At 56.9% G+C, this 56,061-nt stretch carries 55 protein-coding genes (2 of these 55 only partly in view); 33 read left to right on the top strand and 22 right to left on the bottom strand.

Annotated features, from left to right (window positions below; translation table 11 throughout):
* The 3 genes from AC1RO5_RS17725 to rarD form a co-directional block, all read left to right on the top strand.
* Positions 1-417: the 3' end of a LysR family transcriptional regulator gene (locus AC1RO5_RS17725; RefSeq protein ID WP_493176603.1), read on the top strand. It extends 483 nt beyond the left edge of the window; 417 of the gene's 900 nt are visible here — the last part of the coding sequence; its start codon lies off the left edge, out of view; its stop codon occupies positions 415-417.
* A 69-nt stretch (positions 418-486) separates the two neighbouring features.
* A complete protein-coding gene (locus AC1RO5_RS17720; RefSeq protein WP_493176601.1) occupies positions 487-1,500 on the top strand; it encodes an aldo/keto reductase in 1,014 nt (337 codons plus the stop codon).
* A gap of 224 nt (positions 1,501-1,724) precedes the next feature.
* Positions 1,725-2,612, top strand: coding sequence for an EamA family transporter RarD (gene rarD / locus AC1RO5_RS17715; RefSeq protein WP_493176600.1), 888 nt, complete (start codon positions 1,725-1,727; stop codon positions 2,610-2,612).
* A 66-nt stretch (positions 2,613-2,678) separates the two neighbouring features.
* On the opposite strand, the gene hppD is transcribed toward rarD, so the two are convergent.
* Together hppD and AC1RO5_RS17705 are read right to left on the bottom strand one after the other, a co-directional pair.
* Positions 2,679-3,755 (bottom strand): 4-hydroxyphenylpyruvate dioxygenase, encoded by a 1,077-nt coding sequence (gene hppD, locus AC1RO5_RS17710; RefSeq protein WP_493176598.1) that lies wholly within the window; start codon positions 3,753-3,755, stop codon positions 2,679-2,681.
* A 248-nt stretch (positions 3,756-4,003) separates the two neighbouring features.
* Positions 4,004-4,951, bottom strand: coding sequence for a DMT family transporter (locus AC1RO5_RS17705; protein WP_493176596.1), 948 nt, complete (start codon positions 4,949-4,951; stop codon positions 4,004-4,006).
* A 78-nt stretch (positions 4,952-5,029) separates the two neighbouring features.
* Between AC1RO5_RS17705 and AC1RO5_RS17700 the strand changes: the two genes are divergently transcribed.
* The 3 genes from AC1RO5_RS17700 to AC1RO5_RS17690 all read left to right on the top strand — a co-directional run bounded on the left by AC1RO5_RS17700 (position 5,030) and on the right by AC1RO5_RS17690 (position 8,096).
* Positions 5,030-5,902 (top strand): LysR family transcriptional regulator, encoded by an 873-nt coding sequence (locus AC1RO5_RS17700; RefSeq protein WP_493176594.1) that lies wholly within the window; start codon positions 5,030-5,032, stop codon positions 5,900-5,902.
* 59 nt (positions 5,903-5,961) lie between these two features.
* On the top strand, positions 5,962-7,497 hold the full coding sequence (locus tag AC1RO5_RS17695) for an EAL domain-containing protein (RefSeq protein ID WP_493176592.1): 1,536 nt from the start codon (positions 5,962-5,964) through the stop codon (positions 7,495-7,497).
* A 233-nt stretch (positions 7,498-7,730) separates the two neighbouring features.
* Positions 7,731-8,096, top strand: coding sequence for a histone-like nucleoid-structuring protein, MvaT/MvaU family (locus tag AC1RO5_RS17690; RefSeq protein ID WP_007935661.1), 366 nt, complete (start codon positions 7,731-7,733; stop codon positions 8,094-8,096).
* A 175-nt stretch (positions 8,097-8,271) separates the two neighbouring features.
* Here the strand turns inward: AC1RO5_RS17690 and AC1RO5_RS17685 are convergent, their stop codons facing one another.
* On the bottom strand, positions 8,272-8,775 hold the full coding sequence (locus AC1RO5_RS17685; protein ID WP_493176590.1) for a DUF4946 domain-containing protein: 504 nt from the start codon (positions 8,773-8,775) through the stop codon (positions 8,272-8,274).
* A gap of 155 nt (positions 8,776-8,930) precedes the next feature.
* Here AC1RO5_RS17685 and gloA point away from each other — a divergent pair, with 155 nt between their 5' ends.
* On the top strand, positions 8,931-9,452 hold the full coding sequence (gene gloA / locus AC1RO5_RS17680) for a lactoylglutathione lyase (RefSeq protein ID WP_493176589.1): 522 nt from the start codon (positions 8,931-8,933) through the stop codon (positions 9,450-9,452).
* A gap of 194 nt (positions 9,453-9,646) precedes the next feature.
* Here gloA and ahpF read toward each other — a convergent pair whose 3' ends face one another.
* The 3 genes from ahpF to AC1RO5_RS17665 all read right to left on the bottom strand — a co-directional run bounded on the left by ahpF (position 9,647) and on the right by AC1RO5_RS17665 (position 12,995).
* Positions 9,647-11,209 (bottom strand): alkyl hydroperoxide reductase subunit F, encoded by a 1,563-nt coding sequence (gene ahpF, locus AC1RO5_RS17675; protein ID WP_493176588.1) that lies wholly within the window; start codon positions 11,207-11,209, stop codon positions 9,647-9,649.
* A gap of 145 nt (positions 11,210-11,354) precedes the next feature.
* A complete protein-coding gene (gene ahpC, locus AC1RO5_RS17670) occupies positions 11,355-11,918 on the bottom strand; it encodes an alkyl hydroperoxide reductase subunit C (protein ID WP_007935654.1) in 564 nt (187 codons plus the stop codon).
* A gap of 138 nt (positions 11,919-12,056) precedes the next feature.
* Positions 12,057-12,995 (bottom strand): site-specific integrase, encoded by a 939-nt coding sequence (locus tag AC1RO5_RS17665; RefSeq protein ID WP_493176586.1) that lies wholly within the window; start codon positions 12,993-12,995, stop codon positions 12,057-12,059.
* Positions 12,996-13,173: 178 nt separating this feature from the next.
* Between AC1RO5_RS17665 and AC1RO5_RS17660 the strand changes: the two genes are divergently transcribed.
* Entirely contained in the window at positions 13,174-14,193 is a 1,020-nt protein-coding gene (locus tag AC1RO5_RS17660; protein WP_493176585.1) for a DNA-binding protein, read from the top strand.
* Here AC1RO5_RS17660 and gorA read toward each other — a convergent pair.
* A complete protein-coding gene (gorA, locus tag AC1RO5_RS17655) occupies positions 14,190-15,548 on the bottom strand; it encodes a glutathione-disulfide reductase (protein WP_493176583.1) in 1,359 nt (452 codons plus the stop codon). The two genes, AC1RO5_RS17660 and gorA, sit on opposite strands and share 4 nt — an antisense overlap.
* A 129-nt stretch (positions 15,549-15,677) precedes the next feature.
* The gene (gene galU, locus AC1RO5_RS17650; protein ID WP_007935647.1) at positions 15,678-16,517 is read right to left on the bottom strand and encodes a UTP--glucose-1-phosphate uridylyltransferase GalU; all 840 of its coding nucleotides are present in this window, start codon (positions 16,515-16,517) and stop codon (positions 15,678-15,680) included.
* A gap of 280 nt (positions 16,518-16,797) precedes the next feature.
* Here galU and AC1RO5_RS17645 point away from each other — a divergent pair, with 280 nt between their 5' ends.
* Together AC1RO5_RS17645 and AC1RO5_RS17640 are read left to right on the top strand one after the other, a co-directional pair.
* A complete protein-coding gene (locus tag AC1RO5_RS17645; protein ID WP_007935646.1) occupies positions 16,798-16,986 on the top strand; it encodes a hypothetical protein in 189 nt (62 codons plus the stop codon).
* A 140-nt stretch (positions 16,987-17,126) separates the two neighbouring features.
* Positions 17,127-17,408 carry a hypothetical protein gene (locus tag AC1RO5_RS17640; RefSeq protein WP_493176581.1) on the top strand — a complete coding sequence of 94 codons (282 nt, stop codon included), beginning with the start codon at positions 17,127-17,129 and terminating at the stop codon, positions 17,406-17,408.
* Between the two features lie 13 nt (positions 17,409-17,421).
* Here AC1RO5_RS17640 and AC1RO5_RS17635 read toward each other — a convergent pair whose 3' ends face one another.
* Together AC1RO5_RS17635 and AC1RO5_RS17630 are read right to left on the bottom strand one after the other, a co-directional pair.
* Positions 17,422-17,652 (bottom strand): hypothetical protein, encoded by a 231-nt coding sequence (locus tag AC1RO5_RS17635; RefSeq protein ID WP_007935641.1) that lies wholly within the window; start codon positions 17,650-17,652, stop codon positions 17,422-17,424.
* Between the two features lie 71 nt (positions 17,653-17,723).
* Complete coding sequence (locus tag AC1RO5_RS17630) at positions 17,724-18,080, bottom strand: hypothetical protein (RefSeq protein ID WP_413696580.1); 357 nt, start codon at positions 18,078-18,080, stop codon at positions 17,724-17,726.
* A gap of 212 nt (positions 18,081-18,292) precedes the next feature.
* On the opposite strand from AC1RO5_RS17630, the gene AC1RO5_RS17625 reads away from it, so the two are divergent.
* The 5 genes from AC1RO5_RS17625 to ada all read left to right on the top strand — a co-directional run bounded on the left by AC1RO5_RS17625 (position 18,293) and on the right by ada (position 21,463).
* Positions 18,293-18,595 carry a DUF1883 domain-containing protein gene (locus tag AC1RO5_RS17625; RefSeq protein WP_007900033.1) on the top strand — a complete coding sequence of 101 codons (303 nt, stop codon included), beginning with the start codon at positions 18,293-18,295 and terminating at the stop codon, positions 18,593-18,595.
* 28 nt (positions 18,596-18,623) lie between these two features.
* Positions 18,624-18,794 (top strand): hypothetical protein, encoded by a 171-nt coding sequence (locus tag AC1RO5_RS17620; protein WP_086945763.1) that lies wholly within the window; start codon positions 18,624-18,626, stop codon positions 18,792-18,794.
* A gap of 127 nt (positions 18,795-18,921) precedes the next feature.
* Positions 18,922-19,632 carry a 2OG-Fe(II) oxygenase gene (locus AC1RO5_RS17615; RefSeq protein WP_493176580.1) on the top strand — a complete coding sequence of 237 codons (711 nt, stop codon included), beginning with the start codon at positions 18,922-18,924 and terminating at the stop codon, positions 19,630-19,632.
* Positions 19,622-20,302 (top strand): DNA oxidative demethylase AlkB, encoded by a 681-nt coding sequence (alkB, locus tag AC1RO5_RS17610; RefSeq protein ID WP_493176578.1) that lies wholly within the window; start codon positions 19,622-19,624, stop codon positions 20,300-20,302. The genes AC1RO5_RS17615 and alkB overlap by 11 nt, the downstream gene beginning before the upstream one ends.
* Positions 20,303-20,389: 87 nt before the next feature.
* Positions 20,390-21,463 carry a bifunctional DNA-binding transcriptional regulator/O6-methylguanine-DNA methyltransferase Ada gene (ada, locus tag AC1RO5_RS17605; protein WP_493176576.1) on the top strand — a complete coding sequence of 358 codons (1,074 nt, stop codon included), beginning with the start codon at positions 20,390-20,392 and terminating at the stop codon, positions 21,461-21,463.
* Here the strand turns inward: ada and AC1RO5_RS17600 are convergent.
* Positions 21,427-21,915 (bottom strand): GyrI-like domain-containing protein, encoded by a 489-nt coding sequence (locus AC1RO5_RS17600; protein WP_493176573.1) that lies wholly within the window; start codon positions 21,913-21,915, stop codon positions 21,427-21,429. The two genes, ada and AC1RO5_RS17600, sit on opposite strands and share 37 nt — an antisense overlap.
* Before the next feature lie 57 nt (positions 21,916-21,972).
* Positions 21,973-22,956, bottom strand: a complete 984-nt coding sequence (gene acuI / locus AC1RO5_RS17595; protein ID WP_493176572.1) for an acrylyl-CoA reductase (NADPH) — start codon at positions 22,954-22,956, stop codon at positions 21,973-21,975.
* Between the two features lie 214 nt (positions 22,957-23,170).
* Here acuI and AC1RO5_RS17590 point away from each other — a divergent pair, with 214 nt between their 5' ends.
* The 7 genes from AC1RO5_RS17590 (at position 23,171) to AC1RO5_RS17560 (ending at position 28,362) form a co-directional block, all read left to right on the top strand.
* Positions 23,171-24,235: an NAD(P)H-dependent flavin oxidoreductase gene (locus tag AC1RO5_RS17590; protein WP_493176570.1), complete on the top strand. Its 1,065-nt coding sequence runs from the start codon at positions 23,171-23,173 to the stop codon at positions 24,233-24,235.
* A gap of 298 nt (positions 24,236-24,533) precedes the next feature.
* A complete protein-coding gene (gene modA / locus AC1RO5_RS17585) occupies positions 24,534-25,292 on the top strand; it encodes a molybdate ABC transporter substrate-binding protein (protein WP_493176569.1) in 759 nt (252 codons plus the stop codon).
* A complete protein-coding gene (modB, locus tag AC1RO5_RS17580) occupies positions 25,293-25,973 on the top strand; it encodes a molybdate ABC transporter permease subunit (protein WP_493176568.1) in 681 nt (226 codons plus the stop codon). It abuts the gene before it with no gap.
* A 3-nt stretch (positions 25,974-25,976) separates the two neighbouring features.
* A complete protein-coding gene (modC, locus tag AC1RO5_RS17575) occupies positions 25,977-27,056 on the top strand; it encodes a molybdenum ABC transporter ATP-binding protein (protein WP_493176567.1) in 1,080 nt (359 codons plus the stop codon).
* 82 nt (positions 27,057-27,138) lie between these two features.
* On the top strand, positions 27,139-27,399 hold the full coding sequence (locus AC1RO5_RS17570; RefSeq protein ID WP_493176564.1) for a hypothetical protein: 261 nt from the start codon (positions 27,139-27,141) through the stop codon (positions 27,397-27,399).
* Positions 27,400-27,531: 132 nt separating this feature from the next.
* Entirely contained in the window at positions 27,532-27,780 is a 249-nt protein-coding gene (locus AC1RO5_RS17565; protein WP_493176562.1) for a hypothetical protein, read from the top strand.
* Positions 27,781-28,077: 297 nt separating this feature from the next.
* Complete coding sequence (locus AC1RO5_RS17560; RefSeq protein WP_493176560.1) at positions 28,078-28,362, top strand: hypothetical protein; 285 nt, start codon at positions 28,078-28,080, stop codon at positions 28,360-28,362.
* Between the two features lie 14 nt (positions 28,363-28,376).
* Here the strand turns inward: AC1RO5_RS17560 and ydiJ are convergent, their stop codons facing one another.
* Positions 28,377-31,406, bottom strand: coding sequence for a D-2-hydroxyglutarate dehydrogenase YdiJ (ydiJ, locus tag AC1RO5_RS17555; RefSeq protein ID WP_493176558.1), 3,030 nt, complete (start codon positions 31,404-31,406; stop codon positions 28,377-28,379).
* Positions 31,407-31,566: 160 nt separating this feature from the next.
* Between ydiJ and AC1RO5_RS17550 the strand changes: the two genes are divergently transcribed.
* The 3 genes from AC1RO5_RS17550 to AC1RO5_RS17540 all read left to right on the top strand — a co-directional run bounded on the left by AC1RO5_RS17550 (position 31,567) and on the right by AC1RO5_RS17540 (position 34,321).
* Complete coding sequence (locus tag AC1RO5_RS17550; RefSeq protein WP_413696597.1) at positions 31,567-32,451, top strand: LysR substrate-binding domain-containing protein; 885 nt, start codon at positions 31,567-31,569, stop codon at positions 32,449-32,451.
* A gap of 108 nt (positions 32,452-32,559) precedes the next feature.
* Positions 32,560-33,246 carry a phytanoyl-CoA dioxygenase family protein gene (locus tag AC1RO5_RS17545; RefSeq protein WP_493176556.1) on the top strand — a complete coding sequence of 229 codons (687 nt, stop codon included), beginning with the start codon at positions 32,560-32,562 and terminating at the stop codon, positions 33,244-33,246.
* A 1-nt stretch (position 33,247) separates the two neighbouring features.
* Positions 33,248-34,321, top strand: a complete 1,074-nt coding sequence (locus AC1RO5_RS17540; protein WP_493176555.1) for an NAD(P)/FAD-dependent oxidoreductase — start codon at positions 33,248-33,250, stop codon at positions 34,319-34,321.
* Positions 34,322-34,641: 320 nt separating this feature from the next.
* Here AC1RO5_RS17540 and AC1RO5_RS17535 read toward each other — a convergent pair whose 3' ends face one another.
* Complete coding sequence (locus AC1RO5_RS17535; protein WP_493176553.1) at positions 34,642-35,229, bottom strand: TetR/AcrR family transcriptional regulator; 588 nt, start codon at positions 35,227-35,229, stop codon at positions 34,642-34,644.
* A 149-nt stretch (positions 35,230-35,378) separates the two neighbouring features.
* Between AC1RO5_RS17535 and AC1RO5_RS17530 the strand changes: the two genes are divergently transcribed.
* The 8 genes from AC1RO5_RS17530 to AC1RO5_RS17495 all read left to right on the top strand — a co-directional run bounded on the left by AC1RO5_RS17530 (position 35,379) and on the right by AC1RO5_RS17495 (position 46,911).
* The gene (locus tag AC1RO5_RS17530; protein ID WP_493176552.1) at positions 35,379-36,479 is read left to right on the top strand and encodes an alkene reductase; all 1,101 of its coding nucleotides are present in this window, start codon (positions 35,379-35,381) and stop codon (positions 36,477-36,479) included.
* Positions 36,480-36,531: 52 nt separating this feature from the next.
* The gene (locus AC1RO5_RS17525; protein ID WP_493176551.1) at positions 36,532-37,320 is read left to right on the top strand and encodes an SDR family NAD(P)-dependent oxidoreductase; all 789 of its coding nucleotides are present in this window, start codon (positions 36,532-36,534) and stop codon (positions 37,318-37,320) included.
* An 84-nt stretch (positions 37,321-37,404) separates the two neighbouring features.
* Positions 37,405-38,274 carry an alpha/beta fold hydrolase gene (locus tag AC1RO5_RS17520; protein WP_493176549.1) on the top strand — a complete coding sequence of 290 codons (870 nt, stop codon included), beginning with the start codon at positions 37,405-37,407 and terminating at the stop codon, positions 38,272-38,274.
* Positions 38,275-38,338: 64 nt separating this feature from the next.
* Positions 38,339-39,337, top strand: a complete 999-nt coding sequence (locus AC1RO5_RS17515) for an NADP-dependent oxidoreductase (protein WP_493176547.1) — start codon at positions 38,339-38,341, stop codon at positions 39,335-39,337.
* A gap of 1,414 nt (positions 39,338-40,751) precedes the next feature.
* Positions 40,752-42,026, top strand: a complete 1,275-nt coding sequence (locus AC1RO5_RS17510; RefSeq protein ID WP_493176546.1) for a metallophosphoesterase family protein — start codon at positions 40,752-40,754, stop codon at positions 42,024-42,026.
* Positions 42,023-45,538: an ATP-binding protein gene (locus tag AC1RO5_RS17505; protein WP_493176545.1), complete on the top strand. Its 3,516-nt coding sequence runs from the start codon at positions 42,023-42,025 to the stop codon at positions 45,536-45,538. The genes AC1RO5_RS17510 and AC1RO5_RS17505 overlap by 4 nt, the downstream gene beginning before the upstream one ends.
* 355 nt (positions 45,539-45,893) lie before the next feature.
* Entirely contained in the window at positions 45,894-46,433 is a 540-nt protein-coding gene (locus AC1RO5_RS17500; protein WP_493176543.1) for a hypothetical protein, read from the top strand.
* Between the two features lie 124 nt (positions 46,434-46,557).
* Positions 46,558-46,911 carry a hypothetical protein gene (locus AC1RO5_RS17495; RefSeq protein ID WP_493176541.1) on the top strand — a complete coding sequence of 118 codons (354 nt, stop codon included), beginning with the start codon at positions 46,558-46,560 and terminating at the stop codon, positions 46,909-46,911.
* Positions 46,912-46,984: 73 nt separating this feature from the next.
* On the opposite strand, the gene AC1RO5_RS17490 is transcribed toward AC1RO5_RS17495, so the two are convergent.
* The 8 genes from AC1RO5_RS17490 to AC1RO5_RS17455 form a co-directional block, all read right to left on the bottom strand.
* Positions 46,985-47,353 carry a hypothetical protein gene (locus tag AC1RO5_RS17490; protein ID WP_493176540.1) on the bottom strand — a complete coding sequence of 123 codons (369 nt, stop codon included), beginning with the start codon at positions 47,351-47,353 and terminating at the stop codon, positions 46,985-46,987.
* A 223-nt stretch (positions 47,354-47,576) separates the two neighbouring features.
* Positions 47,577-49,379 (bottom strand): hypothetical protein, encoded by a 1,803-nt coding sequence (locus AC1RO5_RS17485; RefSeq protein WP_493176539.1) that lies wholly within the window; start codon positions 49,377-49,379, stop codon positions 47,577-47,579.
* Between the two features lie 491 nt (positions 49,380-49,870).
* Complete coding sequence (locus tag AC1RO5_RS17480; protein ID WP_493176537.1) at positions 49,871-50,734, bottom strand: OST-HTH/LOTUS domain-containing protein; 864 nt, start codon at positions 50,732-50,734, stop codon at positions 49,871-49,873.
* Between the two features lie 362 nt (positions 50,735-51,096).
* On the bottom strand, positions 51,097-53,265 hold the full coding sequence (locus AC1RO5_RS17475; protein ID WP_493176535.1) for an SEC-C metal-binding domain-containing protein: 2,169 nt from the start codon (positions 53,263-53,265) through the stop codon (positions 51,097-51,099).
* Between the two features lie 382 nt (positions 53,266-53,647).
* Entirely contained in the window at positions 53,648-54,760 is a 1,113-nt protein-coding gene (locus AC1RO5_RS17470) for an AAA family ATPase (RefSeq protein WP_493176533.1), read from the bottom strand.
* Complete coding sequence (locus tag AC1RO5_RS17465) at positions 54,757-55,149, bottom strand: virulence-associated protein E (RefSeq protein WP_493176531.1); 393 nt, start codon at positions 55,147-55,149, stop codon at positions 54,757-54,759. Before AC1RO5_RS17465 ends, AC1RO5_RS17470 begins: the two co-directional genes overlap by 4 nt.
* 265 nt (positions 55,150-55,414) lie before the next feature.
* Complete coding sequence (locus AC1RO5_RS17460) at positions 55,415-55,636, bottom strand: helix-turn-helix transcriptional regulator (protein WP_218538919.1); 222 nt, start codon at positions 55,634-55,636, stop codon at positions 55,415-55,417.
* 59 nt (positions 55,637-55,695) lie between these two features.
* A protein-coding gene (locus AC1RO5_RS17455) for a hypothetical protein (RefSeq protein ID WP_493176529.1) crosses the window boundary here: on the bottom strand, positions 55,696-56,061 show its 3' portion. It continues 348 nt past the right edge of the window; only the last 366 of its 714 coding nucleotides appear in the window; its start codon lies beyond the right edge, outside the window — the gene reads right to left on this strand; the stop codon is at positions 55,696-55,698.

Genomic DNA, 56,061 nt, shown 5'->3' with positions numbered 1-56,061 from the left:
CATCGCCGCGTGGCCTGCGCCAGCCCCGAGTATCTGGCCCGGTGCGGCGTGCCGTTAACCCCGGCGGAACTGAGCGAACACAGCGCCCTGCTCTACCTGCGCGATGGCCGGCCCTACAACCAATGGCGTTTCAGCCGTGGCGATGAAGTGATGGAGGTTCAGGTGCACGGCGATTACCTCAGCGACGACGGCGAAGTTGCCCGCCGCTGGGCCCTGGCCGGGCATGGCATCGCCTACAAGGCCTGGCTCGACGTCGCCGCCGATGTACAGGCCGGGCGCCTGGTGACGCTGTTCGATGACTGGCAAGGCGAAAGCGTGCCCTTCAATTTGCTGTGCCCGCATCGGGTGCAGGTGTCGGAGCGGGTCAAAGTGCTGCAAGCGTTTTTGCAGGAGCGTTGTGAGGCACTGCGTCGATAATTCAGATTGCTCCGCGCTGCGGTTCTTGGTATTTGATTGAAGCTTTCTCACCGGTAAAAGGATTTCGTCATGAGCTATCGCACGCTGGGTCATTCGGGTTTACAGGTGTCGACCCTCACATTGGGCACCATGATGTTCGGCGAACAGACCAGCACCGAAGATTCCCTGCGGATCATCGGCAAGGCCTGGGACCAGGGCATCAACTTCATCGACACCGCGGACGTGTACACCAACGGCCGCTCCGAAGAGATCGTCGGTGAAGCGATCGCCAGTCGCCGCCACGAATGGGTGCTTGCCACCAAGGTCGGCTTCGGTCCAGTGGACGGTGTGCCGAACCGCAGCGGTTTGAGCCGCAAGCACTTGTTCAATGGCATCGACGCCAGCCTGACGCGGTTGGGCACCGATTATCTGGACATCTATTACCTGCACCGCGAAGACCACAACACGCCGCTGGAAGTCACGATTTCGGCCATCGGCGATCTGATTCGTCAGGGCAAGATCCGCTACTGGGGCCTGTCGAACTACCGTGGCTGGCGTATTGCCGAAGTCATCCGCATCGCCGACCAACTGGGCGTCGACAGGCCGGTGATCAGCCAGCCGCTGTACAACATCGTCAACCGTCAGGCGGAAACCGAGCAGATCACCGCCGCGCAAAACTATGGCCTTGGCGTGGTGCCTTACAGTCCGCTGGCGCGCGGTGTGCTCAGCGGCAAGTACGCGCCGGACGTGACACCGGACGCCAACAGCCGCGCCGGTCGCCAGGACAAACGCATTCTGGAAACCGAATGGCGGGTTGAGTCTTTGCGCATTGCCCAGCAGATCCAGCAGTACACCCGGGACCGTGGCGTGGGCATCGTCGAGTTCGCCATCGCCTGGGTGTTGAACAACAGCGCCGTCACCTCGGCCATCGTCGGCCCGCGCACCGAAGAACAATGGGACGGGTACACCAAGGCGCTGGCGGTGAAAATCACGGCGCAAGATGAAGCCTTTATCGACTCGCTGGTGACACCGGGGCACGCGTCGACACCGGGCTTCAATGATGTGAGCCATTTTGTGTCGGGACGCAAACCGCATACGGCTTGAGACTTATCGCGACCAGGCTCGATTTGTGTCCATCCCGGTCGTGTAGGTGCTGCCGCAGGCTGCGATCTTTTGATTGTTGAAGGGCAAGATCAAAAGATCGCAGCCTGCGGCAGCTCCTACATGGGGGGTTACCCATGTTGGAAATATTGATCACTTGGCCAATATTCAGCACAAAAACCACGTATCCTGCGCGCCCCGTTTGACCTTCAACCCGCGAGGACAGTTTGTCTAAAGGTATCGCTCTATCGGTCACAGCCTCGATGCTGTTTGCCGTCATGTATTACTACACCTCACTGCTCTCCCCCTTGAGTGGCGTGGAGATTTTCGGTTGGCGGATGCTGCTGACCGCGCCGTGCATGACCGTGTTCATGGTGGTGTCCGGCGAATGGAAACGCGTGGTCGAGATTCTTCGGCGGCTGGCCGGCCAGCAGAAGTTGCTCATCGCCCTGATCGGCTCGGCAGTGTTGCTGGGCCTGCAACTCTGGTTGTTCATGTGGGCGCCGCTCAACGGTTATAGCCTCGACGTGTCGCTGGGGTATTTCCTGTTGCCGCTGTCCATGGTCCTCACCGGGCGAATCGTCTATGGCGAGCGGCTTTCCTACCTGCAGAAAATAGCCGTGTTCTTCGCCAGCCTCGGCGTGCTCAACGAGTTGTATCAGGTCGGTGGTTTTTCCTGGGCGACTCTGCTGGTGGTGATCGGCTATCCGATCTATTTCATCCTGCGCAAACGCCTGGCCACGGACAACCTTGGCGGGCTCTGGCTGGACATGGCGTTGATGCTGCCGGTGGCGTTCTGGTTCGTGCAGGGGGGTGAACAAGGTTTTGGCGTCTTCGATCGACATCCGTGGCTGTCGCTGTTGATTCCGCTGCTCGGGGTGATAAGCACTTCGGCGCTGGTGGTCTACATCATTGCCAGCCGGCTGCTGCCGTTCAGCCTGTTCGGGTTGTTGAGTTACGTCGAGCCCGTGCTGTTGCTGGGCGTTGCGTTGCTGTTGGGGGAAAGCATCAAGGCCGGCGAATGGCTGACCTACATTCCGATCTGGCTGGCGGTGGTAGTGTTGGTGTTTGAGGGGTTCAAGCATCTGGTCCGGCAACGACGCCGGCCTATGTAATTGCATGATTCAAAAAAAGCCCGGCCAGCATTGCTGCTGACCGGGCTTTTTCACATCAGGAACGGCTTAATCGGTAGAGAGCACACCGCGACGAACCTGGTCGCGCTCGATGGATTCGAACAGCGCCTTGAAGTTGCCTTCGCCGAAACCGTCGTCGCCTTTACGCTGGATGAACTCGAAGAACACCGGGCCCATCAGGGTTTCCGAGAAAATCTGCAGCAGCAGACGCTTGTCGCCCGGCTCGGACGAACCGTCCAGCAAGATCCCCCGTGCTTGCAGTTGATCGACCGGCTCGCCGTGGTTCGGCAAACGGCCTTCGAGCATTTCGTAGTAGGTCTCTGGCGGCGGCGTCATGAAGCGCATGCCGATTTTTTTCAGGCGGTCCCAGGTGTCGATCAGGTTATCGGTGAGGAACGCCACGTGCTGGATGCCCTCGCCGTTGAACTGCATCAGGAACTCTTCGATCTGCCCGGCGCCCTTGGACGATTCTTCGTTCAGCGGAATGCGGATCATGCCGTCCGGCGCGGTCATCGCTTTGGAAGTCAGACCGGTGTATTCGCCTTTGATGTCGAAGTAACGGATTTCGCGGAAGTTGAACAGCTTCTCGTAGAAGTTGGCCCAGTAGGCCATGCGACCGCGATACACGTTGTGGGTCAGGTGATCGATGATCTTCAGACCGGCACCGACCGGGTTGCGGTCAACACCTTCGATGAACACAAAGTCGATGTCGTAGATCGAGCTGCCTTCGCCAAAACGGTCGATCAGGTACAGCGGCGCGCCGCCGATGCCTTTGATCGCCGGCAGGTGCAGTTCCATCGGGCCGGTTTCAATGTGGATCGGCTGGGCGCCGAGTTCCAGGGCACGCTTGTAGGCCTTTTGCGAATCCTTGACGCGGAACGCCATGCCGCACACCGACGGGCCATGCTCGGCCGCGAAGTACGAGGCCACGCTATGGGGTTCGTTGTTGAGGATCAGGTTGATCGAGCCCTGGCGATACAGGTGCACGTCTTTGGAACGGTGGGTCGCGACCTTGGTGAAGCCCATGATCTCGAAGATCGGCTCCAGGGTGTTCGGGGTCGGCGATGCGAATTCGATGAACTCAAAGCCCATCAGGCCCATTGGGTTTTCGTATAAATCTGCCATGGTTGGCGCCTCATCATTTTCTTGTCAATTAACGGATCGTTAGTTGCTAGCAATGCTGAGACCGGCGGGTGGCGCGCAGGAGATGCCCCTCACGCTGCGGGCGAGGAAGTCACCGTAGATCAATTGAAACCCAAATATCTTCATTGTCGACCCAAGGCTCTTGCGGGCGAGGCTTCTGCTGCCAGAAGACGATTATTCTTATATGCGTAACCGGATTCTACACAGCGTAAATCAGTTTGTCCGCCTTCTTATACAATCCCCTTTTTCGTGGCCTGCGCAAGCGGTTTGTTGCACAGGAAAATCCCCGCCAGGATCAGCCCGCCGCCCAGGCACATCGCCAGTGTCAGCTGCTCGCCCAGCAACAACGCGCCGAGAAGAACAGCAGTCAGCGGGTTCAGGGCGATAAACACGCCCGAGCGCGTCGCGCCGATTTTGCGGATGCCGTCGTAATAACCAATGTAGGCCAATGCCGAACCCAGCACGCCCAGGTACATCAGGCTCAACCATTGTTGCGCGCCGAGTCCGGTGAGCGCTGCGACACTTAGCTCGCCCCGCACGGCGCTGGTCACCCAGAGCATCAGCGTGCCGAGCAAAATCGAATACGTCACCGTCTGCACCGGCCCCAGTGTTTGATTCAGGCCTTTGGAGAACAGCGAATAAATGCCCCAGCCGAGCACGCAGCCGAAGATCAACAAATCGCCGATCCAGGCATCGGCGTTGCCGGCCAGTAACTGCGGATTGCGGCTGACGATCACCAGGCTGGCGCCGGCAATACAGATCGCAATACCGGTCACTTTCGCCCGGCTCAGCCGCTCCTTGAACAGCAACCACGACGCCAGGCCGATCACCGCCGGGTTCAACGCCACGATCAAAGACGCCCGTGACGCGTTGATGTAATGCAGCCCGTAAAAGAAGCACAGGTTGTAGAAGAAGATCCCGAAGAAACCCAGCAGCGCCAGTTGTAGCCACTGCCTCGGGCTAGGTCGAACCAAAGGCACCCGCGCCAGTAGCAGGAACAGCAACAACGCGATGCTCGCCAGCATGAACCGTAAACTCGCGGCCAATAACGGGCTGAGGCTGTCGGCCAGAAACCGCCCGGCGACGAACGTCCCGCCCCAGATCATGGTGACCGCCGCCAGTTTTAGATAGACCGGCACATCCGAAGGATTCGCAAGGGTCTGTTCACACGTAGTCATAAGTCTCCACCACCAGAAATCGGGTACGTGGCGTATCATTCGACTAATGATCGATCATCGTAAAATGAGTAAAAGCTTATGACACTCACTCAACTCGAAATTTTCTCGCTGGTGGCCGAACTGCGTGGCTTCACGGCGGCCGCCCATCGTTTGGAGATTTCCCAGTCTGCGGTCTCCCACGCACTCAAGTCGTTGGAGCAGGAGTTGGGTGTCGAATTGCTGCGCCGGCATCAGTCCCAGGTCGAGTTGAGTGACATCGGCCAGCAGCTATTACTGCGCGCTCGGGCGATGCTCGGGTTGGCCAACACCTTGCGCCAGGAGGCGGCCGATGCCCGCGGCATGAAACGCGGCACTCTTCGCATCGGCTCGTTCGGCCCGACGTCATCGATCAAGCTGCTGCCGAGGATTTTGCAGCACTACCGCGCCGCACACCCGGGCATTGAGGTTCACATCGACGAAGGTCCGGACCGCCAAGTGATCCAATGGCTGGAGGAACGACGTATCGATATTGGTTTCGTGGTGTTGCCCCAGGAACGTTTCGACACGATTGCACTGATCGAAGATCAGATGGTCGCGCTGCTGCCTGCCGATCATGCACTGGCCGGTCGCGACAGCGTGAGTTTGAGCGACTTGTGCCACGACCCTTTTGTGCTGACCGAGGCCGGGTCTTCGGAGCTGGTGTCGCGCGTGTTCAATGCGGCGCGATTGACGCCGAACATTCGGTATCGCTGCTCGCAGTTGCTCAGCACGCTGGACACAGTAGCTCGTGGCGACGCCCTGACCGTGGTCGCCGAAGGCTCACTGCCCGACGACAACGACAGCCGCTACGTGAAAAAACCACTGTCTCCACCCATCAGCCGCCAGATCGGTCTGGCGGTGCTCGATCAGCGTCAGTCATCACCTGCAACACTGGCCTTTATCAAACTGGCCTCAAGTCTGAATGCTCGTTGAGCGGCATAACTACCAATGGCCAACTATCATGGCTGAACTTTTCCGGGGAAGCTTCGCGAATGCCACTGAACGTCAAAAGCCGCCGTAAACGTGGTACCCGAATTGTTGTCACCGTTCTGAGCGGGTTGCTCCCGGTTTTACTGGGGCTGGTCATTCTTTATCTGCAGGCTGAACGTGCGCTCAGGCAAAGTACTGAACTGACGGCCGAAGAAGCCATCCGCCAATTCGAACTGATGCTCGACAACACCGCCCAAGCCGCGCAAGAGCTACTGCCGCTGGCCGGCAAAAATTGCAACGACGTCAAACTGGCCCTGCGCGAACAAGTCACCCGCCGGCCCTTTGTGCGCTCGACCAACCTTGTTTCGGACAACAACATCTATTGCAGTTCGTTGTTCGGTGACTATCAGGAAGCGGTCAATCCCGGCGACTACACCCAAGGCAAGTTGTGGCTCATGAATGGCAATGCCGTCACGCCCAATACCGCCTTGTTGGTGTATCGACTCAGTGAAGGAAAACAGGGGGCATTGACCACGCTGGACGGTTATCACTTGAGCAACGTGTTGCGCCTGATCGGTCGTAAAGCATTATTGCTGCTGCAAATCGGCCCTCATTGGCTGTCCGCCGATGGCAAGGTCCACGACGTTGCCCTGCCAGACTTGCCGGTGGCGCAAAGTACGCTGACGTCCTCGCGTTATGCCTTTACGGTGGCCGCCGGTTTCCCCGAAGGTGAAACCTGGCGTTACATGCGCAGCGAGTACCCGCCGCTGTTCAGCCTGCTGATGTTCTTCGGTATGGTTTCAGGCTCGATCGGGCATGTCCTGCAGCAGCGCGCAGCGTCGCCCAGCCGTGAAATGCAGCGCGCGCTGGAGGCCGCAGAGTTCGTTCCGTATTTTCAGCCGGTGGTGCACGGCAACAGCAAACAGTGGTCCGGCGCCGAAGTCTTGATGCGCTGGAAACACCCCAAAGAAGGTTTGGTACGCCCGGATCTGTTCATCCCGTTTGCCGAACATTCCGGGCTGATCGTGCCGATGACCCGCTCGTTGATGCAACAGACCGCCGCATTGCTGGCGCCCTTGTCTGCATCGTTCGACGGGCCGTTCCACATTGGCATCAACATCACCGCCAGTCATTGCCGGGACCTGCAACTGGTCGAAGACTGCCGTGAATTCCTCAGTGCTTTTGCACCGGGCAGTGTCCACTTGGTGCTGGAGTTGACCGAGCGCGAACTCATCGAACCGACAGCCATCACGTTGCAGTTGTTCGAACAGCTTCGCGCGCTGGGTGTGATGATCGCCATCGACGATTTCGGCACCGGCCATTCAAGCCTCGGTTACTTACGCCAGTTCAATGTGGACTTCCTGAAAATCGACCAGAGCTTTGTCGCCATGATCGGTGTCGACGCCCTCTCCCGGCACATTCTGGACAGCATTATCGAACTCTCGGCCAAACTCGATCTGGGCATCGTCGCCGAAGGGGTGGAAACCGACGAGCAAAGTGACTATCTGACCGCCCATGGCGTGAACTTTCTGCAAGGTTATCTGTTCGGTCGACCGATGCCCGGAGCAGAATTCATTAGTGCATTAAGTGATCATTAACTAACCACGTTAAGCGCCGAGATCATGATGATGCGCACCAAATTGAATCAAAAGACTACTCTTGTTACATGAAGAAAAAGTCAGGATTTACTCTTGACCAATTAACTACTACAATTTTTCATACCTGTGCAAAATCGGCAGGCGTGTCATTATCACCGAGTCGCTTCAAGGCTCTTGGCTTATAGCTTTGTTTGCGGTTGGTTTCAGCCAAACACACTATTGGAGTAAAGATATTGTCCAGACTCGCTGAATTCCGTGCAGCTGAAAAGGCCCTTCAAGAACAGCTCAAGCAGTTGGAATCGCTGAAGAACGATGCCGGGCTCAAGAAAGAAATCGAATTCGAAGAGAAGCTCCAGGGGCTGATGAAAACCTACGGCAAGAGCCTGCGCGACATCATCGCCATCCTCGACCCGCACCCGGCGAAATCCGGCCTGCAACAGGCAACAGCGCCTAAAACCCGCCGCGCCCGCGTGGTCAAGGTTTATCAGAACCCACACACCGGCGAGCTGATTGAAACCAAGGGCGGCAACCACCGTGGCCTGAAAGCCTGGAAGGAACAATACGGTGCAGCCACCGTTGACTCCTGGCTGCGTGCCTAAGCGCTCACGGTAATAAAAAAAGCCCTGCCAATGCAGGGCTTTTTCACGGATGCCGTCTAAAATGCGACGATAGTCGCCGATCAACTCGCTATAGACTGACTAACTTTGTGCTTAATCCGTTTGGCTATCTAAAAATGCGGGCCATGCTCAAAGACGTGGGTACAGAAACCTTAAACTAAAGTTTCAAGCTGTTTCGAGCCGCCTCTATGTCGCCCTGACTTGCCTTATAAACCTCAGCCTGCCCCGCGTAGGAAAGAACATAGGCTTTATCGCCATCCACTGCGGCGACCAATGTTTGAGACAACACATGTCGACCGTTCTGGGTAATGGTGCAGGTAGTTTCCAGCGCCGATAACCGGCTCAAGGCAGTCGGATGAATTTTGTTGCAGACGCTCTGATAGCCACCCTGAAAAAAGTCCTTCTGCACGGACTTGCGCATTTCCAGTAACACACCCTCCAGATTCACCTGATGACCGCTTTCCACTTGAGTCATGGTCAACTCCATCACCATCACCGGTGTACCGTCCTGGTCGTTTTTTACCGCTCGTTGCCGGGAAACCTGTGGTCTGGCCTCGTCTTGCGGGATGGTCTCGACAGTCCATCCATTGGGCCAGGTCACGACCGGTGCCTCTGCATGAGCACGGGTAACACCTGAAAGCAGACACATCAGGACGAACATGAATTGACAGGATCGGGTCATTGCAATGAACACTCACGGATTGAGGCGCAAAGTCTGAGCTTCACCCGCCCGGCAGGCAAGCCTGCGGTTTTGGTTTGGCGATGCCAGGCCCCTTGCGTATCATTGTGACCATTCTTGGAATTTCCGGAGGGCCCATGAGCCTGCACGAACTCAATACATTTCCTGGTGTGACCGCCCAACCTGACGCCGCCACCCAGAAGTTCGTCTTCAACCACACCATGCTGCGGGTCAAGGACATCACCCGGTCGCTGGATTTCTACACCCGCGTCCTGGGTTTCTCGCTGGTGGAAAAACGCGATTTCCCGGAAGCCGAGTTCAGCCTGTATTTCCTGGCGCTGGTCGATAAAAACCAGATCCCGTCCGATGCCGCTGCCCGCACCGAGTGGATGAAGTCGATCCCCGGCATTCTCGAACTGACCCACAACCACGGCACCGAGAACGACGCGGATTTCGCCTACCACAACGGCAACACCGACCCGCGCGGCTTCGGCCATATCTGCATCTCGGTGCCAGACATCCGCGCCGCGTGCGAACGTTTTGAAGCGCTGGGCTGCGATTTCCAGAAACGCCTGAACGATGGTCGCATGAAGAGCCTGGCCTTCATCAAGGACCCGGATGGTTACTGGGTCGAAATCATTCAGCCAGCACCGATGTAAATCCAAATCAAAAGATCGCAGCCTTGATCGTTCCCACGCTCTGCGTGGTAACGCCTCCTGTGACGCTCTGCGTCACGCTTTTGGAACGCGGAGCGTCCCGGGCTGCATTCCCACGCAGAGCGTGGGAACGATCAGTGCAAGATACAAAAAACCCCATGATCACTCATGGGGTTTTGTGTTTTCAGGGGCGGTGTTTATGCCGGCGCCGAAGTTCGGATCAAGTGATCGAATGCGCTCAAGGAAGCCTTGGCGCCCTCGCCCACCGCAATCACGATCTGCTTGTACGGCACGGTGGTCACATCGCCGGCCGCGAACACGCCGGGGATCGACGTTTCACCACGGGCATCGACAATGATCTCGCCGCGCGGCGACAGCTCGATAGTGCCTTTGAGCCAATCGGTATTAGGCAACAGACCGATCTGCACGAAGATCCCTTCCAGCTCGACAGTGCGCAACTCGTCCGACTGACGATCCTTGTAGCGCAGGCCGTTGACCTTCTGGCCGTCGCCGGTCACTTCAGTGGTTTGTGCACTGGTGATCACGGTAACGTTCGGCAGGCTGTGCAACTTGCGCTGCAACACCGCATCGGCACGCAGTTGTACGTCGAACTCCAGCAGCGTTACGTGGGACACGATCCCGGCCAGGTCGATGGCCGCTTCAACGCCGGAGTTGCCGCCACCGATCACCGCCACACGCTTGCCTTTGAACAGCGGACCGTCACAGTGCGGGCAGTACGCCACGCCCTTGTTGCGGTATTGCTGCTCACCCGGAACGTTCATTTCACGCCAGCGCGCGCCGGTGGCGAGGATCACAGTCTTGGCTTTCAAGGACGCGCCGCTGGCGAAGTGGATTTCGTGCAGCTCGCCGTTTTTGCCCGGCACCAGTTTGTCGGCGCGCTGCAGGTTCATGATGTCCACGTCGTACTGCTTGACGTGTTCTTCCAGGGCCACGGCCAGTTTCGGCCCTTCGGTTTCCTGTACGGAGATGAAGTTCTCGATGGCCATGGTGTCGAGCACCTGGCCACCAAAACGTTCAGCCGCCACGCCGGTGCGAATGCCTTTACGAGCGGCGTAAATTGCCGCTGAAGCACCGGCCGGGCCACCGCCGACGACCAGCACGTCAAAGGCTTGTTTGGCGCTGATCTTCTCGGCCTGACGCTCGATGCCGCTGGTGTCGATCTTGGCGAGGATTTCTTCCAGGCCCATGCGGCCCTGGCCGAAGTTCACGCCGTTCAGGTAAACGCTTGGCACGGCCATGATCTGGCGCTCGTCAACTTCGGTCTGAAACAGCGCGCCGTCGATGGCGACGTGGCGGATGTTCGGGTTCAGCACGGCCATCAGGTTCAGCGCCTGAACCACATCCGGGCAGTTCTGGCAGGACAGCGAGAAGTAAGTCTCGAAGTTGAACTCGCCCTTGAGCGAGCGGATCTGTTCGATCACTTCCGCACTGGCTTTCGATGGGTGGCCGCCGACTTGCAGCAGGGCCAGCACCAAGGATGTAAATTCGTGGCCCATCGGGATGCCGGCGAAACGCAGGCTGATATCGGCTCCCGGGCGATTGATCGAGAACGATGGTTTACGTGCATCGTTACCGTTGTCGAGCAAAGTAATCTGGGTGGAAAGACTGGCAACGTCTTTGAGTAACGCGAGCATTTCCTGGGATTTCGCACCGTCGTCGAGGGATGCAACGATCTCGATCGGCTGAGTGACCCGTTCCAGGTACGATTTCAACTGGGCTTTAAGATTGGCGTCCAACATACGGGCGATTTCCTTAGATGCTGTTTGAATAGAGAGCAATCAGACATAAAAAAACGCCCGAGCGAATCTCGCCCGGGCGTTTTTGAGGGCGGTGCAGCTTACTTAGTAGGTGCGGAGTTCCGCCCTGATGAAGCGCGTCACAGACTTAGATCTTGCCGACCAGGTCCAGGGACGGAGCCAGAGTGGCCTCGCCTTCTTTCCACTTGGCTGGGCACACTTCGCCCGGGTGAGCAGCGACGTATTGAGCGGCCTTGATTTTGCGCAGCAGCTCGGAAGCGTCACGGCCTACACCGCCATCGTTGAGTTCAACGATTTTGATCTGGCCTTCAGGGTTGATCACGAAAGTGCCACGGTCAGCCAGGCCAGCTTCTTCGATCAGCACGTCGAAGTTGCGGGAGATGACATGAGTCGGGTCGCCGATCATGGTGTACTGGATTTTGCCGATGGCTGGCGAAGTGTTGTGCCAGGCAGCGTGGGCAAAGTGGGTATCGGTGGAAACGCTGTAGATCTCGACGCCCAGTTTTTGGAACTCGGCGTAGTTGTCAGCCAGGTCTTCCAGTTCGGTCGGGCAAACAAAGGTGAAGTCAGCCGGGTAGAAGAAAACGACAGACCACTTGCCTTTCAGGTCAGCGTCCGACACGTGTACGAAGTCGCCATTTTTGAAGGCGTTAGCTTTGAACGGTTTAACTTGGCTGTTGATGATAGGCATCGGTGACTCTCCGTCAGGGGTTATGAAGTTGATGTGGTGAATCCTACCCACCCGATCGACGGTTGGCTCATTGGCAAACCTGATGCTGCTGATTGGTTTTCGCTATTAGCCGAGCGTATTAATAGAAGAAAACGTGATCTACAGCGCCAACGGCTTTTCAGCGATTCGGGTCATCCCGAGAAACGGGCTGGCTTCAACATAGCGCATGGCTGACTTCACATCCTTCCAGCCCACGTAATTCATCAACGACTTCAAATCCCAACCGCTCTGATGGGCCCAGGTGGCAAAACCACGACGCAAGGAGTGACTGGTGTAGTGCTCAGCCGCAATGCCGGCGCGCTCCAGTGCCTGGCGCAACAACGGGATCACGCTATTGGCGTGCAAGCCCTCCTCGCTCAAATGGCCCCAGCGGTCGATGCCCCGAAACACGGGACCACGGACCAACGCCGCTTCGGTAATCCATTCGATATAGGCCTGCACCGGGCACAGGCGCTGCAAGGCCGGCGTCTGGTAGGTCTGGCCTAGGTTCTCGCGATCGCTCTTGCTGCGTGGCAAGTAGAGGGTGATGCCTGAACCAGCGCTGGCTTGTACATGCTCAATCTGCACACGGCACAACTCATCGCTACGAAAACCACGCCAGAAGCCCAGCAGAATCAACGCGGTGTCGCGCCTGGCTCTCAGCAACCCCGCTCGATCGCCCTGCGCCCTGGCGGTTTGCGCTTCCTGCTCCAGCCAGGCAACCACTTGCTCCAGATGCTGCAACTGCAACGGCTCAGCCTGTTTTTCCTGGGCCGGGTGCAATGCGCGAATGCCTTTGAACACCTTGCGCACCACCGGCGCCTTGGTTGGATCGGCGAACCCCTGGCTGTTGTGCCACTGGGCTAGCGCGGACAAGCGCAACTTCAAGGTATTGATCGACAGCACGCCCGCATGTGCAACCAGGTATCGCGCCACGCTATCGCTGGTCGCCGGCAGGAACCCACCCCAACTGACTTCGAAGTGCTCGATGGCCGCGCGATAGCTGCGACGGGTGTTGTCGCGGGTGGCGGCTTGCAGGTAGCGATCCAGATCGGTCATGGGCTCAGTGCTCGAAAACGTACCGCGTTGGCGATTGAAAACCCGGTCTACAGCTGATCACACGGGGTAATACCAGTATATCCCGCATGAAATATGATGTGTTTTTAACTTTATCTGTGTCGTGGTACATTGTGCATATTAGTGGTACGTACCACAGTATCAAATCGTAGGAGAACACATGGCACGTGGCGGCGTAAACAAGGCACTGGTGCAAGCGGCACGCTCGGCAATCCTCGCCCGGGGCGAACACCCAAGCATCGACGCAGTGCGGATCGAAATGGGCAATACCGGCTCGAAAACCACGATCCATCGTTATCTGAAAGAGCTCGATGACGGCGCCGAACCCGCGCAAGCACCTTCCGAACCCATCGATGATGAGCTGGCAGCGCTGGTGGCGCGGCTAGCGCAACGCCTGAAAGAACAGGCGCAAGAACCCATCGACCAGGCACGCGCGCAGTTCGAGCAACAACGAAAAGAGCTGGAAACCCAACTGCACGAGGCCCGCGAGGCCAATACCGAATTGCAGCAGCAATACGAAATTCAAAGCCTGGCGCTGACCCAGGAATCGGCGGAACTGCACGACACTCGCTCGATGCTGCAAACCGAGCAAACCCGCAACGCCGGGCTGAACCAGGCGCTGGCCGATTTCGAATTACGCTTGCAGGACAAGGACGAGCAGATCCGCTCACTGGAAGAAAAACACCTGCACGCCCGCGAAGCACTGGAGCACTACCGCAACGCCGTCAAAGACCAGCGCGAGCAGGAACAGCGACGCCACGAAGGTCAGGTGCAGCAGATTCAGATGGAATTGCGTCAGGCGCAGCAAAGCGCACTGGTACGCCAGGATGAAATCACCCAGCTGCATCGCGACAACGAGCGTCTGCTGACCGAAAACCGTGGCACGCTGCGGGAGTTGAGCCTGTTGCAGGAGCAACTCAAGCACACCAACAGCCGACAGGATCAGTTACTGGAACAGGTCAACCGCATCGACAGCGAACGCACCCTCCTCCAGGAACGCTTGCGAATTGCCTTGCTGGAAAGCCAGTCACTCAAGCAGAACATCGACGAGCAATCGCACATCAACAAAGCGCTGGAAGTTGAACTGATCAAGTTGCAGGCAAGCCTGGATGAAAGCGTGCGCCTGGCCGCTGTCGTTGCGACAGGACCAGACGCATCAGCACCGCAGAAGGACGATTAACCCGCGACCGGCGTGCGCATGGTGACGAACTCTTCGGCGGCCGTCGGATGCACGCCGATGGTTTCGTCGAAGTCGCGCTTGGTCGCGCCCGCTTTCAGGGCAATCGCCAGCCCTTGCACGATCTCTCCGGCGTCCGGGCCGACCATGTGGCAGCCCAGGACCTTATCGGTCTTGGCATCTACCACCAGCTTCATCAAGGTGCGCTCCTGGCATTCGGTCAGGGTCAGCTTCATCGGCCGGAAACGACTTTCGAAGATCACCACATCGTGCCCAGCTTCTCGCGCCTCTTCTTCAGTGAGGCCGACAGTACCGATGTTCGGCAAGCTGAACACGGCGGTCGGGATCATCTTGTAATCCACCGGGCGACACTGCTCAGGCTTGAACAACCGCCGCGCCACGGCCATGCCTTCGGCCAGCGCAACCGGCGTGAGTTGTACCCGACCAATCACATCGCCCAGGGCCAGGATCGACGGTTCAGCAGTTTGATACTGCTCATCGACCTCGACAAAACCTTTCTTGTCGAGTTTGACCCCGGTGTTTTCCAGCCCCAGGTTGTCGAGCATCGGACGCCGACCGGTGGCGTAGAACACGCAGTCCGCCACCAGCTCACGACCATCCTTGAGCGTCGCCTTCACACTGCCATCGGCCTGTTTATCGATACGCTCGATATCGGCATTGAATTGCAGGTCCATACCGCGCTTGGTCAGCTCTTCCTGCAAATGTTTGCGCACTGCGCCGTCGAAGCCACGCAGGAACAGATCACCGCGATACAGCAGCGTGGTCTCAGCGCCCAGTCCGTGGAAAATCCCGGCAAACTCCACCGCAATGTAGCCACCACCGACCACCAGAACGCGCTTGGGCAGCTCTTTAAGGAAAAATGCCTGGTTGGAGCTGATGGCATGCTCGTGCCCCGGAATCTCCGGAATCTGCGGCCAGCCACCGGTCGCAATCAGGATGTTTTTGGCGGTGTAACGCTCGCCATTGATCTCGATTTGATGCGGATCGACGATTTTCGCGTGCCCTTCATGCAAGGTCACACCAGTGTTGACCAGCAAATTGCGATAAATGCCGTTCAGGCGATTGATCTCGCGATCCTTGTTGGCGATCAGTGTCGCCCAGTCGAACGTCGCTTCACCCGGAGTCCAGCCAAAACCTTGCGACTGCTCGAAGTCTTCGGCGAAGTGCGCGCCGTAGACCAGCAGCTTTTTCGGCACACAGCCGACGTTCACACACGTACCGCCCAGGTAGCGGCTCTCGGCCACGGCGACTTTCGCACCAAAACCGGCCGCGAACCGCGCAGCCCGCACACCGCCAGAACCGGCACCAATCACATATAGGTCAAAATCGTAGGCCATTACTATCTCCTCGGCAGGCCACCAGCATACCTGCGGGCGCCCTTTGGGCAAGCGTTGCAAACTATTTGGGGCCGAAAAACGAAAAAGCCACCCGAAGGTGGCTTTTCAGTACAAGCAGGTCAAACGCTATCAGTAAGCCTTGCCAGTCTTGTAGAAGTTCTCGAAGCAGAAGTTGGTCGCGTCGATGTAGCCTTCGGCGCCACCGCAGTCGAAACGCGTGCCCTTGAACTTGTAGGCCATGACGCAGCCGTTTTGCGCTTGTTTCATCAGGGCGTCGGTGATCTGGATTTCGCCGCCCTTGCCTGGCTCGGTCTGTTCGATCAGGTCGAAGATGTCCGGGGTCAGGATGTAACGGCCGATGATCGCCAGGTTCGACGGTGCGTCTTCAGGTTTTGGCTTCTCAACCATGCTGTGAACGCGATAGATGTCGTCGCGAATCATTTCGCCGGCAATCACACCGTACTTGTTGGTTTCTTGAGGATCGACTTCCTGGATGGCCACGATCGAGCAGCGGAACTGCTTGTACAGCTTGACCATCTGGGTCAGTACGCCGTCGCCTTCGAGGTTGACGCACAAGTCGTCCGCCAGTACCACTGCGAAAGGTTCGTCGCCGATCAGCGGACGACCAGTCAGGATCGCGTGGCCCAGGCCTTTCATTTCGGTCTGGCGAGTGTAGGAGAACGAGCACTCGTCGAGCAGCTTACGGATGCCGACCAGGTATTTCTCCTTGTCAGTGCCCTTGATCTGGTTTTCCAGCTCGTAGCTGATGTCGAAGTGGTCTTCCAGCGCGCGTTTGCCGCGGCCGGTGACGATGGAGATTTCGGTCAACCCGGCATCCAGTGCTTCTTCGACGCCGTACTGGATCAGTGGCTTGTTTACCACCGGCAGCATTTCTTTGGGCATGGCTTTAGTCGCTGGCAGGAAGCGAGTACCGTAACCGGCTGCTGGGAACAAGCATTTCTTGATCATATAAGTCCTTGAAAGGGCTGTGTGTACGAGTTTCGGCGCAGTCTAATCAGGCGGCGTGCACCTTACAATGCCCCGCACTGGCTAACCGACGCCATCATAGAGAAATATTCTGCTGGATAGTTCCGCAGATAAGCGGCACAACCTCTTATAGATAGCAGAGATTGACGATCTGCGCGGCCATCAGTCTAGCGACAATCTGCCCCACCCTACACCCATCGGCACCCGTTGAGGGCATTTGGCGCTATCATTGCGCACCTGAACCAGCCAACGAGGCAGATAGATGTCGGCAGCAAAAAGCGTCAACGGGTACCTGATCAATCAGGCTAAAGACGGCCAGTGGTGGATAGACAGCGTCGGCGGCGAGAATATTGCCGGGCCGTTCCCTACAGAAGCGTTGGCGATTGAAGTGGCATCGGTGTTGCAGGATCAACCCGCAGCACCCAAGCGGCGCGGCAAGGACAAGCCTTGAGCTGAACCTGGCGCAACCGCAGCCCTGTCTTTGCACAGGGCTTTTTTGTGAATGCCTGCAACGAAGTGGCCAATCGCTATAACCTTTTGTTGCAGCCGCTGTCATAGCGTTTAGCCCCCATCACTGACGATGACCACGACATGAAAAGATTTTTGCCACTGATTGTGGTACTGGCCCTGAGTGGCTGCGCCACGTCCGAAACGACTTACCTGAAGAATGGCGAGCAAGGCCTGAGCATCGACTGCTCCGGGGAAGCCAACGACTGGGCCAGTTGCTATGAAAAAGCCGATGCCTCTTGCGCCGGCACCGGCTATCGGATTGTCGGTACCGATGGCACACCTTCGACCAAGGAAAGCGACAAAACCCTGGGCGCGGATATCGGCAATTACAAGAACCGCAGTGTGGTGGTGGTCTGCAAGTAGGGCGCCCAATGCCCTACATATGGATTTCGGCGAACTTGATTCCGAGCCCGCGTACGGTCTCGATCAAATCGTCGAGGCGGCTGAAGGACTCGACTTCATCGTTGTCATCCACCAGGAAAAAACTGCGCCCGGCGCTTTTCTTGAAAAATACGATCCACTCCCCCGGGTTCGCCGGGTTCTGAATCACATGGGTGGCAGAGATATGACCCTCTGCATGGCGCTCCCGCACCTGCTCTCGTTTCATGCTCGACTCCAGAAATGACAATGCCGTCAAAGTGCGACCTTGACGGCATCGATGCTGACCGGGGTAGTTTATCAGCCGGAAATGCACGCGGTAGCGGCATTGCGCACATCCCATGGGCGCAACGGCACATTGGAGATGCGTTCATGCAGTTTGATGCTGCTGCCGCCGGAGCGGTCTTCAATGTCAAACACCGCTGCCGGCCCCGAGGAGAACTTCTGCGGCACAATAACCCGCATGCCATCCTTTTGCGGCTCGACTTGCAGGGCTCCACGGCTGCTGGCTAACTTCTCGACCAGGCACTGGGCGTACTCGTGGGGTTTCTTGCCTGAAATCACGTTCATGGTAGGCAGCGAAGCAGTGATGTCCGAGACCGTCGCACATCCACCCACTGCCAATGCCAACGGTACGACCAGAACACCCCATTTCATATGAAACCTCCGATAAAGACCCTCCGACAGCACAGATGCTGTTTTTCTCCAAGGCTCCCTGCTTTTATCGCTCATAGAATTCCAAATAACTGTTTTTAATTGTCAAAGCGGACCCCGACAGCCAGATAATAACCTGTTCGGGCTGATAAACTGCGCCAATCGCCCATGCTATCGTTTTGATTTTGTAGAAAAAGCCCTTCTGGAGGCGCCTCATGAAATTTATCCACCAGCGCGAGCACCTCAACGAAGACGACATCGTCGTCATTCAGTGCTCCCAAATGTGCAACATCCGCTTGATGAACGACGCCAACTTCCGCAGCTTCAAGAACGGCGGCCGTCACACGTATCACGGTGGCGCATTCGACACCTTCCCGGCCCGGATCACTGCGCCGAGCACCGGTTTCTGGAACATCACCATCGACACGGTCAACCGCCGGCCGATCAGCGTGACCCGCAAGCCGACCCTGACGCACTCGATCAAGATCATCCGCCGCTCCAGCTCGAAGCTGAGCTGAACCCACACCAGAACAGGCAGGTATGACCGTGGCCCAGACGACCAAATACGTCATCAAATACAAACTCAACGGCGAGCGTCGCTTCGAATTCGCCCAGCTTGAAAACGGCACCGCAGAAGAAGCCAAGGCTGCGCTGGACAAGCTGCATGGCCAGAGCGAAGACGTCATCAGCGAGATCAGCGTCAGCAAAGCGCTGTAACGCGATCTGGAGCGACAACATGGACGTCTGCTCCCCTCGCGAATTCGACCGCAAGCGCCGGAGTGCCTGCTCTCGCACCGCTCACTAAACTGGCCGCCTCGACCTTTTGGTCAAGGAGTCAGAACCCTTGCTTACCGATCCGATTCACCACGATGCCCTCGACTGGGGCAGGCTTACGCAGCAACTCGACCAAGATGGCTGCGCGATCATCAAATCGCTTTTAAGCCACAAGACCTGCGATGAAATAAGCGCCCTGTACGACCACCCCGAGCCTTTTCGCTCGAAAGTGGTGATGGCGCGCCACGGTTTCGGCCGTGGCGAGTACAAATACTTCAGGTACCCGCTGCCGGATCCGGTGGCCCGGTTGCGCAGCGCGCTCTACCCTCGACTGGTTCCCATCGCCAATCGCTGGTACGAATGCATGGATTTGCCGACCCGCTTCCCCGAATCCCACGAAGCGTTTCTACAACGCTGCCATGCCGCCGGTCAGGAACGCCCGACACCTTTATTGCTGCAATACGGCCCGCAGGACTACAACTGCTTGCATCAGGATCTGTACGGCGAACACGTGTTCCCGCTGCAAGTGGCGATTCTGCTGTCAGAACCGGGAGAGGACTTCACCGGTGGCGAATTTGTGCTGACCGAACAACGTCCACGGATGCAATCACGCCCGCAAGTCATCGGCCTGAGGAAAGGTGACGCGTTGATTTTTGCCGTGAGTCAGCGCCCGGTTAAAGGCGTTCGCGGCTATTACCGCGTGACCCTGCGTCATGGGGTGAGTCGCCTGCACAGTGGAAAACGGCATACCCTTGGAATCATCTTTCACGATGCGTTATGACCCCATGAGCCCGATCACCCTAGATCTGTTTGCCGACGCCGAACCCGAGCAGCAGCCCAGGCGCGAGCAGATCGGCGAGCAATCCTGCGTTCTCAGAGGCTTCGCCCTGCCCTGGCTCGACCGGTTGCTGCCGGCGCTGGAGGCGGTTCTGACAGCGGCGCCCTTCCGGCAAATGGTCACGCCCGGCGGCTTTACCATGTCGGTGGCCTTGAGCAGTTGCGGCACCTGGGGCTGGACCACCGACCGCAGCGGCTACCAATACACCCGCAACGATCCGCAGACCGGCGCGCCCTGGCCTGAAATGCCCGAGGTGTTTTTCGAACTGGCCCAGGCGGCGGCGCGAGAGGCAGGGTTTATGGCGTTCGTACCGGATTCCTGCCTGATCAACCGCTATGTTCCCGGGGCCAGGATGTCGTTGCATCAAGACAAAAACGAAAACGCCTACACCGCCCCCATCGTGTCGGTGTCTTTGGGATTGCCGGCGACGTTCCTGTTCGGTGGCTTCGAACGCAGCGCGAAAACCCAGCGGGTGCCGCTGTTTCACGGTGATATCGTGGTCTGGGGCGGCGTGGACCGTTTGCGTTACCACGGCGTATTGCCGATCAAGGACGGCCAGCATCCGCGGCTGGGTGAACAGCGAATCAACTTCACCTTTCGTACCGCGCGATGATGCAGTCGAATTCGACCGCAAGACCCGGAGTGTGGCGTCTCTACCGGCTGGTTAATCTGCATGAAACGGGTCAACGGACATGAAGCCATGACAACTCAATCGCCAACAATCGCCACCGAAAACGATCCTCGCTGGGCCGCCGTGGTCGCGCGCGATCCACGTGCCGACGGGCAGTTTGTGTATGCGGTGAAAACCACCGGTATCTACTGCCGCCCCAGCAGCCTGGCACGCCTGCCGAAACCGCAGAACGTCGAATTCTTCGACACGGCCGAGCAAGCTCAGGCGGCGGGTTATCGCCCCAGCAAACGGGCCGCGAAAGATCACAGCGACGTCGCAGCCCAACATGCCGCGACCGTGGCCGCCGCGTGCCGTCAAATCGAATCCGCCGAAACATTGCCGGCGTTGAATGAGCTGGCGGATGCAGCCGGTTTGAGCAGCTTCCACTTCCATCGCGTGTTCAAGGCCATCACCGGCCTGACGCCCAAGGGCTACGCCACCGCCCACCGCTCACGCAAGGTTCGCGAGCGCCTGACCGACGGCGGCACGGTTACCGACGCGCTGTATGACGCCGGATTCAACTCCAACAGCCGTTTCTATGAGGCAGCGGATCAATTGCTCGGCATGACACCCGGCGACTACCGCGCGGCCGGGCAGAACAACGACATCCGTTTCGCCGTCGGCCAGTGCTCCCTGGGCGCGATTCTGGTGGCACAAAGTGAACGCGGTGTCTGCGCGATTCTGCTGGGGGACGATCCGCATCAACTGGTCTGCGACCTGCAGGACAAGTTTCGCCGCGCCAACCTGATTGGCGCCGATCATGAGTTCGAGCAGCTGATCGCCAAGGTCGTCGGCTTTATCGAAGCCCCGGCCCTCGGCCTGGACTTGCCGCTGGACGTACGCGGTACGGCGTTTCAGGAGCGGGTGTGGCAAGCCCTGCGGGAGATTCCTGCCGGTAGCACCGCCAGTTATGCCGATATCGCCCAGCGCATCGGCGCGCCGAAAGCCATGCGCGCCGTGGCCCAGGCCTGTGGCGCGAACAGCCTCGCGGTGGCGATTCCTTGCCATCGCGTGGTGCGCAGCGACGGCAACCTGTCGGGCTACCGCTGGGGCGTGGAGCGCAAGCGTCAGTTGCTGGAACGTGAAAACGCGTCCGGGTCCTGAATGCCGATATAGACCGCCGCGGACTCAGGCCCGGTGTAGACCTCGAAGTCCGTGGCGAACTTGCGGCGAACCTGCGGGTTGTCCTCGAAGTAGGCCCAGATAAAGCCCCATGCCTGAATGACGCTATCGGGCATCGCCCCTTTAGCGCTGAACACCAGGTAATCGCCGCCCTCAACCTGAATCTGCGCAAAGCCCTCGGAGGGTGCGGTGACCGCCACTCCCGCGATCACATCGAAGTGGCCCGACGCGTCGGACTCGTAGTTGGAGTAGACGCCGTACATAAAGGAATCCGGTTGTTTGTGGGTGATCTTGTCGTAAATATCCTCGACGAAAAACCGTTCCCACATAGGGCCGATACGCGCGGTATCCGGCTGCTGCTCTGCGGTATTGAGGGTTCGCACCTGCAAACCCGAGACGCTAAAGGGCTGCACTTCACGCAGTTTTACATCCATTGGTCGATATTCCTTGTCGCTACAGTTTGTCTGTTTGATTGATTGATGCTGAAACGATCAACGATTGACGTCGACCACCACCCGGCCGCGCAACTGCCCGGCAAGCAAGCGCGGCGCGGCGTCGATGGCTTCGCTCAAGCCGATTTCGTGGCTGATCAGCGGTAGCAAGGCGAAATCCAGGTCTTTAGCCAGGCGATTCCACGCCAGTATCCGCTTGGCTTTGGGTTGGGTCACGCTGTTGATCCCGACCAGGGTCACGCCGCGCAATATGAACGGTGCGACGGAGGCCGGGAAGTCCATGCCCTGGGCCAGACCGCAGGCGGCGACGGTGCCGTTGGCCCGGGTGCTGGCGCAAGCGTTGGCCAGTGTGTGACTGCCGACCGAGTCGATCACCGCCGCCCAACGCTCCTTGGCCAACGGTTTGCCCGGCTCCGACAACGTGGCGCGATCGATGATTTCACTGGCGCCCAAGTGCTTGAGGTAGTCGTGTTCGGAGGTGCGGCCAGTGGAGGCCACCACGCGGTAGCCGAGTTTGCTCAGCAGCGCGATGGCGAAGCTGCCTACGCCGCCGTTGGCGCCCGTCACCAACACCTCGCCCTGCTCGGGACTCACGCCGCTGTGTTCCAGTGCCAGGATGCTCAGCATCGCCGTGTAGCCGGCCGTGCCAATGGCCATCGCTTGCGCGGCGGTGAATGCCTTGGGCTGCGGGATCAGCCAATCGCCATTCAGACGAGCTTTCTGCGCCAGCCCGCCCCAGTGTCCTTCGCCAACACCCCAGCCATTGAGCAGGACTTGATCACCGACCTTGTAGTCCGGATGACTGCTGACTTCGACAGTGCCTGCCAGATCGATCCCCGGCACCATCGGGAATTTACGCACCACCGGGCTACTGCCAGTGATCGCCAGACCATCCTTGAAATTCAATGTGCTGTACGCCACACGCACCGTCACATCGCCCTCGGGCAATTGATCGTCAGCGATCTCTTGCAGTGTGGCCCGGTAACCGCTGTCGTCTTTGTCGATCAAAATGCCTTTGAACATCGCTGCCTCCTGGTGGAATCGCTCAGTTGTCGTGCTGTTGAAATAACACAGGGAACCCCATCACCGTACCCGACTTTAAGCCAATCCCCATCGGCTGGCGCCTTGCGGATCATCCCGTACGCATTAAAAACTCGACTGGCCTTGCGCCAGGCATTACTGATACAAACTTGCTTCTACCGTCCCTGCCCTGTTTCGACGTCGGAGAACACTGCACATGAGCCAATGGCCAGACACCCGCATTCTTGACCTGCTCGGGATCGAACTGCCGATCATTCAGGGCCCTTTGGCCGGCGCGACGACTTCGGCCATGGTGATTGCAACGAGTAACGCCGGCGGCCTGGGTTCGATGCCTGCCGCGATGCTGAGCATCGAGCAGTTGCGCGAAGAACTGAAGACGATTCGCCAACACACCCAGCGCCCGTTCAACGTCAATTTCTTCTGCCATCAACCTCCGCCGCCCGATGAGCAACGTGCCCGGGACTGGAAGAATCTGCTGGAACCGTACTACCGGGAATTGGGCGTCGACTTCGACGCGCCGACGCCGGTGTCAAATCGCGCGCCGTTCGATAACGCAGCCTGCGAAGTGATCGAAGAGTTTCGCCCCGCAGTGGTGAGTTTTCACTTTGGCCTGCCGGAAAAGTCGCTGTTGGATCGGGTAAAAGCCACCGGAGCGAAAGTTCTCTCCTCGGCGACTACGGTCGAAGAAGCCATCTGGCTGGAGCAGCATGGCTGCGATGCGATCATTGCGATGGGTTACGAGGCTGGCGGTCACCGGGGCATGTTCCTCAGCGATGACTTGAGCAGCCAGGTGGGTACTTTCGCGCTGGTGCCGCAGGTCGTTGATGCGGTGAAAGTGCCGGTCATTGCGGCGGGCGGGATTGGCGATGCGCGGGGTGTCGCGGCGGCTTTCATGCTGGGCGCTTCGGCGGTTCAGGTAGGTACGGCTTATTTGTTCACGCCAGAGGCCAAAGTCAGCGCGTCTCACCACAAGGCGTTGCGCACGGCCAAGGAAAGCGAGACAGCGGTCACCAACATTTTCACCGGACGCCCGGCGCGCGGGATTCTCAATCGGGTGATGCGTGAACTCGGGCCGATGAGCGCCAAAGCACCGGCCTTCCCATTGGCGGGCGGTGCGCTGATGCCGTTGCGGGCTAAAGGGGAAGCGGATTTCAGCAACCTTTGGGCCGGACAGGCGTTCACTCTGGGCGTTGAACTGAGCACGGCAGAGCTGACCCGGCGGTTGGCCGAGGAAGGATTGGCCAAATTGATCCACCGCTAATCAAGCTGCAACTAACAACAACCTGTGGCAAGGGAGCTTACCTGTGGCGAGGGAGCTTGCTCCCGTTCGGCTGCGAAGCAGTCGCGAGCTTTTGGGGCCGCTTCGCGACCCAACGGGAGCAAGCTCCCTCGCCACAGGTAAGCTTCCTTGCCATAAGTAAGCTCCCTTGCCACAAGTAAGCTCCCTCGCCACAGTTCGGTGCCAACCTTGCACTCTGCATCCAGCAAGTTCCGTTTACAGGCATTTCGCTATATATTCTGATATATAGCGTTTCACTCGCCTACCACGGAGCCGTTTCATGATCATTCGTGCCTCACGTTTTGCCCCTGTGTGCCTGTTCAGCGTGTTCGCTTTCGGGTCTGCCCAGGCGGACGAAGTCCAGGTCGCCGTTGCCGCCAACTTCACCGCGCCAATCCAGGCCATCGCTGCCGATTTCGAGAAAGACACCGGGCACAAACTGGTCACCTCGTTTGGTGCAACCGGCCAGTTCTATACCCAGATCAAGAATGGCGCGCCGTTCGAAGTGTTGCTCTCGGCGGATGACACCACCCCGCAAAAACTCGAGACCGAAGGCGACGCCGTCAAGGGCTCACGCTTCACCTACGCCATCGGCACGCTAGCGCTATGGTCGGCCAAGGAAGGTTATGTCGACGCCAAGGGCAAGGTGCTGAGCGACAACAAGTATCAGCATCTTTCCATCGCCAACCCGAAAGCCGCCCCGTATGGCCTGGCTGCCACTCAGGTGCTGGCCAAGCAAGGCCTGACCGACAAGGTCAAAGACAAGATCGTTGAAGGCCAGAACATCACCCAGGCTTACCAATTCGTGTCCACCGGCAATGCCGAACTCGGTTTTGTGGCCTTGTCGCAGATCTACAAAGACGGCAAAGTGACCAGCGGTTCGGCCTGGATCGTTCCGGCCAACCTGCATGATCCGATCAAACAAGACGCGGTGATCCTCAACAAGGGCAAGGACAACCCGGCCGCCAAGGCATTGGTTGACTACCTCAAGGGGCCGAAAGCCGCCGCCGTCATCAAGTCCTACGGTTACCAACTCTAAATGACACTTTCGAGTGCCGATTACTCCGCGATCTGGCTGACCCTGAAACTGGCGTCCCTGACCACGGCCATCCTGCTGATCATTGGCACTCCGATTGCGTTATGGCTGTCGCGTACCCAATCCTGGTTGCGCGGCCCGGTCGGGGCGATCGTCGCCCTGCCCCTGGTACTGCCACCCACGGTGATTGGCTTTTATTTACTGTTGGCGCTCGGCCCGAACGGGTGGATCGGCCACTTCACCCAATCGCTGGGGCTCGGCACCCTGACCTTCAGTTTTGCGGGGCTCTTGATCGGCTCGGTGCTGTACTCGATGCCGTTCGTGGTCCAGCCGCTGCAAAACGCATTTTCCGCCATCGGCACTCGCCCACTGGAAGTGGCCGCCACCTTGCGCGCCAATCCCTGGGACACGTTTTTCAGCGTGATTGTGCCGCTGGCCCGCCCCGGCTTCATCACCGCGGCCATTCTCGGTTTCGCCCACACCGTCGGCGAGTTCGGCGTGGTGCTGATGATCGGCGGCAATATTCCCGACAAGACCCGCGTGGTCTCGGTGCAGATCTACGATCACGTCGAAGCCATGGAATATGCCCAGGCCCATTGGCTGGCCGGGGCAATGCTGGTGTTCTCCTTTGCAGTGTTGCTGGCGCTCTACTCCAGCCGTAAAACCAAAGCGGCCTGGAGCTGACCCATGATTCAAACGCGCTTGAAACTGAGCTATTCGGGATTTGCCCTGGATGTCGATCTTCAATTGCCCGGCCGCGGGGTGACTGCGCTTTATGGTCATTCCGGTTCGGGCAAAACCACCTGCCTGCGCTGTATCGCCGGCCTGGAGCAGGCTGAGCAGGGTTTTATCCAGGTCAACGATGAAGTCTGGCAGGACAGCGACAAGCGGATTTTCGTCCCGCCGCATAAACGCGCCCTGGGTTATGTTTTCCAGGAAGCCAGCCTGTTTCCCCATCTGTCGGTGCGGGCCAATCTTGAATTCGGCCTCAAGCGTATCCCCCGCCAACAGCGCCGGGTCGACATGGCGCATGCCACTGAACTGCTGGGGATCGGCCATTTACTCGAGCGCAATCCGCAGAATCTTTCCGGCGGCGAGCGCCAGCGTATCGGCATCGCTCGTGCCCTGCTCACCAGCCCCAAACTATTGCTGATGGACGAGCCGCTCGCGGCGCTCGATGCCCAGCGTAAAAACGAAATCCTGCCGTACCTGCAACGGCTGCACGATGAGCTCGACATCCCGGTGCTGTACGTCAGCCATTCCCAGGATGAAGTCGCGCGGCTCGCCGACCACCTCGTCCTGCTCAGCGACGGCAAGGCTTTGGCCAGCGGCGCCATCGGCGAAACCCTGGCCCGGCTCGATCTGCCGCTGGCGCTGGGCGACGATGCCGGCGTGGTGATCGAAGGGCACGTCAGCGCCTATGACGCCGACTACCAGCTCTTGACCTTGCAACTGCCCAACACCGACCTCAGGATTCGAGTCGCCCATGCGCCGATGACCAAGGGCCAGGCACTGCGTTGCAAGGTCCAGGCACGAGATGTCAGCCTGAGCCTGCAAGGCGCCGAGCAAAGCAGCATCCTCAATCGCCTGCCGGTCACGGTGATCAGTGAAATCGGCGCCGACAACGCCGCTCACGTACTGATCCGCCTGAATGCCGCCGGCACACCGCTGCTGGCGCGAATCACCCGCTACTCCCGGGATCAATTGAGCGTGCACCCTGGCCAGCAACTCTGGGCGCAGATCAAAGCGGTGGCAGTGTTGGCCTGAATCCGTCGCCGAGACGTATTCAAGGGTGCACTGAACCGACGAACTGACCCACCAGTTTTTTGCATGATCGCAACGGGCTTCTATGCTTGATCTGAACACGAATAGCTTCGGTGACGCCATGGAAGACATTTTCGTTGTGAAACGCTGCAACAAGATCATTGTTCATGGCCGCCGGGCCGGAGAAGTCGATCACCCACCACCCGACGCTGCTGTCTGGTATCGCATCGTCGATACCCGCACTCGCGGCTTCATCGGTGACGGCTTCGATCTTGAAGAGGACGCCAAGCGCGAATGCCGCAGGCTTAACGCGGCCAGTTCGCCGGTGTCGCAAGGGTTGGCTTGAAGCCCGCCCCTTTCATTTTCCGGGTCTATACTTGAAGGAGCTGAAGGACCAGCGACCCATCGGCAGAAAGCTCGCTCCCCCGCGGGCTTTTTGTTGCCCTTTAGCCGATTTGCTTGAACGGAGGTGATTGTCATGTCCGAGAAAGAGTCTATCGCTACCCTGCTCACCCTGCTTGATTCCCGTCAGGCCCGCCTTGCCGCTGCGTGCAAGGAGATCGCCGATTGGGTCGATCATCAAGGGGGGCATCCGACAGCCCTCAGGATTCGCGACCGCCTGAACGACATCGAGAAAGACACGCCGCAGATTCGCAGCGCGCTGTCTGCACTCAAACCTGTCGAGCCGCCACTGCCTCGGTTCAAATCAGTCGACCGCGTTATTTGAGCCAGGGACAGAGTCCAATTCAGGACACCTGAACGGTGACATCTTCGTCACCGTGGTTACGCTTGCCTGCCAGACTCGCGCTACATCCCAACCCGGCCCAGTTTGCCGGGCTTTTTTATTCGTGCCTTCGGCCTTTTCACACCGCCTTCACAAGCCACCTCCTACAGTTCACGTGCTCCTTTGAAGAACTCCCCTGGCCCGCCCGCATGCGGGCCATTTTTTTGCCTGCCGTAAAGCGAACGAACGCCCTCACCTGCCAGGTGTCGAACGCTTACACATCACGAAGGAGAATGTCCCATGGTCACTCACTTCAAAGTCGGCGGGCACTTGGCCTGCGGGCACAAAGGCAGCAACCTGACCTCCAGCAACATACTGAACCGGGTGAAATGCAGAAGCTGTCGCAATACGGATGCGTTCAAGGAAGCGCGCAAAGCCGAACGCAACGCCGCACGTCGAGCCGCACGCAAGGCCAAAGCCACCCACGCCGCCAATGACTGGCGCGCAGAGTGGGTCCAGCGGCTGATCGAAATGCCCGGTTTGCAACGACTGCCGCGTGGCTTTACTGGCCAGCCGTTTGTGTAGCTGACACGTTTGCATCAGCGAACTTGCTGAACAATGCGCTCCAACACAACCTCCAGTGGATGGCGCAATTGCGTGTTGGCAAAGCGCTTCACCTGACTGCGACAGGAGTATCCCGTCGCCAGCGCCTCACCCTTTTTGTCCAGTTTGCCGGCCCATGACTGCTCGAAAATGGTCCGCGAGGTGTCCTGGTTTCGGGCTTCATGACCGTAGGTTCCGGACATGCCGCAGCAGCCGGTCGCCTCAGTCGTCAGCTTGAGCCCGAGCCGGGCAAAAACGGCTTCCCATTGCGAAGTGCTGGCCGGGACATTGGTTTTCTCGGTGCAGTGCGCCAACAAACGGAATGTATCAGTCGCGGGCTGCGGATTTTCCGGCAACGCATCGCAGAGCCATTCCTGGGGTAGCAGGACCTTTGGGCAATCGTTGAGCCCCGGTACTTTCTGATATTCCTGGCGGTAGACCAGCGTCATCGCAGGATCCAGGCCCACCAACGGCACTCCACAGTCGGCGAGCGCCTTGAGCTGATGGGCGTTGCGGATCGCAGCCTTGGCAAAGGCACCGAGGAAACCCTGTACATGCAAAGGCTTGCCGTTGGCGCTATAGGGCGCCAGAAACACCCGATAACCCAGCTGATGCGCCAACTGGATAAAGCTCGCCAGCAACGGGGTCTCGAAATACCGGGTGAAGGCGTCCTGCACCAACACCACGCTGCGCTCACGTTGCGCGACAGAGAGCTCGCGCAAGGCTGGCACACTGGCGACAGCAACCTTGCAGCGAGTCAGCGTGGCTTGCAAGTTATGGCGGTTGATCAACGGACTGTCGAGCATGCCGACCTGTCGTTCAAGCAGACGGCTCACCCATTTCGAGCTCATCACCGCGTTGTACAAACCTGGCGCGTAGGCCATGTAAGGCAGGGTGAACTCCAGCGAGCCGATCAAATAGTCGCGCAGCGGGCGTTGATAACGACCGTGGTACAGCTCCAGAAATCGCGAACGGAATTCCGGCACATTGACCTTGACCGGGCATTGTCCCGCACAGGATTTACAGGCCAGACACCCCGCCATCGCGTCGTAGACTTCATGGGAGAAATCCGCCTCGCCGCGCGAGCGCGCCAGGTTATTGCGCAACCGCGTTGGCAACCCGCTCAGCCACGACAACTTGCCTCGGGCCGCTTGCAACACATCGATATTGGCCGCGCCTTGCAGACGCAACCACTCGCGAATCAATGAGGCTCTGCCCTTTGGCGAATGCTGGCGTTCACGGGTGGCTTTCCACGACGGGCACATCGCATCGTTGGGATCATAGTTGTAGCAGGCGCCGTTACCGTTGCAGTGCACGGCGGTGCCGAAGCTTTGCCAGACGCGCTCGTCGATTTGCCGGTCCAGATCACCGCGCAGCGTGACTTCGTTGACCTTGAGCAAGCCCTGGGCGGCGTCCGGCGGGGTGCAGATCTTGCCGGGATTGAGCTGATTGTGCGGGTCGAACGCCCCCTTGAGCGATTGCAGCGCCGGGTACAGCTCGCCAAAAAAATCGGGGACATATTCCGAACGCAATCCTTTGCCGTGCTCTCCCCACAGCAGACCACCATAACGCCGGGTCAACTCCGCCACGGCATCGGAAATCGGCTTGACCAGAGCGGCCTGGGCCGGATTTTTCATATCCAGCGCCGGACGTACATGCAACACACCGGCATCGACGTGACCGAACATGCCATAGGCCAGGCCATGGCTATCCAGCAAGGCGCGGAACTCAGCGATGTAGTCAGCCAGTTTCTCCGGCGGCACAGCTGTGTCTTCGACGAAAGGCTGCGGGCGAATCTCGCCGTCGACGTTACCCAGCAGCCCGACCGAGCGTTTGCGCATGGTGTATACGCGGGTCACGGCTTCGGCCCCTTCAGCCAGGGTGTGGCCCAGTCGCTCAATCGTCGTGTCGGCCTGCAAATGCTCCACGAACGACACCACGCGAGCATTCACCTCCGCCAGGTCTTCCCCGCTGAACTCCACCAGATTGATGCCCAGCGTCGCGCGCCCGGCGTCCGTCGGGAAGTACTCGGCGACGCTGTGCCAGACGATGTCTTTCATCGCCAGCATCAACACTTTGGAGTCCACGGTTTCGATGGACAACGGCTTGTGCGCCAATAATGCATTAGCGTCGCGCAACGCATCCATGAAGCTGCTGTAGCGCACGTTCACCAACACCGAATACTTGGGAATCGGCAGCACGTTGAGCTTGGCTTCGACGATGTAGCCCAACGAACCTTCCGCCCCGCACAGCACACTGTTGAGGTTGAAACGCCCGTGCTCGTCGCGCAGGTGCGCCAGGTCGTAACCGGTGAGGCAGCGGTTGAGTTTGGGGAACACCGACTCGATCAGGTCGGCCTGGGTTTCCTGAATGTGCCGCGCCGTCCGGTACACCTCGCCGATGCGGCCGGGGTGCGTGCAGGCCACTTCCAGCTCCGCGTCGGACAGAGGCCGGCTGTGCAGGCGCTCGCCACCGAGCAGCACACTGTGCAGTTCCAGCACGTGATCACGGGTCTTGCCGTAGGTGCAACTCCCCTGGCCGCTGGCGTCGGTGTTGATCATGCCGCCGACGGTGGCGCGGTTGGACGTCGACAGCTCCGGGGCGAAGAACAGCCCATGGGGTTTGAGCGCGGCATTCAGCTGGTCCTTGACCACGCCCGCCTGCACCCGCACCCAACGCTCGGCGACGTTGATTTCGAGGATGGTGTTCATGTGCCGCGACAAGTCGACCACGATGCCATCGGTCAATGACTGGCCGTTGGTGCCGGTGCCGCCGCCTCGCGGGGTCAGCTTGATCTGGCGAAAGCGTGGTTCGGCCATCAAGGTCGCGATGCGTGCGATGTCGTCCGCGTCCATGGGGAACACCGCCGCTTGCGGCAGGCGCTGGTAAATCGAGTTGTCGGTCGCCAGCACGGTGCGGGTGGCGTAGTCGGCGCTGAGCTGACCACGAAAGCCGCTGGCGCGCAGGGCCTGAAGAAATTCCGGGTAGTCTGCCGCGAGTGCAACGGTGGGCAACTGAGCGATCATCGCAGGCTGTTCTCTTGTCGGTCTAATCATGGGAAAAAATCAAAACACTTGTCGCCCGGGCATTAATGGGTCAGCCTCAGGTCGTCGGCTACGCCAATGATCCTGCAGGCTCTGGCGCCGGACAAACGGATAATCCTGCCGCTATCGATGACTTTTACGAATGAATTACCGTCACCTCACGCCCTCGATGTCGTTGCTGCTGGCCTTTGAGGCCGCCGCCCGCCATGAAAGCTACACTCGCGCTGCGATGGAACTGTCTCTGACCCAAAGCGCCGTGAGCCGGCAAGTCCAGGCGCTGGAACAGCAACTGGGCCTGACGCTGTTTCGCCGTGAAGGCCGGCAAGTGCAGTTGACCGATGTCGGTCGTCTCTACCAACGGGAAATGAGCGAAGCGCTCGGACGCATCCGCAGCGCCACGTTGCAAGCCATGGCTTATCAATCCGGCAGCGGCACCTTGCGCCTGGCCACCTTGCCGACCTTCGGCTCGAAGTGGTTATTGCCGCGCCTTCATGACTTCTACAAAACCCATCCCGGCATGCTGGTGCACATCAATTCCCGGATCGACGCCATCGACTTCGAAACCAGCGGTATCGATGCCGCGATCGTCGTCGGCAATGCCGATTTGCCGGGCCTGATCAGCCATCGCCTGCACACCGAAGAACTGATGGTGGTCATTTCTCCAGAAGCGGCCGAGCTCCACGACGCCTGGACGCCGGAGCGCATTGGCGCACAGACACTGCTCAACGTCGCAAACAACGCCAACGTCTGGGGCGAGTGGTTCAGCCACCACGGCCTGCCCCATCGAATGATGCGGCTGGGGCCGAGTTTCGAACTCACCTCGCACTTGATCCAGGCCGTCAGGGCCGGCATCGGCATCGGTTTGGTGCCGCGTATTCTAGTGGCCGACGAGTTGGCCAACGCAGAGCTGATCAGCCTCGACCAGCCGTTCGCCAGCCAGCGCAGCTACTACCTGACCTACCCGCCGCGCAACGAAATGCTGCCATCGCTCATCGCGTTCCGTACCTGGTTGCTGGAACAGATCTAAACGAGCGCGAAGAACAGGCTGTCCACTTTGTTCTTCTATGATGTCCATCAGTTGCGCGCGCAACTTCAGGATTTTTGACGCGTTGGTAGCAAGGGAATTGAGGAATCCATGACTGACCGCGAACAACTCCATCGAGATGGCTTTGCGCTGCTCCGTCGAGCGATCCCGGCCGAGTGGCTGGGTGACCTTCGTGCCGTGTTCGATGCGGGCGTGAAGCCGGCGGACCAATGGCCAGTGCCGCGCGGCATGGATTGGCGCCATTCGCTGCTGGATTCTGATTCGAAGATTCAGGCGGTGTGTCGTCTACCGGAGCTGCTGGCAGTGGTTGGTGAGTTGATTGGAGAACGGTTCTTCCTCTCGCAGGTGGAGGGCCGCGAGCCCCTTGCAGGTGGCGGTCATCAGCAACTGCACCGCGACTTGTCGGCCCAACGGCCAGGCGACATTGTGAACGCCATTGCTTATTTCGACGATTATGGCCCTGAGAACGGCGCGACACGTATCGTTCCCGGCAGCCATCGCCCTGACCTGGAAGCACCGCCATTCGACTTCAATGACGAGTCCCGGTCTGTGCAGCTTTCAGGCTCTGCTGGTGACATCCTGGTGTTTGATGCCGATATAGTGCATGCGGGCAGTCTGAACTCAATCGGCGCACGCCGTCGCTCCATCCTGATTAGCTATTTTTCGGAGCATCTATACGCGTCACACCTGGAAACGGTGGGACTGCGAAGTATTCGGATGGACACGACCGATCGGTTCGACCCTTCGGATTTTGCCTGCTCACAGAACGGAGGCTGACATGAGAAATGGTAGGGACAAAAGAGTTGTTGTCATTGGTGCGGGCATCGTGGGCGCGTCCCTCGCGTATCACCTGACCAGCAAAGGCGCGAATGTCATCCTGGTCGAGGCTGAAGGTATAGCGCGCGGCGTGACTGGAAGCTCATTCGCATGGATCAACACTTCACACAACAAACCCGATCCCATTGCACAGTTGCGTGGTGCAGCAATCGAAGAGTATCGCCGACTCGAAACGAAGCTGCCTGGCCTGAAGATACGATGGACAGGCTCCCTGTCTTATGGCGCGAACTCAGATGGCGTGCAGCAAGCCTCAGGCAGCCAGCCTTCGGCAATACCGGTATCCCGCTCGCGGATTTCCACCCTTGAGCCCAACCTCAAGAATCCCCCTCAGCACGCTTTGTATGCAGCAGAAGAAGGCGCGCTGGATGCTGTAGAGGCCACCCATGCTTTGATCGCGGCCGCCCAGGCTCATGGGGCAAAGGTTCTCACGCAGACTCGGGTGCTCGGCTTTACCACCCGGAACGCGAAGGTGACGGGAGTCGAAACCGCAACTGGCGTCATCGACGCCGACATCGTCGTACTGGCCGCAGGGACTGGCATCACCAAACTGACACAGATGCTAAACGCGCCCCTTCCAATAGAGGCCTCCCCTGCCATATTCATCCGCTACAAGACACAACCCAATCTCGTGAACACCATCATCTCCAGTCCTGAAATGGAGGTGAGGCAAAGCACGGAGGGTACGTTGCTGGCAGCGGAAGATTATTTGGGAGACGCTTTGGAAAACCAGCCAGCAGCAATAGCGCTAAGAACCGCCAAAGCCATCCAGAACGAACTTCACGGCGTTATTTCCATTGAGCCGGAATTGGCTTGCGTCGGACTGAGGCCGATTGCTGCCGACGGGATCCCCATCATCGGGCATCTACCCACTATCGGCGGGGTGTACGTTTGCACCATGCATCCCGGAGTCGCTCTGGCTGCGATAGTGGGCCGTCTTGCCAGCGAGGAGATCATCGACGACAAGGCCTTTGCTGCCCTTGGCCCATGTCGTCCTGACCGATTCTTCCAGGCATAGGGACGTCATATTGCGAAAAAAAAATAAGGGCTTGCATGAGAAACATCACGCAAGCCTTTGATATTCATGGCGACAGAAGCCGGAATCGAACCGGCACGCTAACCAAGGGCAGCTTTCGGCTGTGGATTCAACCGGTCGACGCAACACAACTAAATTCTGTGTAAGCAGAAGGAGTGTTGCAGATGAAGCAGAGACCTCGGATCTATCACACCGAAAGCCGCCACTCGTGAGCCGCAGCAGTCGGCCCAAAGTTGATTTTCTGGTCCGAGCATCAAAATCCGAAGTTCTCACGAAAACCTCGCCCTGAATGAGCCGCCCTTCTACACCGCTTCCACTTCATTGACCGGCAACGAAGCAAACATTTCAGCGCGGCACACCTCAAGGATCTCGTCAGCCAGCGCGGAATCATCCGGGCAGGCACGCGACAAAATAATCGCGCCGACAGCACGAGACAGCAGGTCGATCATTTTCCTTCTCCCCTCACCCAGCGCGGCCCCCGTCCCTGTCGGATATTTGTCCCCGAGGGTTTGCAGGGTGTGCTCGATCCCTTCGGCAAACGTCGCTTTCAAATCGTCCGATTGACGCGCCGCGTCGCCACACAACGCGGCCATGGTGCAACCGCTGCTACGTCCGTCCCGATGTTCTCTCGTTACATAGACGTCGATTAAGCCCGGAACATCGAGCGCTTCCGCGCCCGCCAGCGATTTGGAAAGGCTGCTGGCAGAGGCTTCGGCCATCAGGTCGGCCTTCGAGCCGAAATGCTTGTAGAAACCTCCGTGGGTGAAGCCGGCAGCCGCCATGAGATCCGACACACCGACGCCGTCAAAACCGCGCTCACGGAACAGCTCAGAGGCCGTTTCAACGATGTGCTCCCGATTGGCCTGCGCCTGGGCCTTGGTCACTCTCACGTGCAATACCTCATGTCCACTGGGAAATCATGCGCCCAATGATACATAGATGTTGGTCATAATCAAAATCGTTGACAGTTTAGATTTCGATCATCATCCTAATTGCACGCACAACCGATCTCCATCAACGGGCACGGAAGAAATACCAAATGACCGACCAGAATCTATTCACCCCTTACAGACTCGGCGCACTCACGCTGTCGAACCGTGTCGTCCTCGCGCCACTGACACGCAACCGCGCAGGCGAAGGCTTTGTGCCAAGCGAGTTCGCGGCCACCTATTACAGCCAACGTGCAAGCGCAGGCTTGCTGATCAGCGAAGCCACGCAGATTTCACAACAGGGTCAGGGCTATCAGGACACCCCCGGGATCTACACGCAGGCGCAGATAGATGGCTGGCGCAAAGTGACCGATGCCGTCCACGCCAAGGGCGGAAAAATCTTTCTGCAACTGTGGCATGTCGGCCGCGTGTCGCACGTTGATCTGCAAGAAAACGGCGCCGCTCCCGTGGCCCCTTCTGCGCTACGCGCCGCCACCAAAGTGTTCGTCAACAACCGCTTTGAAGACGTCTCCGAGCCTCGCGCACTGGACATCAGCGAACTGCCGGGGATCGTCTCCGATTTCCGCCAGGCCGCGGCAAACGCCGTCGCCGCCGGGTTCGATGGCGTGGAAATTCACGGCGCGAACGGCTATTTGCTGGATCAATTCCTCAAGGACAGCGCCAACTTGCGCACCGATGCTTACGGCGGTTCGATTGCAAATCGTGCACGTCTATTGCTCGAAGTGACGGCGGCCGTCGTCAATGAAATTGGAGCGGATCGCACCGGGGTGCGCCTGTCGCCAGTGTCGCCGGCCAATGGCGTTTCCAGCAGCGATCCGCAGGCGCAATTCGATTACGTCGTCGATCAACTCGACGCCCTCGGCGTCGTTTATCTGCACGTGGTCGAAGGCGCGACCGGTGGCCCGCGTGACGTGGCGCCATTCGATTTCGGCGCCCTGCGCCAGCGTTTCAATAACAACTACATCGCCAACAACGGCTATGACCTGGACTTGGCGACATCGCGGCTCGCCGAAGACCAGGCTGATCTGATCGCGTTCGGTCGCCCGTTCATTGGCAACCCGGATCTGGTGGAACGCCTCCAGAGCGGCACGCCGTTGTCCGCCTTCAATCCCGCCACCCTCTATGGCGGCGGCGCGGCAGGCTACATCGACTACCCGACGTTGGCTGAATCGAGCGCCACCGCAAGCTGAGCAATCAGTGATCGCGCTTTCTGTTTCACACATCCTGAAAGAGAGATAACCCATGAGCACTCGCCCTACTGTTTTCATCACTGGCGCCTCCACCGGCATTGGCGCCGTCTACGCCGAACGCTTCGCGCAACGCGGCCACGATCTGGTACTGGTCGCCCGAGACCAGGCTCGCCTGGACGCACTTGCAGCTCGCTTGCGCAGCGAACACGGCGTCGCCGTCGATGTGATCTCGGCGGATCTGACCCAACTCAGTGATCTGACAACCGTTGAAGCACGCCTGCGCGACGACGCCCGTATCGGCATCCTCGTCAATAACGCTGGCGCCGCGCTGTCCGGCAACTTCATCGACCAAAGCACCGACAGTGTTGCGCAATTAGTCGCCCTCAACACCACGGCGCTGGTGCGGCTCGCCAGCGCCATCGCCCCACGCCTGGCCAAAGCAGGCGACGGCGCGATCATCAACATCGGTTCGGTGGTGGGTCTTGCGCCGGAGTTCGGCATGTCGGTCTACGGTGCGACCAAGGCGTTTGTGCTATTCCTTTCCCAAGGTCTGAGCCTGGAGCTTTCGCCTCTGGGTGTCTACGTGCAGGCCGTGCTGCCGGCCGCAACCCGCACGGAGATCTGGGATCGCTCCGGCATCGACATCAGCACCTTGAACGAAATCATGGAAGTGAGCGATCTGGTGGATGCCGCACTGGTCGGTTTTGATCGACGTGAGCCGGTGACTATCCCGCCGCTGCACGAAGCTGAACGCTGGGATAGCCTGCAGACCGCACGTCAGGGCCTGCTGGAGCAGATCCGCCAGTCTGCGGTTGCCCAGCGCTACCAAACCCCACAGTGATCCTTTTGTAGCGAACACCCATGCCGGATTCGATGCAGGCGCCCAGGGTACTGCGCCGAATGCGGCCCCCTGTTCGGAGTAGACATGGCTCCCACGAATACAAATGACCCCGCTGGCTCGCAGACGTCGTTCATCAACGCGTCGAACCAGTCGATCACGGTCAACGGCACTCCCTTCGCCTATCGTGACATCGGCCCCAAGACCGACGTGCCCCTCGTACTGTTCAACCATTGGGGCGCGGTACTGGACAACTACGACCCCGCGATAATCGATGGCCTGACACAAACACGACGCGTCATTGCCACCGACTATCGCGGCATCGGCGGCTCTGGCGGAACCGCGCCATTGACGGTCGGCGAAATGGCTGACGATGCCATCCAGCTGATACATGCGCTGGGTTTCGTGACCGTTGACGTGCTCGGTTTCTCACTCGGCGGCTTTGTCGCTCAGGACATCGCCCTGAAGGCGCCCGAACGGGTGCGTCGATTGATTCTGACCGGAACCGGGCCGGCCGGCGGCACCGGTATCGACAAGGTCGGTTCGGTGACGTGGCCATTGATGATCAAAGGCTTGCTGACCTTGCGAGATCCCAAGCTATACCTGTTCTTCACTTCGACACCCAATGGCCGTCGAACCGCATCGCAGTATTTGCAACGCTTGAAAGAGCGCAAAAAAAATCGCGACAAAGGCCCGACGCCCAGTGCTTTCCTACGGCAGTTGAAAGCCATCACCGCGTGGGGCAAACAGGCGCCCCAAGACCTCGGGCGCTTGCGGACGCCGACGCTGATCGTCAACGGCGACAACGACATCATGGTGCCCAGCATTAACTCGATTGCGCTTACCAACCGCATTCCCAACGCACAACTGGTCATTTATGAAGATGCCGGGCACGGCGCCATTTTCCAGCACTACGTTGACTTTGTGACCAAGGCACTGGCGTTCCTTGATGCCTGATAAGCGCAGCAACGCCACAAACGCTCCACCCATCCTCATTCCAACCGACAAGAGCCGCACAACGATGAAGGCATTTTTAATTGATCGCTATGGCAAGAACACCGGGCGCATTGGCGAAGCGCCTGCCCCCGCGGTGGGCGCCCACGACGTCTTGATTGAGGTACACGCCAGCAGCGTCAACCTGCTGGATTCGAAGATCAGCAAAGGCGAATTCAAACTGATCCTGCCCTATTCATTTCCGCTGGTACTGGGCAATGACCTGGCGGGCGTCGTGGTTGAGGTTGGCTCGCAAGTGAAACGCTTCAAACCGGGAGACGAAGTCTACGCTCGCCCGCCCGAAGCGCGGATCGGGACGTTCGCTCAATTGATCGCCGTAAACGAAAACGCGATCGCCCTGAAACCTGCCAATACCAACATGGCACAAGCCGCGTCCATCCCCTTGGTCGCGCTGACCGCCTGGCAAGTGCTGGTCGAAACCGCCCAACTGGAAAAGGGCCAGAAAGTGCTGATCCACGCCGGCTCCGGCGGTGTCGGCACCCTAGCAATCCAGCTTGCCAAACACCTCGGCGCCTTTGTCGCGACCACCACCAGCACCGCGAATGTCGAATGGGTGAAGGCGTTGGGGGCCGACCTGGTGATCGACTACACACAGCAGAACTTCGAAAGTGTCTTGCACGACTACGACGTGGTGTTGAACAGCCTCGGCGCGGACGTACTGGAGAAGTCACTCAAAGTCCTCAAGCCCGGTGGCCAACTCATTTCCATCTCAGGGCCACCCACTGCGCAGTTCGCGCAGGAGCAAGGGTTGTCCTGGCCATTGCAGCAAGTCATGCGCCTGCTGAGCCTCGGCATTCGGCGCAAGGCACGCAAGCAGGACGTCAGCTACGCGTTCGTGTTCATGCGGGCCAATGGCGCCCAACTGCAACAAATCACCGCGCTCATTGAGGCCGGAATCATCAAACCTGTGGTTGACCGCTCCTTCACCTTTGAATCAACTGCAGAGGCATTGAAGTACGTCGAGCAGGGACGAGCCAAGGGCAAGGTCGTTGTTACGATCAAATGACTATGCCGCCTATCGATAAGTCAACCGCAGACGCCGCACGACGTTTGCCGCTTCAGCAGCCATCGTCCGGGGTGACTTCGCCAGAGTTGCAGAAACAGGGAGAGCTGCAACCGGATGTTGTGCCTGTTAAACCGCCAGTGATCGTTTGGCGCAGTTTGATGCTTGAGCAGTAGGACAAAGAGGAGCCAACAGGCAGCATTCGCGAAGCTAGAGATCAGTTGGGTCATACAACCGCGGGCATGACAGAGCAGTACATTCGAATGCGAAAGGGCATGAAGGTGACCCCCTACGAAGTGACTGACGGTCGCGAATTGCGGAAAAGATTTTTTGATTGCGGAAAAAACTAAGGGCCTGCATGAGAAACCTCACGCAAGCCCTTGATATTCATGGTGCCGAAGCCGGGGTCGAACATACCATCTGAAGAGCGCTAAATTGCTGATCTTCTCTATTATTAGGTTCATCACGTATACCTAAACGTATACCTAAAACGGAAAGTACCCTCGTCTTCTCCGCCTCTAGTCGGTCGCTTATCGTGCCGACGTCCTCCCACCATTTCGCCATCGTCGGGTGGCACTACTTGTGATCATCAGCGCTCTCCCCGTTTTGGGATGGTGGTTAGGAATGCAATTTTGAAGAGTTTGAATAATAGTTTGGGCGCGCAGGCCGATATTGCGAATGCTCAGACTTTTGACGCAGCACCTCCCAGCGCCCCCTCATGCTCGCCTAAGACGGCGACTTTCCAAAAAAACTACGAATTTATGGTTGAAACGGACAGGGACCGGTCTTTGAGGCGAAGGCTCCAGACTTTTAACCTCCCCCTCCCTAATAGCTTTATAGAGCAGCATCAACTGTCAAGGTTACGTTGCCCTGTGACAAGTTACGGATCAACAACCAATCCGCCACGCCCTGCCGGATGCGGCCCTGCGCTGGACTTCGAATTACCCGCATAGGGGGTGAGTCAGGGATATCTTTCGAACTATCGGACTTAGGTGGGCGGCTCGCTCTGGACTAGCCCCAGTATGGTGGCCAAGCTTAGGGGCGATTGTCATCCGTGATCAGAGCCAGTTTTGGTGATTGGCCGAGAGCGGTGTCGTGCCGGGCAGTAAGCGGCTAAAAGCGGACGATGGACGGGCCGGCGGCAGATTAGTGGCTATGCTTGCTCTGCTGGCGAACTGATTGCGCCGCTTGCCGCCGATGTCGTGTTTTTCCTCGACGCTGGGAGGCGGGATGTACGTCGTAAAATCGTGTCCCTTGGCTCAGGAGGATGGCTCTCAGTGATGTCGAAATACGAGCTAACCATATATCGCCCCTGCTATGGGGCGGATAAATAAACCTACTATCTGGCCAATCGCGAAGCCGACTACCGCATTGCTTGGGCGTTTTTTTAAAAAACACCAACAGAAGGAGCTGTCTGATGCGTTTCATCCATGCTGCTGATTTGCATATCGATAGCCCGCTACGCGGCTTGAGCCGTTACGAAGGCGCTCCCCTCGAGCGCTTGCGCAACGCTACCCGTCAGGCTCTGGAGCGGCTGGTGGACTTGGCGCTGGAGGAGCAGGTCGATTTCGTCTTGCTAGCCGGCGATCTGTATGACCGCGACTGGCAGGATTTTCACACTGGACTTTTTTTCCGCGAGCAAATGGTGCGGTTGGATCGGAAAAATATCCCGGTGTTCATTGTGCAGGGTAACCACGATGCGCAGGGAGTAATCAGCCGGCAGCTGCCCTTGCCGCAGAACGTGAAGGTCTTCTCCAGTCGTACCGCAGAAACGGTACAGCTTGATGAATTAACTGTAGCTGTTCATGGTTACAGCTTTCCGGATCGCGCTATGCCGGAAGATCTGGTGCCTTCCTACCCTGCCCCCGTTAACGACTACTTCAATATTGGCGTGCTGCATACTAGCCTCACCGGGGCCGCCGGCCACGACACATATGCACCAACCAGCGTGAGTGCGCTCACGGCCAAGGGTTACGACTATTGGGCACTGGGGCATATACACAAACGCCAAGTTGTCGCTGAAAATCCCCGCATTGTCTTCCCCGGCAACTTGCAAGGGCGACACGCCAAAGAAACCGGCGCCAAGGGCTGCGAGCTGGTGACGGTCGATGCCGGCAAGATAATAGAAGCTCGCTTTGTTGCCTTGGATGTTGTGCGCTGGAGTCAGGTAACGGTCGAGTTGGATGGAGTGGAGCGGCTCGAGATCATCCCTGAGCGCGTGCGTGCAGCGCTGATAGCGCTCGTACAAGAAGCAAGCGATCGTCTGCATGCTGTACGGATCATACTCTCAGGTGTCACGATTTTGCATGGCCTTGAAGCTAACCAACCCGGCACTCTGGCCGCTGCGGTGCAGGCCGCCGCGCAGGATATAAGCGGCAGCGAGGTTTGGATTGAGCAGGTGCATGTTGAAGTCTGCTCACCAATTGATCGAGGTCAAGCCGCAGGGGGCCAGGATGCCATCGCGGAGTTAATCCGCCTGGTAGACAGCTTGGCTTCTGATGAGGATGCTCTGGCGAATTGGACCAGGGAAGCGCTGGAGAGCGTACTGGGCGCCTTGCCGGCAGAGGTCATGCCGGAGTTCGCCACACATGACGTGCCGCGACTGGATGATCGTGATGCCATGCGCAATCTCTTAATGGATGCGGAGGCGACGGTGTTGGCGCGCCTCGCGCAGACAGGAGCCAGCGTATGAAAATCAAAAGCCTTATTTTCAAAGCCTTTGGGCCATTTACAGATAAACACCTGCAACTTGACTCCACGTCAGCCAATCTGCATGTGATCTATGGGCCCAATGAAGCAGGCAAGTCCTCGGCGCTGAGGGCGATGGGTGATTTGCGCTTTGGCATTCCGCAACAGAGCAAAGACAACTTTGTGCATGCCCATAATCGAATGGCAATTGTCGGGGTATTTGTGGATGCCGAAGGTCAGGAGGTCGCTCTGGCCCGACATAAGGGCCGCGGTCAAACACTGACGCAGGCAAATCCGCTGACGGGTGAAGGTGAATCTGGAGTAGCGCTACCTAACGGCATTGAGCAAGCCCTCAGCGGCGGCCTGGATCGTGCACAGTTCGAGTCCATGTTTGGCCTGAATCACCAGCGTTTACGCGAAGGCGGCAAGTCTCTGCTCAAAGGGGATAATGAGGTCGGTTCGGCCTTGTTTGAGGCCAGTTCAGGTACCGCCAGTATCAAAACCCTTCTGGCTACCCTTGAAGAGGATGCCAAAAAATACTTCAGCTCACGAAGCCATAGCGCAACGATCAATACGGCACGCAAAGAACTGGAAGAACAGAAAAGGCTTTATCGCGATGCGTTGACGAAGCCATCGGAATGGAAAGCGCTGGAGCGCAGCCACGAAGTAGCTAAATCAGAAGTTGAAGAAACTGAGCAAGCGCTTCAGGCACTGAGACGCCGTGTTAACGAACTGACCGAGTTGCGCACAGTGCAGCCTTTACTGAAGCAACATGACGATGTTTTGGCGGAGCTCGAGGCACTGGAGAGCCAGCCATTACTGCCCATTAATTCTCGCGAAACACGTTTGGCCGCGGAGCAAGCGATGCGCCATGCGTCTGACGCCATGCTTGAAGCTTCAGAGGAGTTGGATGAGTGCAACCAAGAGCGGGCTGAACTTACTATTGAGCCCAAGCTGCTTGAACACGAAGTAGCCATTAATCGGCTGGTGGTGGAGCGGGACAACGTAATCCGTAGTCGTGAAGAACAACTAAACACACAGGATGAAATTGAGTCGCATGGTGCGCAACTCACCGCCGTGGCCGGGAATATTTCAGCCGATCAGCCGTTAACTGCACTCGTGGCTGCCCTGCCTTCTGCCGCTGAACGGGTTTCCCTGGTAGAGAGTCTGGATCAATTCAGCTTGCTGGACAGTAGCCTGGCCCTTAAGAAGCTGCATCTGGATACCCTGCAAAAGAGAATAAAGGTACAACAAGCTGCGCGGAGTGATGCCATTTGCGATCCCGTCCAGCTCAAGGCGGTTGCCAGCGCACTGCGAAATGCCCAAACACTCGGTGACTTCTCTAAGCGGCAATCTGATCTGCTGCGTGATATGGACAGCCTTGCGAGGTCGTTGAAACAAGCGTTGTCCGATAGTGGTGTGGATTCGGTTGAGAACCTGCAGAAAAGCAGACCCTTGCAGCCTTCAGAACTTAGCATTGCAGAGCAGGAGTTAGGCCGTCTTGAGACTGAGCTCACTGCGCTAAGCAATGAAGAGATGGGGATTTCGCGCGACCTGAAAGTGCAGCTACGCCGCCAGCAAACCTTGATGACCACTGGCGAAGTGGTGACGGCTCTAACGTTGAAGACGGCCAGAGAGCACCGCGATGATGGCTGGCGACGAGTGCGTAAGGCTTATGTGCTGCGTAGCGACGACCCAGCAATACTTGCCCAGGATTTCGACCCAGACCGAACGCTGCCAGAAGCCTTTGAGGTCTCAATCAGTGAGGCCGATCGTCAGGCCGATGTACTGCGGGACAATGCCGAAAGAGCCGCCACTGCAGCCGAATGCGAGTCCAGAATCGGCGAAATGAATGAGCAGTTACTGGAAATTAACAGGCTTAAAGAAGCCAATAATGTTGAGCGTGAAGAGTTTCAAGACAATTGGTCTGAAAGGCTGGCAGCGGCAAATTTGCCAAAACTTCAGCCAGCGGCATTACGTGAGTGGTTGAGCCAGCGAGCTGCTGCGCTGGATTTGCATGAGCGGCACATATCTGCATGCCGAGAGCCAGCAGAAATAAACGCTGAGGTAGAACAGGCTGCTGCGACGCTTATCAGTGCATTGACCAATGCAAGCGCGCTTTCTCGGGATGACACGAGCGATCTGAACTCGCTGATGGAGCAAGCGGATTCATGGCATCAGACCATGATCAAGACATCAGCGACACGAGAGTCACTTGAAGAAGCAATAAGAGCGCAACAAGAAGAAGCTCAAGAAGAAAGTCAGGCCATCAGTGAAGATTCCGAACGCTTGCAGTCATGTCAAAGCGCATTGATGAAGTGGCATGAGCGCCTTTTCCTTATGCCGGAGAGTTCTCCCTCGGTCGTCAAGGCCAGGCTTGATGAGCTAACAACACTTGCCAGAGAGGTGTCGGAGCAGAGTGCCCGCGAAGAACGTATCCGTAAGTTCACGATCGCTGAGAGTTTATTTCACGAGAACGCCTTGAACCTTGCCGCCTTGCTGTCAGAGCCTGATTTCGCCCATGTATATGACTTTGTTGATCGTCTGCAAACCAGATTGCTCAAGTCAAAAACCAATAACTCCAAACTGCTTGAGCTCAATCGTCGGGAGTCTGCGGCCAAGGGTAAGCAACAGGCTGCCAGTGAAAGACATGACGTTGGTCAGGCCAGCATAAAAACGCTGTGTGTGGCTGCAGGCGTAGAGGACGCTGATGGCTTGGAGGAGATAGAGGTGTTATCGGAGAAAAAGCGAAAGCAGCAGGAGCAGTCGGATGGCTTGGCGGCTCAGTTGCGCCAAGCCTCGACTCGATCTGTGCCTGAGCTACGGCAGCGCTTGGAGGGGCTTGATATTGTCTCTGCCGAAACCGAGCGCGATCGTTGCCAAGCCCATATTACTGAGCAGGAGACCCTTCTTCGGCAAAAAGAAGAAGCTGAGCGACTTGCGCGCCAGCTGCTTGCAGAAGTCGATGGTTCAGATGATGCAGCGGTAGCACGTGAAGCCATGGAATCGGCGGTTGCTAGCTATCGCGCAGCCATAAGGCCATGGGCGCAACTGAAACTTGCTGAATCACTGCTAGATGAGGCACTTAAACGTTTTCGCGAGCGGGCACAGGCCCCCATGGTGCGTTTGGCTTCAAATTATTTCCAGCTAGTCACCGGAGGAAGCTACACCCGCCTGACTGTCGATGATTCTGCTGATCAGCCTGTCCTGCAGGCTGAACGAAGTGATGGAAGTCATATTGGTATCGATGCCATGAGTGAAGGAACTGCCGATCAGCTTTACCTCGCGCTTCGTTTGGCAGCCTTGGAACTGCAGCGTGACCCAAATCGCCCAATGCCGCTGATTTTGGACGATGTCCTTATCACCTCTGATGATGCGCGGACCGAGAATATTCTTCGTGCGTTGGCGCAATTTTCTGAAGGTGGTCAAGTATTGCTTTTTACTCATCATCGACACTTGCTTGATTTGGCTGATGCAGTGTTGGATGACGCTGTGCTGGCTACACATAGCTTATGAGTTTCAACTGATTACTAACGCAGGTTATCTCTAGAGAGCATCGAAGGAGGTCGCGGCAAGCTTGGCCGAGGTGCCGCGTGATCTTCAGGAACAATCGAGAAAAAATACAAATGGTTTTTTCCCTATACACGCCTACTCCACTCACCGAACGCAGTGCGTCCAATCAGGGCTTCCACGAGTCCGGAAACTATTGACTTCTGTGAATTGCAGCAACTACTAACTCAGAAGCACCTACGTAACCAGGAGCGATCAAGACTATGTATCATATATATCCTAGGGCAACATAAGAAAATATTAAAGGCGGCCGCGTTATACAAACGGCCTTAACCCGACAATTTCGCGCGAGGTCTCTGTTATGCAAAATTTTTCCAGTTGGCTTGGCCAACTATTCCAGCAGAGTGAGTTAGAGGTACAACACCTATTGAAAGACCCCACGGCAATGCACTTCTTGCTAGCGTGGTCTCTTTTCGAGTCCAAGTGTTTTCAAAACGACCTAAACCCGAACAAACTTCCAGATTTCGCAAATGAAGTCGTTAACAGCAGTAAGATTGCGCTTGACTCGCTAAACATCCCTGCACATCACTTTCATGCTCGCTACCAAGACCCCAAAAAACTTGCCAACCTCATCCCTGATAAAAAAACCTCGACGCGGATGGTTGACGCACTCAAAAAGCTTCTTGCTATTCCCTTTGAGAAACTCACGAAGAAGCAAGTCATTGAGCTACTTACCTATGTTGTTTATCGCTTCAGGAACAACATGTTCCACGGCGCGAAGGGAGTCCAGTCGTGGTTACAGTATCGCGAACAGATAAGATTTTGCGTGGATGCCCTCCAAGTCTTTGTATCTTATGCAGAGGCAAAACTACCGACAATGAATGATCAAGGGGCTGCTTAAAATAGCCCTTATCTAGTTTAGCTATCACGTTGCTTGCTTCGCTCGCGGGGATGTCCGCATCCAGAAATATTCTTTTCACCACCTGATTTATATTTGCATCTAGACTGTTACTTAGGAGATAACCATGGCATTCCTCAATAAAATGATCACACCACCTACCGCAAACTCCCGTGACATGCGCGCTTACATGCAGGCCATTTTGGAAGTTACCGGTCTGATGGCTGGTGAGCGCTTCGATATTTCTCGTTTCATGGGTAACTACCGCACCCATCTGGAGTCGGGGCGATTAGAGATGCACAGCGACGGCCAGTACTCTATAAGCAACGAGGGGAGACAGTACTTCATCAGCCGCCTTACAACCAATCCGGCAGTAAAGGGGCAAGTTGTCAGTCGTGAAGAGGTTATCTCAATGCTGCGCCAGATTACTGCAGAGAATGCGGCGCCCGGATGGCAGAAGTTTGAGGTCTTCCTACAGTAAAAGGTGACAGATCTATTTATTTATATAAACCTACCACCTTTTGCCTTGAGCACATTGTCAGGCAACCCAACCCTCACTTTGCCCAAATTTCAAAAACCCGCTTAACTTCTTGAATCCAAAACTTCTCAATGTCGGTGAATTGATAACCAAGATTCCGAGCCAGCTCAAAAAAACCTGGCCCAGGCTGAAAGTCTCCTGTTTTATGTACTACTAACGCCGTGAGCATACCTCGCTCGGCGGCACTTTCTTCGGATGTAATTTCTTCCAAAAAATGTGCAAGGCGAGGATCATGCGCCTCTATGGTGATTGCTGAAAGCCGTTGAACGAAATTGGAATAAGGGATCATTTGTCGTGCGCGCGCGCATGCTTGCAATACAACTTTACCTTCTTGCTTCGCGACATCCCATGCTACCGAATCAAAACCGTAAGTATTTATCGCCATAAACAAGCCTCTTATGTAACATCTAACGATCAAACTAAGGAACGGGCTTTCGGAGTAAAAGGTGACAGATCTATATCTCAAAATAAATTTGTCTACTTTTGCCTTTTTGCCTTGTCACCTTTTACCTTCTCTCGGGCAAAGGTGTAACACGAAAATATTGAACGCTTTCAGCGTTTCCATCGACTTCCTAGCGTCTTCCTCATCGCAGAACGGTGAAGTCGATTTAGCCCTCTCCCTTTAAGGCGCGCAACTCGACTTTCAGAGCTTCAATATCAGCGAGTAATTTTTTATTCTCCTCTTCAAGAAATCGCTTCGACGGGCTCTCGGGATTATGATAAGGCCTTATAGAGTATAATAAATCCAACTCGTCCTTATAAGGCATCAGTGGTTGATAAAGCTGATAAAAGGCGCGACCAACTGCGCCTCTAAACAGTTCCAGCTTTGGCTTTATTGCACCAACAGAAAGTATATGATCTGTAGCAATCCCTGGGTACGGGTCGATATAAATTACTTTAACAATACCTAACTGATAAGCTTTTTTCGCACAAAGCTCACACGGGCTCGCAGTAGTAAATAAAATACCACCAAGAAGTTTCTGCCCTCCATTTTTTGCTATCTGTAAAAAAGCATTCTCTTCTGCGTGCAACGCCCTAGTATGAACTTGATTCTTCTCGCCTTCTATTTCATTTTGAACACTTTTAAAGCAAAATGGGACATTTCTCCTTTGAGTAGCACCGGATTGAATCAATCCAAAATACTTGTCACTCAATGCCTTTCGAAAAACGTTGTCATTTCGTTCATAGTCGCTGTAATCCAAACTATTATTTCCACGCAGCAAGTCCTCTACGCTTCTCAAAAGGCACGGGGTTTGCCCTTGGGGTGTACTATTCCATCCTACACACTTCACGCTATAACTGTCATCTGTTACCACAGCGCCAACCTGCCTGGATATACAGCCAGAACTTTGCTTAACCGTATAAGCAACCTGCATACAATTTTCAACAGACGTCGGCATTACCAAACCAGGGTGCATCATGAGAGCCAAATACCAAGCCAGCTGCCCCACTAAATCATTCTGATTAAACTCGTTAGTTTTTGAATTATGAATATGGATATCAGAGATTTCTATGCAGGCCTGAATGTTTTGCGCAATGAATTTATTTTCACCGGAAATCTTTCCTGGATATTCCTTACTATCAAGCTCAGAAATTTCCTTACTAGAAAGTTTTCTGTAATCGCGCAAGCTGCTCAAGCGCTGAAAATCAGGAGTATTTATTGAGACGAGATAAAAATTCGCATACCTTCTTTTTAAATAAAATGCCTCATACGGATTCCTTATTGCATCTATCACAATCCTACAAGGGACATCCTTTGCTTTAGTAGATCTACGTACCAGCTTAATTAAAAAATTCAGGTGCTTTGGGAAATTAAATAACTCATCAACATTAAAAATCCTACTATTCGCAGCACCAGAAGACCTGACGTTGTCTCCCGCGCTTTGATACAGCTTAGTAAAATTGGCCGTCCCTAAAGACGCCTTAATTACCTCCGTGGCTACAGGTAGCTTCTCAAAATATAAATCCATCCACGGTTCAATCGCACCCAAATCACCACTCTTCCTAAACACATGAAGCCGCTGAAGCTCTTCGCGTACAGAAATTAGATCATCATACATTCGCTCTGCCGTCCCCACAGGAATGCCAGCGCCAACAATCTCAACCAAATACTTAACAAAAAGTTCCTGCGTCAAAAGTAGCAGATGATATGTAATTATCGATCTTGCCTCGATTTTATAAAATGCAGTCCAACCCTCGCCACTCAAATATTTATGTATGATTTTGTGCTTCTTCAGTTCATTTTCCGTCAGCCCGTCGTAACCATCAAAAGGCACCTCCAAAGACATTGAACACAGCTTATTGGCAGCAGTTGAACAACCTGACCCTGTTCGCCCGGTAAGCCCGATAATAAGAAAATTCTTCGCTTCATCATAAACACTATCAATTGCTTGAGCAGATTTCGAAGACATACTTAAATTCCGTTTTAACCTCTTGCACTAGAGAAAGAGCAAATCACTCATACAAGCAAAATCGCCCGAAACCAGCATCTGTAGGCACGCTACTATTTAGCCATCAACCAGTCAATGTATACCTAACATACCAAACAGAAGATGTGCTCATACCTATTTTCGGCGCCCGACTATAAGCCACTGAAATTATTCGATTTTGTATTATTCTTGTCCGTAATGGCTCGTTTTCTGCCTGCCGTGACTGGCAGGAATCGGCCGATTCTGTTGAAAAAGTCGGCTTCGATTTCCACGGCAGAAAAGTACGCGTCTGAGATTGAAATCCGTGTGTTTAGCAGAAGGTTCAGGGCTCAGATTTGACATAGCAACATGCAAAAACGGCGTTCTCACCGCTCAATGTTTGGCTAGCCAAGCCGGATCGACTTTTTCAACACAATCGGCCAGAAGCAGTCAGTCAGCGCGCTTACAAAAGGAAGGACGATTCAGTTTCCCATTCAGCTGACCTTGCTGCGATACCAGACGGCAGTAGGTTCATTATCAGCTTGGGATTTTCGTATTTCGAACTGCTGTGACTCGTGCAGGGCATGCTTCCAGTCGCTGCAACCGTAGCGCTTGGGCGTCTGCTCTTGATAGGTACCACCAATCCAGCGGATGGCTGCTTCCAGTCGAGTCCAGCCACCTTCGGCAAGCTTGGTTTCTGCTTCACGTAAACAGCGGCATATCCCACTGCCAGGCCAATAAATTGAACCGTCCTCCCTGATACCATCGATGAGCGCATCTTCAAATTCTTGGCTTTGCATAACCGAAGCCACTTTAGCTGCTGCCACATCAATGGTTTTGGCCCAACATTGCAGATTCAGACAATGCCGATTGATGGTTTCGTAGCTTTCCTCCAGAAAACCATCCGCCGCCCGGCAGCCTGATTCAGTCCAGAGATCGAAACGCTCAATGAAGTGGTGAACCAGTTCATTGCGCAGGTCGACCAGCTCCTTGAGGGCGGCCCTCGTTGCCTCATAGTGCTCGGCTGGCATTTCCAACTGGAGTCGATAGCTGAACCAGATCTGGTCACCGGCATCGGCTTCCGTCTGTGATTCTTCATTTTGGGGCGACTGGGTCAGGAAGCTTTCGGTCAGCATTCCGACCAACGTGCCCATGGTCTTTTTCTGGGCACATGCGATCTTTTGCCCACGGATGGTATGCAGCCGATCCGCAGGGCCGCTCAACTCGCCATGCGCGACTATGACTTTCAGCACCCGTTCGTATTGTTGCAAGCGCAACAGGCAGCGCCCGAGCTTGCGCTGCACTATACGTTGACGGTCAGGTACATCATCCGAGGGCATGGTAGTGACTTCATCCATGATTAACGACTCAGGCATAAGTGGTAGGGCTGGAGCGATTCACTGCAATACGCTTGCCCTGCCAGGAGGGCTTGCAACGCGTAAATCGGACGCTTTTCAAGCTCAGTGTAGGCTGAGTCAATCCGCTCGGACTTTTTCAACAGAATCGGTCGACAGCTTCGGGTCGACTGCTGCCCCTAGCCAGAGGCAGAAAACAGCCAAAAGCGGTCGAAAGCTGACGCTTGTCCAAGGTTAACTCTCGCCCCAATTGCGGAAGTTTTCCCTTCGACACGGACGACCGTTGAGTGACGTACTCGATCAGTACTGCCTCTGCCTATTCTGTTTCGCGATCTATGGTGGCACTTCATGTAGATGCCAGCGAATCATGATAGGCAGCAGTTCTTAAACTTATTCCCGCTGCCGCATGGGCAAGGGGCGTTGCGCCCAACCTTTGGGCCATTCGAGCGCGGCCTTGATGTAATAGCGTGCAGTCTGGTCGCCTTGCCCATGCCTTGGGTCAGGACATCCATTTCGTCGCTCTGTTGCCACAAAAAATCCAAATTGATCCCAAAGCGTAGAGCTTGATCATTCGGACGAAGGCACACGCCAAACCAAGTTCTCGCTCGCTGGGTATACTTTCGGGCGCGACAGTGCCTTTGCAGGCTCGGCCCCGCAATTTCAATCGGGTCGTTATTGCAGTGGATAGTAAGACCGGTATCTCCTTGACCTAAGCCAGCAGTGAAGTCGTGGCTCTTGCCATCGGCCACGCCAAGTTGAGCTATGTGATCAATGGCCTTACTAGCTGCAATGACGGTATCCTCGTCAAGCGTCAACAACGTGAAGCCAAGGTCAATGGTGGCGGGCTCTGGCGAGGCCTCAATGGCCTTTGTAATGCGACCCAGCGCCGTCGCGGCAAACCGTGTAAGTATGCCATCCGGCGTACTCTTGCCGGGAATGCCCTCGCGTCGAACAAGCATTGCCAAGTCCAAGTCTGCCGAAATATCGTCATCCAGCAAGAGCATGTTGTGCTCATCACTCAGCCACAGGTTCTTCTTGAGGTGATACGACAGGATCGTTAGTTCGTGCGACGCCATTAACTTCTCGGAATATCCCGTCCTACGGTCGATGTAGCTGAGTAGCTGGAGCGGTGACCCCAGCATTTCCGTCATCGCATCGAGCGCGAAAACGTCCATGATAAATGGCGGCGAGATCGTCGCAGTCGGAGCGCACTTCAGGAATTGCCGTGCCTGGAAGCTTAGTGCCGGATAATGATCGGCGATGAGGCACAGGACGTATATGCGCTTGAGCTTGTCCGGCAGTGGCACAACATTGCCAGCTGCATCCCGGAACGCGCATTTGCCTTCCTCCAGTAGTTGGGCACACAGGTATGCCTGATCACTCGAATCTTGAATACTCTTCTTGAAGTCATCCTTGATTTGGAGGTCGTTACCACGTCGGGCTTCCAACGTCAGCCGCTTCGACTTTGCTTGCAGGACCAGGGCGCGATCGCCGAACAGAACAAGGACATCAATTTCTCCAAGTTTGTTGCCCTTCGATCCGAATATGTCGATGTTGGAGAGGACGTTGTCCGCACCAAAGATCTGTGTCAGTCGCTCGACGGCAAACTGCTCTGTGAATAGGCCGCGGTGCTTCATCGCAGTGCTGACATAGGCCTTGTCAGCGCCCATCCAATAGAACGGCGCTTCATACAGTGCTTCGACCAAGCTGTAGATATGAAAAAGGGCGTAACGGCCATCCGGCATAGGGATTAGAGGGCTGGCGTTGATGATGTTGAAGTCGTTTAGCGCCGTGAACTGCTCATTGCACGCGCCTGCCGGCACTGCAAAGGCCTTCAAGACGCGCTCTACGACTGCTGGGTCCATGCGTGCACAGCCGGCCACTTCCTGGATCGCAAATGTAATGCATGGCAGGAACGTCCAATCCTTCGGGGCGGCCGTGCGCATCGATTGGAGCGTATCGCCCGCCTTTTCGTCCAGCAGACGCGAGATCGCATAAACGACGTTGCGGGCATCTTGGATGGAGAACTGCTTGTTCGCAACGAGCCAATCGTCATCGCGTCCATATTTGGTCGGCGAAAAGTCGCGGTACTGGAAGCTGTAGGCGGATTCACCCCCGTAGAAGATAGGCTCTCGCAGGACAGCACCGCTGGTGAACGGATTGAAATCTTTGTCAGCGATGTTGGCCGGATCAATATCATTAAAGAACGCAGCCGACATGGTGTGGTGAATCTCTTCGAGTAATGCCTCTGTCTTATTGACGTAGCCTTCGAGCGTCTTCGGTGCGGGCAAGGTGTAGTCGATGTCGTTCTTCAGCATCAGGCCGATGACGGTAGATGTTTCTGTGCGGATTAGTCGCCCCTTTGAGAAGAGCTGCTGCATGTCATCCGCCTTCATCTCACCTGAATAAAGGATGATGTTGTCCCGGAAGCAAAGGTAGGAGATGGCATGCACGTAACCTGGCGAGACACACAGTTCTGCCAACTCGTCAAAGATCGCTTGTTCGCACCGCATCGGCTTGACCACCTTCTTCATGATTTCACTCCCTTGATATTACGCATCGCCAGCGGATCGAGCTGATCTCACAACATACGCTGCTACTCAATGGTGCAGCGCATACAGCGAAAGCACAAACCACGAGCGTCGGGATTCAGTATCGATCGGACACTTTCATGAGGAGGTGAGCTTCCGTTTCGGGCTAATCGCTGCCGGTTATGATTGGTAGTTTTTGGCCGAGCAGATGTGCTCGACGGGGCGCCAACGCACATTTTCGCCACTGGCTTCGACCGACAGGAGGGCCCGACGCAAATAGTCCAAGGTGGTCATAGTCAAAACTCCTCGAGGTCGGGTAATTCATCGGCCTGTCCGATATGCCCGAAAGGCACAGGCCTGCAGGCGTCCGAATAGTCCGAAGTCCCTAAGGGTTTCGTTTTCTTCGGACAGACTCAGTTACTAGGACATGCGGTCCGTCCCGTTCAACTACTCCACGCTTCTGCAAGCCTTCACACGCCTCTTTGGCGCGGTTGCGATCCAGCCCGACAACCTCGCAGCGCGCCTTCCAGTCATCGAACAGGATGTTGATCGGATGATCTTCTCGGCCCTGCTTGGCAAGCCGCGTAGCGACCTCCCCCCACATCTGGTTCAGGACGTCCAAGGCCTTCTGCTGGTTCTTCCCCTGCGGCTTCGTCGCAGGAACAGGTGCGGTGTACTCAGTCAACTTCAACGCCGCGCCGCCAACCAAACTTCCGCTATCGTCGCGCACCGACACCCCCACTAGCTCGAAGGCGAGCGGCGGCGGCTCCTCTGCGTCCTTCATCTTGCGCGGGGTCAGTCGGATCAGTTTGTCTACGTCGCTCCGACTGACTTCGTACTCGGCATCAGCAGCCCCCTTCAGGGCGGACGACCCACGCGCGCCCTTTTCCCCATCCTTACCGCTGTGGTGGACGATCAGCACAGTAGCCTTCCAGTGTCGGCGTAGCACGTCGGCGTTGCGCACAAACTGCCCAACTTCCGTTGCGCTGTTTTCGTCACCGCCGAAGTTGCGGGCCATCGTGTCGATAACGATCAGAGCCGGGGCTTCGCCGGTTGCGTCTGCGAGTTGTTGAACCGACTCGGCTACCTTCGCCACGTTGGTGGCGCTGGATAGATCGGTAGGGGCGTCGGACACGAATAACAGTGCCGGCATGTCGGTGCCATTGTGCTGTGCCCATGCACGCAGGCGTCGCGCCAGCCCATTGTGGCCTTCGCCTGCAATGTAGAACACTGTTCCCTGCTTCACATCATGCCCGTGGAACGGGATACCCATAGCGATGCAGCACGACACATCCAGGGCCAGGAAGGATTTGCCCTTGCCGGGTGGGCCATACACTACAGCAAGCGCATCTTCCTCGATGTATTCGCGAACTAGCCACGCGACTGGCTTCACCGGCATGTCGCAGGCGGCGATGAACCGGAAGGGCCTTGTGCTGGACAGACGCTGGTCAACCTCGGCCCACTGGTCGCCATAACGGTCTTGTGCCTTTGCATTCATACACGCTCCTCCCATTGAGCCAGACGGCGACGTGCCAACTCCAAGCGGTCTAAATCTGACTTCGGCAGCTTCTCGCCTCGAGCTTGCAGGGACAGGCCAATCGCGACGATGTGACGCTCGTGCTCAACTGCCGCACGACTGGGCCATCTTGGGGAGGAGCGCTGGCCGCCATCAGGAAACAGGTCGCGCATCTCCAGGCCGATAGCCGCGACGATTTGCGCCGCCGAGCAACCAGCCCAGCATTTCAGCAGTAGCGTGCCGTCCCCTACTTCCGTGATCTTCAGGCTCGGATTGCGGTCATCATGAGCTGGGCAGCAGGCGACCCATTGGCTTGGTTTAAGGGGGCGCACCTTATTTAGACGGGGCAACAGCTTGTCGGCGGGCATCATAGTTGTACCTCGCAAAACCAGCACAGAGAGATCAGGACCAAGTGGGGCTGCAGGTCGACGGCGTACTCGTTACGGTGCAAGTCAGTGGCGCGATTGTGGAGTGCGGACGAGCTGCACGTAGCATCGTGCTTCAAGGGCGGTGCTCCGAATGGAGATTTGAAGACATCTGCGCGACGGTTTACCAACCGGGCACACGAGCGCGCATTTCGGCTTGACTGAGCCTGCATCAGTTCGAGGCCATTTTTCTTCGCAAAGGCGGCCATTTTCATGCTGCGTCCCTCGCTTCGATCTTGGCGCGCAGCCATGCCTCCACCTCAGCCACGACGTAATACGCAGCAGCCTGGCGGGTGTCGCCGTCTTTGATCGGCTTCGGGAAGGTCGGGTCTTTCTTGCGGAGCTTGTCCAAGCCCGAGCGGGATAGGTCCAACCAGCGACACAGCGCTGGCTGGCGGATTAGAGCTTTTGCGGGAGTCGTTGCAGGGTGCATTTGAGCGCCTCCGTATGGGTGACGCTCACAAGATAGTTATCGAAACAACGGCCAAATAATTACCCCGTCGTTTGTTTACGCCGCCACTCTCGATAGGTTGATTGCGGGATTTTTAAACGCCGCTCGATGATATTTGCGAACTCGCGCCGCGACTTGCCGGTAGCCAACAACTCCGCTTCCAGCTTGGCGACTGCCGCCCAATCGTGAAGGGCGGTTCGTCCGGCGCGGGCCGTCTCCATCTTCTGCCTGTACTTTTGGGCAATCTCAGACCTGACTGCCTGCTCAGCTTCAACGGTGGAGTGCAGGTCCTTTTGCAAAAAATGGCGCTCCGCTACTGCCATTTCAAGTGACTCCAACCGTTTGATCAGCTCTCGAACCTCCTCAACAGCGCACTCGGCATGGCTGTCTGGATCAAACTGCCGCGC

It is taken from the genome of Pseudomonas sp. GW822-FHT02G04, from assembly GCF_058802085.1.
Note: the sequence above shows the minus strand (reverse complement) of the source record. Positions and strands in the feature narration are given on the sequence as shown.

What these genes read in the sequence shown, in the direction of transcription:
- AC1RO5_RS17720 (WP_493176601.1), top strand. Translation starts at nt 487, where the DNA reads ATGAGCTATCGCACGCTGGGTCATTCGGGTTTACAGGTGTCGACCCTC.
- hppD (WP_493176598.1), bottom strand. Translation starts at nt 3,755, where the DNA reads ATGGCAGATTTATACGAAAACCCAATGGGCCTGATGGGCTTTGAGTTC.
- AC1RO5_RS17705 (WP_493176596.1), bottom strand. Translation starts at nt 4,951, where the DNA reads ATGACTACGTGTGAACAGACCCTTGCGAATCCTTCGGATGTGCCGGTC.
- AC1RO5_RS17700 (WP_493176594.1), top strand. Translation starts at nt 5,030, where the DNA reads ATGACACTCACTCAACTCGAAATTTTCTCGCTGGTGGCCGAACTGCGT.
- AC1RO5_RS17695 (WP_493176592.1), top strand. Translation starts at nt 5,962, where the DNA reads ATGCCACTGAACGTCAAAAGCCGCCGTAAACGTGGTACCCGAATTGTT.
- AC1RO5_RS17685 (WP_493176590.1), bottom strand. Translation starts at nt 8,775, where the DNA reads ATGTTCGTCCTGATGTGTCTGCTTTCAGGTGTTACCCGTGCTCATGCA.
- gloA (WP_493176589.1), top strand. Translation starts at nt 8,931, where the DNA reads ATGAGCCTGCACGAACTCAATACATTTCCTGGTGTGACCGCCCAACCT.
- ahpF (WP_493176588.1), bottom strand. Translation starts at nt 11,209, where the DNA reads ATGTTGGACGCCAATCTTAAAGCCCAGTTGAAATCGTACCTGGAACGG.
- ahpC (WP_007935654.1), bottom strand. Translation starts at nt 11,918, where the DNA reads ATGCCTATCATCAACAGCCAAGTTAAACCGTTCAAAGCTAACGCCTTC.
- AC1RO5_RS17665 (WP_493176586.1), bottom strand. Translation starts at nt 12,995, where the DNA reads ATGACCGATCTGGATCGCTACCTGCAAGCCGCCACCCGCGACAACACC.
- AC1RO5_RS17660 (WP_493176585.1), top strand. Translation starts at nt 13,174, where the DNA reads ATGGCACGTGGCGGCGTAAACAAGGCACTGGTGCAAGCGGCACGCTCG.
- gorA (WP_493176583.1), bottom strand. Translation starts at nt 15,548, where the DNA reads ATGGCCTACGATTTTGACCTATATGTGATTGGTGCCGGTTCTGGCGGT.
- galU (WP_007935647.1), bottom strand. Translation starts at nt 16,517, where the DNA reads ATGATCAAGAAATGCTTGTTCCCAGCAGCCGGTTACGGTACTCGCTTC.
- AC1RO5_RS17645 (WP_007935646.1), top strand. Translation starts at nt 16,798, where the DNA reads ATGTCGGCAGCAAAAAGCGTCAACGGGTACCTGATCAATCAGGCTAAA.
- AC1RO5_RS17640 (WP_493176581.1), top strand. Translation starts at nt 17,127, where the DNA reads ATGAAAAGATTTTTGCCACTGATTGTGGTACTGGCCCTGAGTGGCTGC.
- AC1RO5_RS17635 (WP_007935641.1), bottom strand. Translation starts at nt 17,652, where the DNA reads ATGAAACGAGAGCAGGTGCGGGAGCGCCATGCAGAGGGTCATATCTCT.
- AC1RO5_RS17630 (WP_413696580.1), bottom strand. Translation starts at nt 18,080, where the DNA reads ATGAAATGGGGTGTTCTGGTCGTACCGTTGGCATTGGCAGTGGGTGGA.
- AC1RO5_RS17625 (WP_007900033.1), top strand. Translation starts at nt 18,293, where the DNA reads ATGAAATTTATCCACCAGCGCGAGCACCTCAACGAAGACGACATCGTC.
- alkB (WP_493176578.1), top strand. Translation starts at nt 19,622, where the DNA reads ATGCGTTATGACCCCATGAGCCCGATCACCCTAGATCTGTTTGCCGAC.
- ada (WP_493176576.1), top strand. Translation starts at nt 20,390, where the DNA reads ATGACAACTCAATCGCCAACAATCGCCACCGAAAACGATCCTCGCTGG.
- AC1RO5_RS17600 (WP_493176573.1), bottom strand. Translation starts at nt 21,915, where the DNA reads ATGGATGTAAAACTGCGTGAAGTGCAGCCCTTTAGCGTCTCGGGTTTG.
- acuI (WP_493176572.1), bottom strand. Translation starts at nt 22,956, where the DNA reads ATGTTCAAAGGCATTTTGATCGACAAAGACGACAGCGGTTACCGGGCC.
- AC1RO5_RS17590 (WP_493176570.1), top strand. Translation starts at nt 23,171, where the DNA reads ATGAGCCAATGGCCAGACACCCGCATTCTTGACCTGCTCGGGATCGAA.
- modA (WP_493176569.1), top strand. Translation starts at nt 24,534, where the DNA reads ATGATCATTCGTGCCTCACGTTTTGCCCCTGTGTGCCTGTTCAGCGTG.
- modB (WP_493176568.1), top strand. Translation starts at nt 25,293, where the DNA reads ATGACACTTTCGAGTGCCGATTACTCCGCGATCTGGCTGACCCTGAAA.
- modC (WP_493176567.1), top strand. Translation starts at nt 25,977, where the DNA reads ATGATTCAAACGCGCTTGAAACTGAGCTATTCGGGATTTGCCCTGGAT.
- AC1RO5_RS17570 (WP_493176564.1), top strand. Translation starts at nt 27,139, where the DNA reads ATGCTTGATCTGAACACGAATAGCTTCGGTGACGCCATGGAAGACATT.
- AC1RO5_RS17565 (WP_493176562.1), top strand. Translation starts at nt 27,532, where the DNA reads ATGTCCGAGAAAGAGTCTATCGCTACCCTGCTCACCCTGCTTGATTCC.
- AC1RO5_RS17560 (WP_493176560.1), top strand. Translation starts at nt 28,078, where the DNA reads ATGGTCACTCACTTCAAAGTCGGCGGGCACTTGGCCTGCGGGCACAAA.
- ydiJ (WP_493176558.1), bottom strand. Translation starts at nt 31,406, where the DNA reads ATGATCGCTCAGTTGCCCACCGTTGCACTCGCGGCAGACTACCCGGAA.
- AC1RO5_RS17550 (WP_413696597.1), top strand. Translation starts at nt 31,567, where the DNA reads ATGAATTACCGTCACCTCACGCCCTCGATGTCGTTGCTGCTGGCCTTT.
- AC1RO5_RS17545 (WP_493176556.1), top strand. Translation starts at nt 32,560, where the DNA reads ATGACTGACCGCGAACAACTCCATCGAGATGGCTTTGCGCTGCTCCGT.
- AC1RO5_RS17540 (WP_493176555.1), top strand. Translation starts at nt 33,248, where the DNA reads ATGAGAAATGGTAGGGACAAAAGAGTTGTTGTCATTGGTGCGGGCATC.
- AC1RO5_RS17530 (WP_493176552.1), top strand. Translation starts at nt 35,379, where the DNA reads ATGACCGACCAGAATCTATTCACCCCTTACAGACTCGGCGCACTCACG.
- AC1RO5_RS17525 (WP_493176551.1), top strand. Translation starts at nt 36,532, where the DNA reads ATGAGCACTCGCCCTACTGTTTTCATCACTGGCGCCTCCACCGGCATT.
- AC1RO5_RS17520 (WP_493176549.1), top strand. Translation starts at nt 37,405, where the DNA reads ATGGCTCCCACGAATACAAATGACCCCGCTGGCTCGCAGACGTCGTTC.
- AC1RO5_RS17515 (WP_493176547.1), top strand. Translation starts at nt 38,339, where the DNA reads ATGAAGGCATTTTTAATTGATCGCTATGGCAAGAACACCGGGCGCATT.
- AC1RO5_RS17510 (WP_493176546.1), top strand. Translation starts at nt 40,752, where the DNA reads ATGCGTTTCATCCATGCTGCTGATTTGCATATCGATAGCCCGCTACGC.
- AC1RO5_RS17505 (WP_493176545.1), top strand. Translation starts at nt 42,023, where the DNA reads ATGAAAATCAAAAGCCTTATTTTCAAAGCCTTTGGGCCATTTACAGAT.
- AC1RO5_RS17500 (WP_493176543.1), top strand. Translation starts at nt 45,894, where the DNA reads ATGCAAAATTTTTCCAGTTGGCTTGGCCAACTATTCCAGCAGAGTGAG.
- AC1RO5_RS17495 (WP_493176541.1), top strand. Translation starts at nt 46,558, where the DNA reads ATGGCATTCCTCAATAAAATGATCACACCACCTACCGCAAACTCCCGT.
- AC1RO5_RS17490 (WP_493176540.1), bottom strand. Translation starts at nt 47,353, where the DNA reads ATGGCGATAAATACTTACGGTTTTGATTCGGTAGCATGGGATGTCGCG.
- AC1RO5_RS17485 (WP_493176539.1), bottom strand. Translation starts at nt 49,379, where the DNA reads ATGTCTTCGAAATCTGCTCAAGCAATTGATAGTGTTTATGATGAAGCG.
- AC1RO5_RS17480 (WP_493176537.1), bottom strand. Translation starts at nt 50,734, where the DNA reads ATGGATGAAGTCACTACCATGCCCTCGGATGATGTACCTGACCGTCAA.
- AC1RO5_RS17475 (WP_493176535.1), bottom strand. Translation starts at nt 53,265, where the DNA reads ATGAAGAAGGTGGTCAAGCCGATGCGGTGCGAACAAGCGATCTTTGAC.
- AC1RO5_RS17470 (WP_493176533.1), bottom strand. Translation starts at nt 54,760, where the DNA reads ATGAATGCAAAGGCACAAGACCGTTATGGCGACCAGTGGGCCGAGGTT.
- AC1RO5_RS17465 (WP_493176531.1), bottom strand. Translation starts at nt 55,149, where the DNA reads ATGATGCCCGCCGACAAGCTGTTGCCCCGTCTAAATAAGGTGCGCCCC.
- AC1RO5_RS17460 (WP_218538919.1), bottom strand. Translation starts at nt 55,636, where the DNA reads ATGCACCCTGCAACGACTCCCGCAAAAGCTCTAATCCGCCAGCCAGCG.